Consider the following 57671-nt stretch of genomic DNA (forward strand, 5'->3'; position numbering starts at 1 on the left):
GGCGATGAAAACGAACAGCACCAGCAGGATAAGCGGGGTGTAGATCGGCCAGTAGCCGTCGACGACGAAGGCATTGGTGTAGGCCGCGCCGATCATTGTGAGGCTCAGGCCGATCGCGGCCAGTCCCGACAGGCGCGGGATGACCAGGCCGATCGCACCGGCCAACTCGACGGCGCCGACGAAGTAGCGGAACCAGTCGCCAACGCCGATCAAGTCGAAGCCTTCGACAGCGCTGGACTCGCCGAGGAGCTTCGGCGCAGCGGAGGCGAATGCGAAGAACGCGGCGAGCAGGCCTTGCAGCACCCACAGGGTGATATCGAGGGAACGACCGGGCCCCGCGCCGACCTCAGCGGTGTTCTCAGCGGTCATGGTTCGAGTCCTTCCAAGCACGTGTATCGGATGTTGCACCCATACAGACGAGACCCGATCACCGAATTCATCGGGCCTTCAGCCATCCCGTGATGGGATGTATTCGTATAGGCTCCGATTCGATCGGAAGCGAGCAGGCGAGATGGTGAAGCGATGACGCAGCGCGGGTGGGTGCTGTTCCTGGCGATGGGTGTCATCTGGGGTGTGCCCTACGCAATGATCCGGATAGCGGTCGAGGATTTCGACCCGATCGTGGTGGCATTCGGCCGGACCTTCCTCGGCGCGCTGATCCTGCTGCCGATCGCGCTCTACACCAAAGCCCTCGCACCGGTGTTCCGGCGTTGGCGTCCGCTGCTGCTGTACACCCTGGTCGAGATCACCGGACCGTGGTTTCTGATCGGGTACGCCGAGACCACGCTGAACAGTTCGACGGTCGGGCTGCTGATCGCCGCCGTTCCGCTGATCGCCGTGGTCATCGTGACCAAACTCGGCCACGATCGCTTCGATGCCCGCCGCACCATCGGCCTGATCATCGGATTCGCGGGTGTGGCGGCACTGGTCGGCTTCGATATCGACCTGACCCAGCCCGCCGCTATCGGCGCCATCGGGTTGACCACCATCGGTTACGCCGTCGGCCCGATCATCATCAATCGCGCACTGGCCGATCTGCCGCCGCTCGGCGTGGTCGCTGGATCACTGGTTCTCGCGGCGGTGATCTACACACCGTTCGCCGCGCTCCGCTGGCCGACACATTTCACCGCCGACGCGTCGTGGTCGGTGCTCGGACTGGCTGTAATCTGCACGGCCGCAGCATTCCTGGTGTTCTTCGCGCTGATCAGCGAGGTCGGCCCGGCCCGCGCCACGGTCATCACCTACATAAATCCCGCGGTGGCGATCCTGCTCGGCGTGACCCTGCTGGACGAGCCGCTGACCATCGGCATGGGCATCGGCTTCCCGCTGGTCATTCTCGGCTCGATCCTCGGCACAGTCCGCGCTCGCACCGCCGAGAAACCGGCGGCGGCGCCCGTCACCCAGTCCTGAGCGCGCTCAGTCTGCGGCGGCGCTGAAGGACAGACCGGCGCCGCCGATAATTTTCAGCAGCACCGCACGCAGCCGATCCACCTCGGCCGCTCCGATGATCGCGTCGAGGTGCGCATCGAATCGCTCGACCACATCCCGCCCTGCCTCGACCACGGACCAGCCCAGCGCCGTGAGGCGAACCAGCCGCGCCCGTCGATCGGTTGGATCGGGCGTCACCTCGACATAGCCGCGCGAATCCAGGTGCCGCACGAGCTCACCCATCGCCTGCTTGGTCATGCCCGCGCGTCCGGCGAGATCGATCAGTCGCGTGCCTTGGGGATCGATGACCTGGAATACCGGCGCATGCGCGGCCCGCAGATCGGTGAATCCGGCCGCCGCTAGGCCCGCGTCCAGTTCGGCCGCAAGCGTTCGCGCCGCGGCGCCTAGCAGATTCCCGAGCGGCGGCGGCCGATCAGCCAATGGATTAGTCAGGCTCTTGACCATTCCGGAGCTCCTTCGTACCTTTAGTCAGGAACCTTACTACTTTTGGATGGTGCACATGACTAGACAGGTTGTGGTCGGACTAGCAGCGCTGGCCTTGATGATCGAACTCGGCTGGCTGGCCTTCGCGGACGGATCGGTCGGGGCGATCACCGCGGTGGTGCTCGCGAGCGTCGCGGTGCTCACGGTGACCGCTGGCCGGTCCGTGGTCGTCAATACGACGGTGCGAATCCTGCTGGGCGCGTTGTTCGCTGGTTCGGTCGCGGACCGATTCGGCCTGCTCGGTGCATCGGGCGCGGACGGTGTCTCCTGGGGCGACTACTCCGCGTTCACCGACTACACCCGCACGCTCACACCACAGGCCTTGGATTGGTCGGTGCCGGCCCTCGCCGTCATCGCGACCGCATCGGAAACCCTGCTGGCCATCGGCTTGATCCTCGGCGTCGCCGCGAAACTCACCGCACGCGCCGCCACCGCGGTATTGATCGTCTTCGCGGCGGCCATGTCGACATCGGTCGGCTTCGACGAAATATGTTCGTACGGCGTCCTTGTCGTGACGGGCGGCGCCGCGCTTCTCGGCATCTGCGATACCGCCCTGAACCTCGACAAACTGTTGCGCCGCATGCCTGTCACGGGCTTCGCAATGAAATCCAGCGTCGCGGCGCGACTCGATGAGCGGTGACGGAGGGCATGATGTCCGAGTGACAACGAACAGTCGAACCGATCCCGCGGATGTGGCGCACACCCGTGCCGCCTACGACGATATCGCCATCCGCTATGCCGAATTCGTCAAGGATCACCTCGCAACCCAGCCATTCGACCGCGCCATGCTCGGCACATTCGCGGAACTGGTGCGGGCCGGCGGTCGGGTGGCCGATCTCGGCTGTGGTGAGGGTCGAATGACCGCACACCTGGCCGGGCTCGGGCTCGATATCTTCGGGATCGACTTGTCTCCCCAACTGCTCGAATTGGCGCGAGCACAGTATCCGACACTCGAATTCGACGAGGGCTCCATCGAGCACCTCGATATCGGTGACGCCGCTCTCGCGGGAATTCTCGTGTGGTACTCGATCATCCATCTGCCGCCCGAACGAATGCCCGCTGTGTTGGCAGAGTTTCATCGGGTACTCGAGTCAGGAGGGCACGCACTGCTCGCGTTCTTCCAGGCACCGGAGGTCCAGGATGTGGAACCGTTCGACCACAAGGTGATAACCGCGTACCGATGGTCAGCGGATCGGCTCGCCACGCTGGCCGAACAGGCCGGTTTCACACCGACCGCCCGGTTGATCCGAGAACCGGATCCCGGTGAGCGCGGCCGCCAGGCCTACCTGCTCCTGGTCAAGGATCGCTGATTCGGCGAACGCGAATCCGCACCTTTCAGTAAGGTTGGGGACAGCACAGGGGACATGGCTGTGCGAACCCTTATCGACATCGTGGTCGTTTTCCTTTCACCAAAGACCTCAGCACCACACCGTCGTCAGGGGGCGACAGACCATGGAGCTCATTTCTCCGATCGATGCCGTATTCCTGCTCGCCGAATCCCGCGAGCACCCGATGCATGTCGGTTCGCTACAACTATTCGAGGCGCCGGAAGACGCCGGGCCCGATTTCGCTCGGCTGACCCATGAGAAGTTGTTGGCGGACAACGAATTCCACCCCACCTTCCGCAGGCGCCCGGCAACCTGGCTCGGCGCGCCCCAGCTGGCGTGGACCCAGGCCGAGGAGGTAGAACTCGCCTATCACCTGCGCCGATCGGCGCTGCCGAGTCCGGGTAACTTCGATCAACTGCTAGCACTGGCCTCCCACCTGCACGGCGCTCTACTCGATCGCCACCGCCCGCTGTGGGAGATCCACTTGGTGGAAGGGCTGAACGACGGCCGCTTCGCGTTGTACTCGAAGATGCATCACGCGCTGATCGATGGCGTCACCGCGCAGCGAGTGCTGCAGCGAACGCTCACCAACGATCCGACCGCGACCGAAACGCGCGTGCCGTGGAACCTGCCCCGTTCGCCTCGCAAGAGCGAACCGTCGGGCTCGCTGCTCGGCGGGCTCGCACGAAATCTCCGGTCGGCGGTCAATTCCGGGCCCGCCGCGCTGCGGGTGGCACGGGCGGCACTGGTGCAGCAGCAGTTGACGATGCCGTTCGAGGCACCGCGCTCGATGTTCAATGTGCCGATCGGCGGCGCGCGGCGGTGCGCGGTCCGGTCCTGGCCGCTGGAACGCGTCAAGCAGGTCAAGAAGGCCACCGGCACGACCGTCAACGATGTGGTGCTGGCGATGTCGGCCGGTGCGTTGCGCGCATATCTGATCGAACAGCATGCCCTGCCCGACAAGCCGTTGATCGCCATGGTTCCGGTGTCGCTGCGGGACGATGAGGACGAGGTCGGTGGCGTCAAGGTCGGCGCGATCCTGTGCAATCTCGGCACCGATATCGCCGATCCGATCGAACGGTTGCGTGTGGTGAGCGAATCGATGCGCCGCAGCAAAGAGGTCTACAACTCGCTCTCCCCCATCCAGACTATGGCGCTATCCGGATTGATGCTCAGCCCGCTCGCCCTGACTCTGCTGCCTGGCATGCTGTCGTTCACGAACCCGCCGTTCAATATCGTCATCTCGAATGTGCCGGGCCCGAAGGAACCGCAGTACTGGAACGGGGCCCGTCTGGACGCCTCGTACCCGATGTCGATTCCGTTCGACGGCCAAGCCGTAAACATCACCCTCACCACCAATGTGGACAGTCTGGACTTCGGGCTCGTCGGCTGCCGCCGTAGTGTGCCGCGACTGCACAGCCTGCTCGACCACCTGGAGAATTCGCTGGCCGAACTGGAGCAAGCGGCCTCCTGAACCGTCGAATCGCCTACGTCGCCAGTAAATAAGGCTGAAGCTGGCGACCATGACTCTTTACGACCACACCGGACGGACGTATACGCGGACCCGGCAACCGGATCCGCGTTTCGCCGCAGTTGTCGATGACGCGGTGCGTGGCATGGAATCGATCGCCGATGTCGGAGCGGGCAGCGGATCCTATGAACCGACGGGCACCGTGATCGCGGTCGAGCCGAGCCAGGTGATGATCGCCCAACGCCCACCGACTGCCGCACCAGCGGTCAAGGCGGTCGCCGAGCAGCTGCCGATCCGCACAGACGCGGTCGATGCCGCCTTGGCCGTCCTGACCGTGCACCACTGGACCGACCTCGATCGCGGCATCGCCGAACTGAAACGGATCGCCCGCCGCCGGATCATCATCCTGACCTGGGACCACACCGTCTTCCGCGAATTCTGGCTGGTCCGTGACTATCTGCCCGCCGCGGCCGAAACCGATGCGCGCTTGGCGGTCGCACTCCCGCGCCTGACCGCCCTACTCGGCGAAGTATCGATCACGTCGATCCCGATCCCACACGATTGCGTAGACGGGTTCGGCGGCGCTTACTGGCGGCGACCCGAGGCGTACCTGGACGAAACCGTGCGCGCGGGCATGTCGATGCTTGCGCTGACCCCGGCCGCGCTACTGCAGGACGGACTGAACCGGCTCCACGACGATCTCACCACCGATAGGTGGGCCAGGCGTAATGCCGAGCTACTCGGGAAATCCCACCTCGACCTGGGCTACCGGCTCCTCACCGCGGAACTCTGATTCAGTCGAGGAGAACAGCTACCCCGAGAAAACTAGAACGTGTTACATTCGAAGTCAGGCGTCCGCGCCTGTCGACGAAGCTACCGCCGCGTCATGGCGATATCTGCGACAGTCGGCCGAATCGGCAGCGCGGGCCGGTGACCAAATATGCAACCCGTTCCAGCACTCGTCAGCCGTTGCGATCCGGCTGCTGAGCAAGTAGGGAGACCAGCACGCCATGCGTACCGAAATCTGCGACCGGCTGGGGATCGAATTCCCCATCTTCGCCTTCACCCATTGCCGCGATGTGGCGGCCGCGGTCAGCAATGCCGGCGGACTCGGCGTGCTCGGTGCGGTGGGCTTCACCGCCGAGGAATTGGAGGTCGAACTGGCCTGGCTGGACGACCATGTACACGGCGTGTACGGCGTCGACCTCGTCATCCCGTCGAAGTACGAGGGCAAGGGGATCGATGATCTGACCCCCGAACAGCTGGAAGCCAAACTGGCGGAACTGGTTCCGCAGAGGCACCGCGACTTCGCGGAGAAACTCCTCAACGAGCACAATGTCCCGCGTCTGCCCGACGGTGAACACCACAATCAGCTGCTCGGCTGGACCGCGACCACCGTCGCGCCGCAGATCGAGGTGATCCTGCGCCATCCCAAGGCCAAGCTGGTCGCCAATGCCCTCGGCACTCCGCCGCCGGATGTGGTCGAGCAGATCCAGGGTTCGGGACGGCTCATCGGGGCGCTGTGCGGTTCGGTGAAGCATGCGCTCAACCACAAGCGCGCCGGTCTGGATTTCGTTGTCTGCCAGGGCACCGAGGGCGGCGGGCACTGCGGTGAGATCTCCTCGATGGTGCTGTGGCCGCAGGTGGTCGACGCCATCGGCGATATGCCGCTGCTGGCCGCCGGCGGTATCGGCAACGGTCGCCAGGTCGCCGCGGCCATGGCGATGGGTGCGGCGGGTGCGTGGACCGGCTCGCTGTGGCTGACTGTCGAGGAGGCGAATGTGCCGCCCGCGCAGATGCAGACCTATATCGAAGCCTCCAGCCACGACACCGTGCGCTCGCGGTCCTGGACCGGTAAGCCGTGCCGCATGCTGAAGAACGACTGGACCGAGGCCTGGGAGGCGCCGGAGAACCCGGATCCGCTGCCCATGCCGCTGCAGATGATGGTGGCCTTGGACGGCGTCAAGCGCGGGCACCGCTATCCCGAAGCCGCCAAGGATGTGAACTTCAATCCGGTCGGTCAGGTCGTCGGCATGATGAACAAGGTGGAGCGTTCCGCCGATGTGATCGCCCGGCTGATCAATGAGTACGTGGAGGCATGCGACCGCCTGAACAAGCTCAATAGCGCGCTGTAGCAAACTCTTCGACGCCGCCTCGACCGACCTGTTGGGGCGGCGTCGTCGTACTCCCGTGGCTGGGTAGCCGTCCGGCGGCGCACGCGGTATACAAGTGATTCGCACTGCTGCAGTGCGAGCGCTCGCGTCAGTTTCGGGAGGTAGGCATGTATCCCTGCACCAACCCTCGGTGCGGAAGTCGCGGACATAATGAGCCGGAGTGTCCGAATCTGATGCATGCCGATCTGCCGCAACGGCGAAATCTGGTGGTGCTGGCTGTACTTGCCGTCACGATCGTCAGCTCGCTCGTGCTCGCCGCCTTCGCCGCGGCACCGCATTGATATCGACCTAGGTCACTGAGAAGTCGTAACGCACACCGGTCAACTGCTCGCTGAGCTCCCACAGTTTGCGCGCGGTCGCGCGACGATAGGCAAGCGGATTGCGCAGCGCCCGCCGCGGATATCCGGCGAACTCGAAACCCGGTCCCACATAGGAGTTTCCGCGTACCGCCGGAACCGTGGCGGCATACAGCTGCGGCAGTGCGCCCATGCGGTCGGACTGGGCCAGCGCGAACAGGATCGCCTGCGGGATCGCCGCCAAGATACCGTTCACACCCTTCTCACCGTCGCGGTCGTAGAGATGGGTCGCCGACACTCCGGGATGCGCGGCCACCGCACGCAGGTCGGATCCGGCCGCGCGGGCGCGGCGCTCGAGTTCCGCGGTGAACAGCAGATTCGCCAATTTGGACTGGCTGTAGGCGGGCCAGCGCAGATAGAACCGCTGCCAATTCGGGTCGAGCCAGTTGATCACGCCGACCCACGCGGCCACCGACGATACGGTCACCACCCGGGGCTGTTCGGCGCGTAAGAGAGCGGGCAGTACGCCGCCGGTGAATGCGAAGTGCCCGAGATGATTTGTGCCGAACTGGGCGTCGAACCCATCGGCCGTTCGTGAGCGCGGCACCGCCATCACACCCGCATTATTGATCAGCAGATCGATCCGCCCGACGGTGTCGTTGATCTGCTCGGCGGCGCGTCCGACCGAGGCGAGATCGGCCAGATCCAGCTGCAGCACTTCAGGTTTCGGCCCGATTGACACTGCCGTTACCGCATCCAGTGCGGTCGCGGCCTTCTGCGGATTTCGGCAGGCCAGCAGCACATGCGCGCCCTTGCTCGCCAATGCCTCGGCGGTGCGCAGGCCGAGGCCGCTATTGGCGCCGGTGACCACGGCTGTCTTTCCGGATTGGTCCGCGATATCCGCAATGGTCCAGCGGCGCGGCAGGATTGGTACCGATGTCACAGAGAACTCCTGGTTGATCTAGACCGCTTCGTCGTCGCGTGCAGCCGGGCAGCCATCGCTCGACCAACTCGACGAACGGACCTTCCATCGAGCTGCGCGCAGACCCCGACGATGCCACCGAAGACCCGGCCTAGCATGGCCAGCTCTGGGAGCTCCGTCGGGCTTCATGCTCGACTCGGCCACGATCAGCGCCTGCCCGAGCTGCATGGCGCTGGCCTCGAGTTCGCCGCGAACACCCCATCGGCGGCCTGGTCGAGGACAAAAATCCCGAGCCGTCCCAGACAGAGATTCAAATGCGACGATCTTGCCGGACAGCGGCAACCGTACGCCTCTCGGACGGCGTTGAGCGGCACGGACCAATTGATGACTCAGACAGTGAATTCGGAAGGATCGAGCAGGATCAGGCGGTCGCCGCTTGCTCCGCATCCTCTTGGTCCTCGGCCCCGACGTCGAGCAATTCCTCGAATCGGGCGATCACCTTGTTGTGATACAGCCCGAACAGATCCTCGAACAGCGCCAGCTGGGCGTCGGACGGGCCGGAACCGGAATCCCACACCGCGACCAGCGCACGCCATACCAATACATGCAGATCGGCCGCGCCCGCGAAGAAGGCCTCGACGGCCTCGGGCACCTCGAGCACCATCTCGCCGATGGAATTCATGATCGCGCGCTGCATGCTCAGCCCGAGTGCGGTGAGCAACCGGCGGACCAGACCGATCTCGATGGCGAGGATCTGCTGGAAGTCGGGGACCTCCTGTCGGGCAAGCGATTCCAGTTGATCGATCGCGGCCTTGAGTTCGGCCGGATCGATCTCCTGTTCGCTGCTGGTGTAGGCGAGCAGCGCCTCCATGACGATGCCGCGCTCCACCTCGATGATGTCGTGGAACATCTCGACGGCCACATCCGGCATCGGAACCGAGAACCTGAACAGGTGCCGATACACATCGAGACCGCCCGCCTCACGGACATCGCGGATCGTGAACCCCTTACCGCGTCGCGCCTCGACGAATCCGTACGATTCCAACCGACCGAGGGTCAACTGCGCGGTCGCGCGGTTCATATCGAACTCCTCCGCGACCTGACGGACCGACGGCATCAAATCCCCCGGCTGATATTCCCCCGCGGCAACCCGGCGTGCCAGCTCATCGGCAACGTCGGCGACTACCGTTTGGGATCCCATCGAGATGCCACCTTTCGACTCGGTTCCGAATACGTCCCAGACAGTCTATGCTCTCTTGTGCGAGACTGCACCTGTGTAACACTGGTCAGTGTGCGGTGCGAGGTGAGTCATGACAATTCAGCGTGGCGACGGTCGATCGGCCGAGAGTTCGACAACTAGACATGCACGCATTTTCGCGATGAGGTCGAACGGTAAACCTCCAGTTCGTACGGCAGTTCGCAATGCGAAATTGGCGGCGCTGCCGGTCGCCTTCGCCGGCCGTCAGGCCGCAGGTGTGGGTAAGCGCGCACTCGGCCGACCGGCCGCCGAGGTCAATCGTGAAATCCAAATGCGCACCGCACAGCACATCTTCGAGGTGTTCGGCGAACTGAAAGGCTGTGCCGCGAAACTCGGTCAGCTGCTTGCCATTTACGAACTCGCACTGCCGCCGGAACTCGCCGAGCCATACAAAGTCGCGCTGAGCCGGTTGCAGGATTCCGCGCCGACGATGCTGCCGCGTTCGGTGCACGCGGCGATGGCCGCCAGCATGGGGGAGGACTGGCGTTGGCATTTCCGGGAATTCGACGATCGGCGCGCGGCCGCGGCCTCGCTCGGCCAAGTGCATCGCGCGGTATGGCGTGACGGTACGCCCGTCGCGGTGAAGATCATGTATCCCGGCGGTAAGCAGGCGGTCGCGAACGACTTGGATCAGCTGCGCCGGATCTCCATGCTGGCAACGGTTTTCGTGCCCGGTGCGGATGTCAAGGGGGTGACCGAGGCGGTCTGCGCCTGTGTGCTCGACGAACTCGACTATGCGGCCGAGGCGCAATCCCAGCGGATCTTCGCGGCGGCCTATGCCGACGATCCGGATTTCTATATTCCGCGGGTGATCGAACAACGCGGCGACGTGCTCGTCACCGAATGGCTGGACGGTACGCCGCTGCCGCGCGTCATCGCCTCCGGTACGCGCGCCGAGCGGGATCGGGTCGGTATGCAGCTGGTGCGGTTCATGGCATCGAGTTGGATCCGCAGCGGTCTGCTCTACGGCGACCCGCATCCGGGCAATTTCCGGGTGCTGCCGGATGGGCGACTCGGCGTCGTGGACTTCGGAGCCTGCACACCGTGGCCGACCGAGGGTTTCGAGGAATTCGCCTTCGACTACTGCGATGCGCTGTTCAACGGCGGGCCTGCCGAATTGGAGGCGGCGGTACGACGGCACGGTTTCTGCGAACCGGGCCGGGTACTCGATGCCGAGGATCTGTTCCATGTGGTCGCGCCGTGCGTCGAACCTTTCCGGCACGCGAACTACCGGTTCACCATGCGCTGGCTGCGCAAACAGGTACTGCGGGTGACGAATCCGCGGTTGACGAATGCCCTGCGTCAAGGCACTATGCCCGCGCGCTTCACGCCGTTCGCGCGATCGATGCTCACGCTGATCGGTGCGATCGGTCAGTTGGAGACCGAAGGTTCGTTCCGCGACGAAGTCGGGCGGTGGCATCCGACGTTGCACGAGTTGGTGACTCGCCCCGCGGAGCAGGACGCAGTGCCGGTCGATCTAGCGGTGGCTCGGCGCAAGCGGGCCGAAGCGGATGCGCGGCGCATGTCTGTGGGCTGAGCCCAACCGCGCTGACCTGCCCCGACGCCGCCGAGACACCAACCCGAGACATTGCGTCTCAGACAGAGCGATTCGCGCGCCGAACTTCCCGCCACCGACGATTCCGACTTCTCGGCGATGGGTGGATACCGATCATCGCGGCCCTCGATCGGCTCATCGCCGCCAGGCTCACGGCCACGCGCCCGGATTGGTCAGCGTGCCAACCACTCTCGCCAGTGCGGCCGGATGAGGGCGGCCAATTCGTCGTAACCGCCCGCGCCGGGATGCGCGCCGTCGCCCGCGCGCACCTCGCGCATCCATACCGCGCTGTCGCGCAGCGGTCGATGGACGCGCACGTACGGGACCGCTGCGGCAGCACAGATCTCGGCGAAATGTTCGTCGAGCGCGGCGGTCCGGGCGTTGTGGTCGATGTCATCGATGGGCGGCGGCGCGACGACCAGGACCGGCAGCTCGGCGGCCTGTGTGAGCAGCTCGGACAGGTTGGCCGCCGATTGTTCGGGAGCCACTCGGGGCTGTCCGTCGATGATGGTGGTGTCGTTGACGCCGAACGAGACAACCAGGCGGGCATCGCAGCCGTCGGGAAATCGTGGGGCGCATTCGGTCTGCCAGCGGCCGAGGATCTCGGTCGAAGTCTGCATCCGCACACCCAGGTTGTAGGTGGTGAGCGGCTGGCCATTCGCGTAGGTCTGGGCGGCCAGGCGACCGACCCACCCGAGGCACTGCGCGTCGCCGACACCCGCGACGAAAGAATCACCGATGCAGCACACGCGAAGGTCGTTCCACATCCGGCGATCTTCGCAACTGCTCGCCGCGGAGCAGGGCCCGGCTACCGCCGCACGGACTCCGGTCGTGCCCGTTAGGATCGCTGTGGTCATTCGGGAGGGATTGAAGTTGACAGGGGTAGCCGAATCCACAGTGGCCGCGGCGCCGCCGTGGTTCACGGGTTTGTTCGCGCATCGCCGCTGGATTCGCCGGGTCGAGCCGTTTCCGCATGTATATGCCCGGGATGTTTTCGTGCCCGAGTTCTATGGGCGGTTGGCCGATGAGTTGGCGCGGGTGCGCCGCGAGCGGCCGGAGTCGTTCGGAACGGTGGCGGCCGATTACGGTGCGGTCGGGGCCTCACTGGCCGGACTGCGGGACGGGCCGTTGGCACTGTTTCTCTCGCGGGAATGGCATGACCTGATCGCGCGGGTAGCTGGGGTGGCTACCACCGGTGATGTCGAGGGGTCGGTGCACCATCATCGGCCGGGGAGCCCGTCGGGGTCACCGCACAATGATTTGAATCCGGCCTGGTTCAAGGGGGTGGCGCCTGGGCCGGGCGAGGTCAGGACCGTGGATCCGGAGGTGGATCTGAAGATCGGCCCGCGGACGCCGGAGGTCTTCGCGCGGGAGACGGTGCGCGCCGTCGCGGTGCTGTTCTATTTCGGCAATCCGGATTGGCAGCCGGGCGATGGCGGCGAGACCGCGCTGTATGCGCATATCGGCGCGAACCCGGTTCCCGCACTGACGATTCCGCCCCTGAACAACTCGCTGCTGCTGTTCGAGTGCACACCGCGCTCCTGGCATACGTTCGTCGGCAATAACGCCGCCGCGCGCAATAGCGTGGTGATGTGGCTGCACCGGCCGAAGGAAGACGTGGTGCGGCGCTGGGGAGGAGACAGCATTGCGCAGTGGCACTGAACGCCGGGTGTGCCTGCTCACCGGGGCGGGTGGCGTCCTGGGTGATACCTTCTGCCGCGGCCTGTACACCGACTACGACATCATCGCGGTCTGTCGCAATCGCACCCCGGCGGCACCGTCACAGCTCGAATGGTTCGTCGATCCCTTCGAACCGGAAATGCCCGTGCCGGAGAATGCTTCGCGGATATTCGTGATCAAGGCCGATCTCACCGAAGCGGGTGAAGTCGAGCGCGTCATCGATATCGCACTTGCCCGCTTCGGGCATATCGATCTGCTGGTCAACAATGCCGCGCACAGCCGATTTCAGCCGCGCGGTATCGTCGACGGTGACGCCGCGCTCGACGAATTCGATCCGCATTTCGCGGTCAATGTCGGTGTGCCGCTGCGTTTGTCGGCGCGCTTGGCGCAGCGCAGCTGGGTGCACGCCGGAGACGAGAACCGGGCCCGTAATCGCAATATCGTGAATGTCTCCAGCATTGCGGGTTCGCGGGTGTACCCCGGCGGACAGGCGCTCTACGCGGCGTCCAAGGCGGCGCTCAACCACCTGACCCGGCATATCGCGGCCGAATTCGAGGAGTTCGGGGTGCGGGCTAATGCCATCGCGCCCAACGATTTTCCCGCGACGGTGTCCACCGAACAGGTGGTGCGGGCCATTGTCGAACTCGATCGAGGCGAGATGACCGGCGAAATCTTCACCGTCGCGGTGGCGGCCGAGGTTGGGCGTCACGCACTCGGTGCGGACGCCCATTGACCTACGCCGTTGCGGTGATCTCCTCGGACATGGTCCAAAGCCGTTGCGCGAGTTCCGCATCCACGGCCCGCCTGTTCCGCGGCTGTTCCTCCTTGAACCGGTGGAAGTACTTGCCGTTCATCTCCTCCGACGTAGTCGCCAAGTGCACCAGTGGATCCGCGCCCTTATCTGCCCGGATGAAGAAGGGCCGTGACAGCGGCGAACGGATGAACGCGCCGAGTCCGAGCGGAGCATTGTCGTAGACATGGGTGGCGACCGCGCCCGGATGGAATGCGGCGGTGACCAGCCCGCTGCCCTCGGTGCGGCGGGCCAGCTCCCTGGTGAAGATGATGTTGGCGAGCTTGGAAGTGCCGTAGGCGCCCAGCTGGTTGAACGAGCCGGTCGATGCGTTGACGGTGTCGAGGTCCAGCTTCGCCATCCGGTAGGTCATGCTCGCGGTATTGACGACCCTGGCCTGCGACTGCACCAGCCGATCCAGCAGCAGGGCGGTCAGCAGGAACGGCGACAGGTGATTTACCTGGAAGGTCAGCTCATTGCCGTCATCGGTGACGGTGCGTTCGGCCCACGCGCCGCCGGCGTTATTGGCGAGCACATCGATGCGCGGATAGCGATCTAGCAGCTGATCGGCGAGTTTGCGCACCTCGTCGAAGCGGGCGAAATCGGCTATGAACGACTCCGCGCCGATCCGCGCCGCCACCGCGGCGGTGCGCTCCGGCGAGCGCCCGACCACCGCGACGGTCGCGCCGTGCGCCACCAGCTTCGCCGCCGCCTCGGCGCCGATGCCGGAGCTGGCGCCGGTCACCACCACCGTCTTCCCGGATAGATCCTGTGCTGCCATGTCCTGCCTTCCGTCGGCTGATTCGTGCTGATCCTCATCGGCCGGAACGGATTCGGCAAGACCGTCTACCAACCGGTAGGTCGGTGGGAACCGACTGCTGTGTATCGTGCTGCCAACGCAACAGTTGATCTAGTACGAACATGGGTAGCTCGCCGGGGACGCCCAGAACTCAGCCACTCCGGGAACCGTCGGCCCGCGACGGTACGTTAGGACTCACCTACGACCGGCAAAAGGCCCGGGGAGGCGGAGGAGCGGAGGGCCATGAGATGCGAGTTGACGGGCGGGATATCCCGGTCACGGGGAGCCTGCTGCAACCGCTGATCCGGCGGACCAGTGACATCATCCGTGTCGTACTCGCGGCACTGTGGGTCGGCGTGATCGTCGCCGCCTCGCTGATCACCCGGCCGGAGTGGCTGGCACTGGAGCGTTCGGTCTCGAATATCGTCGGATTCCTCAATCCGGACCAGTCCAATCTGGTGTACCTGGTCTACGGCACGGCGATTCTGGCGCTGCCGTTCGCGATCCTCATCGAATTGATCATCAGCAGGCAGTGGAAGCTGCTCGCGGGCTACGCGGCCGCGGGATTGGTCGCGGGCCTGCTGCTATCGATCACCGGAACGGGATTGTCCGCGCCGCAATGGCATCTGCAGGTGCCGGACCGGCTCGATACCTTCCTTTCGCAGTTCCTGGACGATCCGCGCTGGATCGCCATGCTCGCCGCCGTGCTGACCCTATCCAGTCCATGGCTGCCGACCCGACCGCGGCGCTGGCTGTGGTTCCTGCTGCTGGCGTTCGCACCGATCCACCTGGTGGTCAGCACGGTGGTGCCCGCGCGGGCCATGTTCGGACTCGCGGTCGGCTGGTTGGTCGGCGCGGTGATCATGCTGGTGGTCGGCACACCGGCGCTGGAGGTGCCGTTGGAGGCGGCGGTGCGGGTGCTGGCCAGGCGCGGACATACCGTCACCGCATTCACCGTGCTGCATCCCGCCGGGCGTGGTCCGCTGGTGCTCGCCGCGACCATCGACGGTCCGGAGCGCGAGTTGACCGTAGAGCTGTTCGGCAAGAACCAGCGCAGCTTCGGTGCGCTGCGCCAGCTGTGGCGCTGGCTCACCTTCCGCACCAGCGAAACGGCGGCACTGCACGGCTCGATGCACCGCGCCGTCGAGCACCGCGCGCTGGTGGCCATCGCCGCCGGCGAAATGGGTCTGGCCGCCGTGCAGCAGGTCGCCGTCGCGGCACTCGAGCGCGGCTGGATGCTGTACGCGCACACCATGCCTCGGGGTAGGCCGCTCGACGAAACCTCCGATCACGAGCTCGCCGGGGTATGGCGATCGCTGTCCGCATTGCACTGCGGCCAGATCTCGCACGGCGATCTGCGACCCGCCGAGATCCGAATCGAGAACGGCACCACGCTGTTCAGCGGATTCATCAATGCGGAATTCGGCGCGTCCGATAACCAGCGGCAGTCCGATGTCGCGCAGTTGCTGGTCTCGACCACGGCGGTCTTCGGCAAGGAAGCGGCGGTGCGCACCGCCATCGAGACGCTCGGCGAGCAGACGGTGCTGACCGCGGCGAGCCGACTCACCAAGTCCGCCATGCCCGCCGGGATCAAGAAGTCGATTCCGGACTGGGGCGAGGTGGTCTCCTCGGCCCGCGATGAGGTGCGCAAGCAGACCGGCCAGGACAAAATCGAGGCCGAGCAGATCACCCGGTTCAGCCGCAATCAGATCATCCAGTTGGTGTTGCTGATCGGATTGGTCTATGTCGCCTATCCGTTCATCAGCGCGGTGCCGACCTTCTTCTCGCAGTTGTGGAGCGCCAACTGGTGGTGGGCGCTGCTCGGGCTCGCATTCTCGGGGCTGACGTATATCGGTGCGGCGGCGGCACTGTGGGCCTGCGCCACGCGCCTGGTCAGCTTCCGCAATCTGGTGATCATGCAGATCGCAAATACCTTTGCCGCCACGACAACACCCGCGGGTGTCGGTGGATTGGCCTTGAGCGTGCGCTTCTTGCAGCAGGCCGGACTCGGCGCGGTGCGGGCCACCGCCGCCGTCGCACTGCAGCAGGCCGTACAGGTGATCACACACATCAGCCTGTTGATCCTGTTCAGTGTCGCGGCGGGCACTTCGGCGAATCTGTCGCATTTCGTGCCCGACGCCACCGTGCTCTATCTAGCGGCCGGTGTGGGCGTCGGCATTATCGGCGCCTTCATGTTCGTGCCGAAACTGCGTCGCTGGCTGAACAATTCGGTGCGCCCACAGTTGCAGGAGGTGCTCGGTGAACTCGGCGATCTGGCCCGGGATCCCAAGCGCTTCCTGGTGATCGTGCTCGGCTGTGGTGCGATCACACTCGGCCTGGCGCTCGCGCTGTGGGCCAGCGTCGAGGCGTTCGGTGGTGGCGCGTCGTTCATCACCCTCACCATCGTCACCATGATCGGCGGCACCCTGGCCGCGGCCGCGCCGACACCCGGTGGCGTCGGCGCGGTCGAAGCCGCACTGATCGGTGGCCTTGCCGCCTTCGGCCTGCCCGCGACCATCGCCGTGCCGTCGGTGCTGCTCTACCGCGTGCTCACCTGCTGGCTGCCAGTGTTCTGCGGCTGGTTCTGCATGCGCTGGATGACATCGAAGGACCTGATCTGATCAGACGTCCTTGGTTGCCACCAGCACGCCGGTCGTCGGTGGGATCGCGGTGAAGTCCACCGTCCCGAATCCGGCCGTCCGCAAGGCTTCTCGATAGCGGCGGATATCGATGGCCGCCAGCGGGTCCGCGTGGTGTCCGGGCGCGTGCGGGTCGTCGGTGCGACGGGCGGCGAATCGGGACATGATGCGAACCGCCGCGGGAAGGACTTTTCCGGTCGGGTGGGTATCGGCGAGCAGCAGTCGGCCACCCGGGCGGAGCACCCGGAACATCTGTCCCAGTGCCGCGATGCGCTGGGCCTCCGGAATGTGATGCATGACAAAGGTCGAGGTGACCACATCGACCGAGGCATCGGGCAGGGTCAGCGACTGGGCGGCGCCGACTTCGAAACGGCAGTGGGGGGCGGCGCGACCGCTCGCGTAATCGATCATCTCCCGGGACGGGTCGATACCGATCACTCGACCGGACGGCCCGACTCGATCGGCGAGGGCCCGAACGAGTTGGCCCGGGCCGCAACCGATATCGACCGCATGATCGCCCGCGGCGGCACCGGTCAGCTCGACGAGGCGAGCGTTCAGGCTGCCGACCCGGCCGAGCAAGAAGGCCGATTTCACAGCGAGATAGCCGCGTGGTTTGGTGATGAGAATGCCGATCTCGGAGTTCCGGTCAGCATGTGTGTTAGTGGACTGTTGTGCGTTTCCGGTCATGAGTTCATAATCGGACCAGATGACCGGATAGACCAGAAGCAAAAGTGCGGATATCGTGCCGTTACGAACGGATTCGCACTATCTGTACGACAACGCGGTCTTCGCGTTCGGAGGATGCCGATGACCAGCACCGATCGTCGGGTGCGCCGCACCAAGAGCCTGCTGCACCGGGCGCTGATCGAGCTGATGATCGAATGCGGCTATGACCGGATCACGTTGCAGGACATCCTGAATCGCGCCGATGTCGGACGCTCCACCTTTTATGCGCACTTCCGGGACAAGGACGATCTGCTGCTGGTCAGCAGTACCGAGTACCTGCGCGCGGCGGTGGCAGATGTCGAATCGGCCGCGAATGATCCTGATGCACCGCAACATTCGGAACCGCTCGCACCGCTGTACACGCTGTTCCGGCTGGCGTCGGCGAATCCGGAGGTCTACCGCGCGCTACTGGGTCGCCGGGCGACCGGAGTGCTGTTGCGCTCGACCCGACGCATGGTGGAAGAAATTCTCACCGAACAACTTTCGGGTCGACTCGAGATGGACGACGACGAATTCGCGGTGACGATGACCTTCCTGTCCTGGGGTGTCGTCGGCCTGCTCGGCTCGATCGCGGACGCGGAACCGCCGCTGCCCGCGGCCGAAACCTACCGTCGCCTCGAAGTTCTGGTCGGACCAGGCCTGACGAGCCGGGTGTCACATACCGGACGGGTCAGCCGCGCCGGCCACTGATCGGGTACTCCTCGAAACAGATCTGAGTCTGCCTGACCACCTCCCGTTAATACCGATGTGCCCGATCAGCTCGAGCGCCTGCTCGGCGGGACCGCGCCACCGCCCCGCCCTTCGCCACCGGACCGGCCGGCATCGGCCCGAGGAACCCTCCAGGTCCAATGACATTCACCTGCCTGTGCACCGCGAGTACGGCGGCCCGGATGCGTCGGATCACCATGCGGGATCGTGAGGCGTCGGCACCGCCGATGTCTTCGATTCGGCAAAAGCTCAGGACGAGTAGTCCTTGCGCAGCTGAACTTTCACAACCTTGCCGCTGGCATTGCGCGGCAACTCGGCCACGATCACCAGATCCTTGGGATGCTTGTAGCGCGCCAGGTTCTCGTTGAGGAACGGCGCCAGGTCATCGAGCGTGAGCTCGGCATCCGGATCGGCAAGGGCGACAACGGCAACCGGCACCTCTCCCCACTTCTCGTGCACCCGTCCGACCACCGCGGCCTCGCGGATCTTCGGATGTGCGAAGAGCACGTTCTCCACCTCGGCGCAGTAGATGTTCTCGCCGCCGGAGATGATCATGTCCTTTTTGCGGTCCACCACCCAGAGGAAGCCCTCCTCGTCCGCACGGACCAGGTCACCGGAGTGGAACCAGCCACCGGCGAAGGCATCGGCGGTCGCCTCCGGCTTATTCCAGTAGCCCTGCATGAGAGTCGGTCCGCGATAGACGATTTCGCCGATTTCGCCGGGCGCGACATCGTTCATCTCGTCGTCGACGACGCGGGCCTGGATGGTCGGAATGGGCTTGCCTACCGAACCGAGCTTGCGGATCGCGTCCTTACCCTCCAGCACACAGGTGATGGGCGACATCTCGGTCTGACCGAAGACCGCGACATTGACCGCGTCCGGGAAACAGTCGGCCATGGCCCGCAGCACGGTATCGGAGGCCGGGGCAGCACCCCAGCTGAGCACCTTCAGCGCGAGCTTGCGTTGCTTGACCGTCGGCTCCTCGCAGATCATCTGCCATTGCGCGGGCACGCAGAAGGCGGTGGTGGCCTGCTCACGTTCGACGGCCTCGAGGAATTCGGTGGGATCGAAGGCACCGAGTGGATGCAGCACGATCTTGCCGCCGAGCATGAAATACGGTGCGAGACTGCCGAGTCCGGCGATATGGAACAGCGGTGACGTGCAGAAGCCGACCGAGTCGGGACCGATATCCGTGGCCCGAATACTGGTCAGCGCTTGGGCATTCATGTTCGCGTGGGAGAGCACCGCACCCTTCGGGCTGCCGGTGGTGCCCGAGGTGTACATGATCAGCGAGGGGGTGTCCTCGGGAATGTCCAGCGGTGTATGCGGTTCGCCGCCCTCGGCCAGCACTTCGTCGTAGCCGAGCACCGAATCGGTGGTCTGGCCACCGATCACGATGCAGGTCGCGAGCTCGGTCGCCTCGCCCTGCACGGCGGTGGCCAACGGCTGCAGCATGGTGTCGGTGACGATCGCCTTGGCGCGGGAATCGCTGACGATATAGGCGACCTCGGGCGGGGTGAGCCGGAAGTTCACCGGGACCGCGATGGCGCCGAGTGCGTTGATGCCGAAGACGGCCTCGAGATATTCGGGATAGTTCAGCGCCAGTATCAGTACCCGGTCACCGAAGCCGATGTCGCGGCGGGCGAGCGCGTCGGCGAACTTCAGCGAACGCTCGTGCAGCTGCCGCCAGGTGGTGTCCACACCACGGAACCGCACGGCCACCGCGTCCGGGCGCATCTGCGCATGCGATGCGATCTGGTTGTTCCAGTGGTTGCGCCGCGACCTGATCGGCTCGTCGAGCGCCTGTGCACCGGTGGTCATGCCACTCCTCTCGGACCGTCGAACGGACGCCGGTGTATCCGACGGCGTCGACGGGCTGAACTGAGAGCAGAATAACAACTAACTTATTCAGGCAGCAAGACACTAGGTCACGAATCGCTGTTAATCGTTCCGAGGTCGGGTTTGCACAGCGAAAATCGCTCCTAGCTGCATATTCGCCGACTATCTCGATAGTTGCTGCCCACCTACACACCCGTTCCGACGGCAATACTATGCGAATCCCGACTCACTTATGAGTTGAACAGCAGACGATTCCCGTGTCACCATCACTGCGTAAGGGCGCCACTGGCACGCCCCGCAACGCATAGGAGAAGCGCAATGCTGCGTACCAGGTTCACCGAGACATTCGGCGTCGAACACCCGATCGTGCAGGGCGGCATGATGCATGTCGGCCGCGCCGGCCTCGTCGCGGCCGTCGCCAACGCGGGCGGGCTCGGCTTCATCACCGCGCTGACCCAGCCCACCCCCGACGACCTGCGCAAGGAGATTGCGCGGACCAGGGCGTTGACCGATAAGCCGTTCGGCGTGAACGTCACGATCCTGCCGTCGATCAATCCGCCGCCGTACGCCGAATACGTGCAGGCGATCATCGAGAGCGGCATCGAGATCGTCGAGACCGCGGGCAGCAATCCGGAGCCCTTCCTGCCGTACTACCGGGAGGCCGGTATCAAGGTGCTGCACAAGTGCACCAGCGTCCGGCATGCGTTGAAGGCACAGAAGATCGGCGTCGACGGTGTCAGCATCGACGGTTTCGAATGTGCCGGACATCCGGGTGAGGACGATATTCCCGGACTGATCCTGATCCCGGCAGCCGCACGGGTGCTCGACATTCCGATGATCGCCTCCGGCGGTATCGCCGATGCCCGAGGACTGGTCGCGGCCCTCGCGCTCGGTGCCGACGGCGTCAACATGGGCACGCGCTTCCTGTGCACGCAGGAATCGGCGATCGACCAGAAGGTCAAGGAACAGATCGTCGCCAACTCCGAACTCGACACCCAGCTGATCTTCCGGACCATGCGCAACACCGCGCGCGTCGCGGATAACGAAATCAGCCGCAAGGTCGTCGAAATCGAAAAGGCCGGTGGCACTTTCGACGATGTCCGCGATCTGGTCGCGGGTGCGCGCGGACGCCGCGTCTTCGACGAGGGCGATCTCGATGCGGGCATCTGGTCGGCGGGCCTGGCCCAGGGTCTCATCCACGACATCCCGTCCTGCGCCGAACTGATCAGCCGGATGGTCGCCGAGGCGGAGGAGCTGATCACCGCGCGCCTCGCGGAGAAGGTAGTCGCCTAGGGACTCGTTGCGAAACCCTGGACCGAGCGCCAGGGCTCGTCCCATAGTCGAACCAGGCCCGTCGCACTCCATCGGGGGTTACCGCGACCGAGGTCAGTCGACAAGCTGACCTACGATGACGTTGACTACCAGCCAAAGGACGGTCATCCGTGTCGGAAGCGTTCGACTGGTCTCTGCCGAAGACCTACATCCTGCCGGTGGATATAGACGGTTACCTGTCCATGCCAGAGGACATGGCGCGCAATGTCGAGATCAGAGACGGGATGATCATCCACTGTGAATCCGCCTCGCCGAATCACAATGCGATAGCCCGAAATATCGAACGGGCACTGCTGGACGGCCATGCCAAGCGCGGTTCAGCGGAGCCGTGCTTGCGGGTCAACCGGGATGTGGACATGTTGGTCTCGGAGGTCCCCTTCCATTACAAGCGGCCGGACGTCATCGTCTACCGCTGCATCGATGAGCCTCGACCGAAGTGGCGGATGAAGCCGACAGCCGCGGACGCCGTGCTGGTGGTCGAGGTGGTCTCGCCGACCACGATCACTGCTGACTTGGTCGACAATCGTGCCGAATATGCCCGGTTCGAGATACAGCACTACTGGATCGTCCGGATGGCCAATGAGGACGGTCCCGCGGTTTCGATCGAGATGCTGACGCTCAACTCGGCCGGGGAGTACGTTTCGGCTGGACATCACACCCGATCGGACCGTTCTGCCAGCGCGATCGATTCGCTGGTGCCGTTCGAGGTGCACGCCACTTGGCAGCAACTCGACGAGGGCATCGACTGAATTTCGCGCAGACCAGGTCCTATCTCGCCGCCAGTGCCTCGACCGCGGAGTAGTCGTGGGCGGCGACGATTTCGATGCCGTCGGGTAGGGCGTGTAGGCGATGGATGGTGGCGAAGGTGGCATCGCGGTCGGCATCGAAGAGTTGGCCGGGCATGGGAGCCTTTTCGCGGATCAGCTCGACCTGGAGTTTGTTCCACACCGCGTCGCCCGCGAGCAGCACCCGGGTGCCGTCGTCGACCGCGAGCAGGACGCCGATACTGCCCGGGGTATGTCCGGCGAGGTCGACGAGCAGCACCGAACCGTCGCCGAACAGGTCCAGACTGCGCGGGAAGGTGAGCACCGGCGGTCCGTCTAGTTCGAAGGTGTCGAAGGTGCGCCCGCGCAGCGGGCCTCGGGCAACGCCGACGGGGGCATGCGGGCCGTCGAGTGCCCACGCGCGTTCGACGGCGGGTAGTCGGATGGACACGGAATCGGGCAGCTCCAGCAGGCCGGAGACGTGATCCCAATGCAGGTGGGTCGGCAGTACGAAATCGATTGCATCGACGGCGATATCGCGGGCGGCCAGTGCGTCCGAGAGGCCGAGCACCGGCTTATCGGGTGCGACCAACAGTGGAATCGGGAACGGCAGCTCGGGCAGCACCCGATCGTGCACCCCCGCGCACAGGGCCGGATCGACCAGGAATCGCGCCTTCGGATGTTCGATCAGATAGGCCGACATGGTCATCGGCAATTCGCGCAGGCTGCGCACGCCCTCAGCGACAATCGTGGCGGGGGCGGCCATACGGGCCTGCATCAGGACGGTGAGTCCGACAGTCACCTTGGTCTGCGGCAGCGGGACCGGCTCCAGACCGGCCAGCAACACGCTATCGGGGCGACGCGGGCGCAGCAGTCGACCAGGTGTGGCCGCCAGGGCGGCGCAGCAGCGCAGCACGGTCGGCAGGGTGGGCGTCCGCTCGGTTCCGGATTCGGGCACAGTGCCACCGTAGGCGATCATGGTAGACGGCGAAAGAGCCGGGTATGCAGGACAATTCCGGACAATACACCCGCCTGAGGGACACCTTGATCGCGCCGATATCTACGGCATAATCGGCAGGGGTACCGGCGTGGGGGCAGCAGCCCTCCGGCGACGGGAGGAGGACGGATGGGGCCTGATCTTCCGGACGGGCAGGGTGTTGTCTCGAGCGACCTGCGAACAGTCGCCGACGGTGTTTCGAACATATTCGGTTCGCGACGTGCCGCGCTACTGAGCGCTGCCACCGCCGCCATCGCCGACCTGCTGAATGTCGATGCCGCAGCGGTCTCGACCGATGCACCGTTCAGCGATCTCGGCCTCAGCTCGCTGCAATTGGCGCGGCTGACAGCGCATCTGGAAGATGCCATGGGAGTCGAGGTTTCGCTCACCGCGCTATACGACCATCCGGACATCGAGCAGCTTGTCGAGTATCTCGCGATGCGATGAACAGCTTGCCCACAAATCGGACAGGCCAGCCCGCCTCCGTCCGGCCGTATCCGCCGGTATCCATCGTGGGCATCGGCTGCCGGGTGCCGGGAGCTTCGAGCGTGCCCGAGTTCTGGCGGATGCTGTGCGATGGCCGGGATGCCACCGGAGCGCCGCCGCCCGGTCGACCGGGCACACGGCACGCCGGATATCTCGCCGATATCGATGCATTCGACAACGACTGGTTCGCCATCTCCGGTCGCGAGGCCGCGCTGATGGATCCGCAGCAGCGGCTGGCGCTCGAGGTCGCGATCGAGGCGCTCGACGATGCCGGAATCGGCTATCACACCAGGGGTTCCGGGGCTGCGGTGGTGTTCGGTGCGTGCGCTTACGATCACGGCATCGCGGTGCTCGGCCGCGATGGGCACGATGCGCCGTATGCGGTCACCGGATCGGCGCTCAGCATCATCGCCAACCGGCTGTCCTATGTCCTCGACCTGCACGGACCGAGTCTGGTAGTGGACAGCGCCTGCTCGTCCTCGCTGGCCGCCGTGGATCTCGCGGTGCGCCTGCTGGCCGATGACTCCGTGCCGTTCGCGATCGTCGGCGGGGTGAATCTCCCACTGCTGCCGCATACTTCGGCGTACCTAGCCGAAGGCGGGTTCCTCGCGCCCGATGGACGGTGCAAACCGTTCGATGCCGCGGCCGACGGATATACCCGCGGTGATGGATGCACCGTAGTGGTGCTGCGGCGCACCGCCGATGCGCTGCGGGACGGACATCGGGTATATGCCGAAATCCTCGGCACGGCAGTCGGTTCGGACGGGCGGTCCAACGGGCTGTACGCGCCGAACGGACGGGCCCAGCAGGAGGTTATTCGTACTGCCTTGGCAGGTCTCGATCCGCGTGCGATCGGGTACATCGAATGTCACGGCACCGGAACACCATTGGGTGATGCAGTCGAGGTGGGCGCGCTCGCCGCGGTAGTCGGAAGCGAGGCCGAACCGACCTGGATCGGCTCGCTCAAATCCAATATCGGGCATCTGGAGGCGGCCGCCGGAGTCACCGGAATGGTCAAGGCGGCGCTGTCCATCCGGCACGGGGTAATCCCGCCGACCATCAATTTCCACACCGAGAATCCGCTGCTGAAACTCGCCGAGCATGGGCTGCGCGTGCCGATCGAACCTATCGACTGGACCGACAAACCGCTGGAAGCGCGGCTTGCCGGAGTCAGCTCATTCGGATTCGGCGGGACGAATGCGCACGTGGTGCTGCGCGGTCTCGAGGCAGCGCGTCACCGGAGTTATGAACCGCCCGTGCTGCTTCCAGTCACCGGTCGCGACATGGCGGAGCTGCGCTCGCACGCGTTGCGGTGGGGCGAGCTGCTCGAGCGTGTCGGCGCAAGCAATCTGTCGTCAGGCGGCACAAGCGACGTTTCACGTGGCATGCCCAGCAGCGCATCGCGCGACAACACCGCTTCGGACCACGGCACCAGCAGCTCGTCGCGCGACAACACCCCTACCCCACAGCCTGCGGCCACCAGGCGCATGTCGCGCGAGGACACGAGCGGCGCGGGCGAGGACATGAGCGGCGCGGGCGAGGACATGAGCGGCGACTCACCCAGCAACGCCACGCACGATCACATGAGCACCGCCTCAGGTATAGGCGCAAGCAGCGCCTCGCATGACGAAACCAGCAACCGCAGGGCCGAGGGCACGTTTCGCACTTTGCTCGAGCGCACGAGCGACTCGCACGACGGCACAAGCAGTGGTTCCCGCGAGGGCACTAGCGGCGATTCACGCGAGCATGCAAACAGCGATTCACACGAGCACGCGAGCAGCCGCCCACACGAACCCACAAACAGCGGCCCACACGAGCACGCAAGCAGCCGCCCACACGAACCCACAAACAGCAGCCCACACGAGCACGCAAGCAGCAGCTCAAACGAAGGCATGGGTGCGGCGGCCGAGGCGATTGTGACGAGCTACTTGGGCGCAGGGAGTGGCGATCGCGAAATTCTTCGGCATTTCGCGGCTGCTGCGGCGCGGTTGATACCCGAGAATGCCCGGGCGGCAGTGGTTGCGCGGGATCTGGATGATGCCGTGGACCAGTTGCGTGCGGTGGCAAGTGGGCAGTCCGGGGGTGGGGTGATCGGCGCTGGTTCGGTGCGGCGGCGGGGTGGCCTGCTTTTCCTGTTCTCTGGGCAGGGTGGGCAGTATTCCAAGATGGGGCGAGGTCTTGCGGCTCGCTATCCGGTCTTCGCGAATGCGGTGACCGCTGCCGCGGATGCGATTGCGGTGGCGGGCGGCCGGCGAGTGTGGACGCCGCGCAACGGGTTCGCGCTCAGTGGTGCGACGAACGGGACCAGCGCGACGGAACTCGTGCAACCGGCGATATTCGCATTCCAGGTGGCGCTCGCCGAACTGCTCGCCGCGTGGGGCATCGAACCGGATGCGGTGGTGGGGCACAGTCTCGGCGAAGTGGCCGGGGCCGCGGTGAGCGGCGCGTTATCGCTTTCGGATGCGGCCCGAGTCGTGGTGCAGCGCAGCCGGATTCTGGCGCGCCTCGACGGACACGGTGCGATGGCGCTGCTGGAGGCGACAGCGGATGAGGCGGCGCGGCTGGTCGAGCCACTGCACGCGACGGTAGCGATCGCTGCTGTCAATGGACCGCGTTCGGTGGTGATCTCCGGTGCGCCACGCTACATCGACGCACTGGTCCGCCGTGCCAAGCGCAGGCAGATATTCGCGCAGCGGATCGCCGTCGACTTCGCCGCCCACAGCTCACAAGTCGGCGCACTCCTGCCCGAATTCGTCGACGCACTCGACGGACTCACCACGCAGGTGCCGCGCGTCCCGGTGTACTCGACGGCGCGTCGAGGCGAAACGATAACCACGGCCGCGATGGATGCCGACTACTGGGCCGAAAATGCCTCGAGGACCGTCGAACTGGCTGCCGCACTGCGACAAGCAGCCGACGATGGATTCGCAACGGTACTGGAACTCACACCCCATCCCGTACTGACACCCGCAATCCGCGAGTTCCCCGAATTCGCCGACGCCACCCACCCGGTCACCACCCGCGACGACGAGGCCAAAACCTTCCTGACCTGCCTCGGCAACCTCTACCTCGAAGGGCACCCGCTGAATTGGGCTGCCAGCGGCCCCTTCACCGCCCCACCCCCACCCCGTCAATGGATCCACCGACGGTTCCCACTGATCACCAGCCTCGATCCCGGCGCCACCGCCGAACCGGACACCATCAAGCGACCCACCGACCGGGACGCCGCCACCGAGCCTGGCACCTCGACCACCGCTCCCATAGAGCCCCGCACCGCATGCGACACCGCCACCAATTGCGGCATCATCCACGACGCCGCAACCGGGCCCAGCGAAAGCCATGTCGCTGCGAATGCGCCCGGTACCGCCCATCGCAGTGCCACCGAACGCGCTATCAACGGCCGCACCGTCAACGATTCTTCGGTCTCCGATTTCGGCGCAGCCATCGGAGATGATGCCGTCCGCAGTCGAAATGCCTACGGCCCGGACACGACCGAACACGACTCCATTCACGGTCGAGATACGCGCGACCCGAATACAACCACCCAGCTCGATGCTCCTCGCGGCCGAAATGCCCAGGGCCAGGGCGCAGCTGCAGGTTTCGACATCGGTGGCGGCCGCGACGACTACGACACGAACACAACCACCGGTCCCAGGATCAGCCGCGGACGAGATGCCACCGATTCGAGCGCGGCCGGAGTCTTTGAATCCGAGTTCCCCGCAGACGATCTCCACGATCACGTGGTGCAGGGCGTACCAACCGTCCCCGCGGTGTTCTGGCTGCTCAGGCTGCTCGAACTGGCTGAAAACGGGCGGACGATCACCGATTTCGTGGTGCACGAGCGGACCGGGCTCGCCGCGCTGTCCGCTGTCACCTATCGGGCCGGTGGTGCTGGAAGGTTGCAGGCGGAGGTCACAGGCGCCGGGACGCTGGCTTCGGCACGGTTGGCCGGTGACCCCACACCCGGGGATATCGTCGCATGGATGCGGGTGGTCGATGCAAATCGGGCCGTGCGTCGGCGGATGCGAGTGCTCGCGCCAGATGTTTTCTACGACTCGTTGCGCGCACGGCAACTCGACTACGGTCCCGGTTTCCGCGTGCTGCGCAATATCGAGGCCGGGCCCGATTGTGCGGTGGGATCGTTCGATGCCGCCCCGCTACAGCGCTCGGCGACCCTCGATAGCTGTCTGCATCTGCTCGCCGCCGCGAGCTGGGACCACCTGCCCGCCGATGCCATTGCATTGCCGATCGGCATCGAGTCCGCCTGGCTGTCCGCCGAACCGGACCTGGTGCTGCTGGAAGCCCATGCGCTGGTGCGTGATCGATCGACGACTGGACTGACCGGTGACGTCATCGGCACCGATCAGCACGGCGTCCCGGTGCTCGCGCTCTCGGGTGTCCGCATCCGTTTCGCCACGGTCGAATCCACAACGCAGGTCGGCCCTTTCCGCCATGAAACGTGGATACCGTTCCAGCACAGTCCCCAGCGCGGAATCAGGACCAAACCGCAACGCGCCTTGGTTATCGGCGAATCTCAACTCGCCATCCGACTGGCCAGAGAACTCGACCGCACCCTGCCCACCGAACGCGTCGCCCGCGAACCGGATGCCGCCGGCCCGATCGTCTCCGCTGTACTCGCCGGACGCACCGGCACCGCGACTACGGCAGTTGTGGTGATCTGGCCCGCCGAATCCGGCGCGACACATCACGCGACCGAGCCCGCGAACAGTGTCATCGCCACCACTGGGCGAGTGCTGGATCTGCTGCAACGCGTCCAATCCGAACACGCCACAGCATCTTTGACGATCATCCTCCCAACCCCCAGCGCGACCGGTCGGCAACCGTCCGCCCGGAGCCGACAGGACATGCCGATGGCGATCGCCGGCTTGGTGCGATCGATGCAGCTCGAATCGGGCCGCGAAGTGCGACTCGTGTGGACCGACAGGTCTCCGACCGCGCTGTCCCGACTGCAAGAACTCATCGCCACCCCACTCCCCGATGAGCTGCGAATCTCCGCCGACACCATTACCACCCGCCGTTTCGTGCATTCCCGCCCGCGGTCAACCACCCCAACTTCGATCGACCCCAACGGCACCTATGTGGTCACCGGCGGTTTGGGTGCGCTCGGCTCGGTCGCGGTGCGTTGGCTACTCGATGCGGGTGCACACGACGTCGTGGTGCTCACTCGCGCACCCAGACCAGTGCCCGCACTCCTGGACGGACTGGAAGACCGGATAGTCGTAGTGCGCTGCGACGCCGCGGACCGCAGCGACCTCGCCAATGCGCTCGACGATGTTCGCGAATGCGGCTCCACCATCCGCGGCGTCGTCCACGCCGCGGGCGCACTCGAAGACGCTGCATTCGAAGCCGTCACCACCCGCCAACTCGCCCGCATGTTCGCACCGAAACCCATCGCCGCAGGCAATCTCATCGATCTCACCGCCGCCGATCCAACCGACTTCGTGCTGCTGTTCTCCTCCGCCACCGGGGCGCTCGGCGCACCCGGACAGGCGGCCTACGCCAGCGCGAATGCCGCAATGGACGCGCTCGCCCAATCCCATCCAGGGCGGCGCGTGTTGAGCATCGGTTGGGGCGTATGGAATTCAGGCCTCGCAGCGGGCGCGGGGGGTGCACAACATCTGCGACGCGCCGGAATCTCCGCATTCGATATTTCGCGCGGCACCGAATTACTCACCCAGACCATGTATTACAACGAGCCCTACCTGCTCGCCTTGGACTACACGCCGAGCACTGATCCCGAACCAGTCGCCACCCGCCTGCGAAATCTGCTCACCGACCAACCGTCCACAGCAGACACCGCACCGCCGAATCCGGCACCCCAGCAGCAACATCCGATAGAACCACTCACCACGACCATTCGCACCGCTCTCGCCGCCACTCTCGACCTGACCTCGGACCATCTCGACCCGGAAGCCGATTTCAACGAATTGGGCCTGAGCTCACTGCTCGGCATAGAAATGCGCCGCCGCCTCGAAACCCTTCTCAATATCCGCATCTCGACCGCCGAACTGTTCCAACACCCGACCATCACCGCACTCGGTGCCGCCTTGGCCGACCGAGTCGCCGCCGTCAGACCCGACGGGGTGCGGTGACTTCGCCGTATACGGGGCAGACCAACGTTCTGGCCGCCCGGGTTGCCGAGTGGGCGCAAACCAAGCCCAGTGACAGTGCGTACACCGAATTGCGTTATCGCGGACGGGATTGCGTTCCTGTCACGCTCACCTATGAACAACTGCACCACGCGGCAGGTGCACAGGCCCGAAGACTCAGGGCAACAACCGATCCCGGCGACCGGGTGGCGATTCTATGCACGCACGGAATCGACTACGTCATAGCCTTTCTCGCCTGCCTCTACAGCAATCGCATCGCAGTGCCTCTGTTTCCGCCGACGAGCAATAGAAATCGGCCCCGGCTTGAGGGTGTACTCACCGATGCCCGACCCGCATTGAGCCTGATCTCGCCGACCGACACGACTACCAGCGAGATCCTCGGACCAGAACTAGGCCCAGTGCTGAAACTCTCACCGCACACCACCACCACAGCAACCGACCCGATCATCGATCGGACCCAGACGGCCTATCTCCAGTACACCTCCGGATCGACAAGGACCCCGGCAGGCGTCCAAGTAACCCACGCGAATCTCGCTGCGGCACTGGATCAATTGTGGACCGCAGTACCCGCGGTGCGCACCGAACCCATCGTTTCCTGGCTCCCGTTCTTCCACGATATGGGCTTGATCCTGGCCCTTTCACTACCGCTCTACTCCGGCGTACACGGGATCACCATGGCGCCAGCCGAATTCGTGAAACGCCCCATCCGCTGGCTGCGCGCCCTCAGCGACTACCGCGCCGGAACCACCGGCAGCCCCAATTTCGGCCTGGCCCTATCCGTCGCGGCAACCACGCCCGAAGAACGGGCAGGCCTGGACCTATCCCACCTCGACGCACTGCTCAACGGTGCCGAACCGATCCGTGCCCAAGCCTTGACCGACTTCACCGAAACCTTCGCCCCCTACGGATTCCGGCACCACGCCCACACACCGGGCTTCGGCTTGGCCGAGGCCACGCTCTCTGTCACCGTATGCGATCAGTCGAACGACCCCGTCACCCATCGATTCGACCGGACGGCCTTGGCACAGGGCCGCGCACAAACCGCACAAGAAGGTGTGCCACTCGTCGGCTGCGGCGTACCCGCAGGCCAGCGGGTTGCGGTGGTAGAGCCCAATGAGCACACCGAGGTCGCGACGGGCACCGTCGGCGAGATCTGGGTCTGCGGCCCCAATGTCTGCGCCGGTTACTACAACAACCCGATCGCCACCGCAGCGGCGTTCAGCGCCACCTTGGTCGGAAGTGACGAATCATGGCTGCGCACAGGCGATCTCGGATTCCGGAACCAAGACCAGCTCTATATCGCTGGCAGGCTGAAGGATCTCATCGTCATCGACGGCCGTAACCACTATCCGGCCGATATCGAATCCACGGTTTCGGACTGCGCACCCGAAGTACGTGTCGGCCACGTAGCCGCTTTCGGCGACGATGACGGCCATCGCGAGGATCTGGTCGTCGTCGCCGAACTCGCCGACACGGCGGCCACCGGATCAGCGGAATTAGCCCACCGCATCCGCAATGCCATCGCGGCCGCCCACGAGGTGACACCGGGAGCCGTCGTCCTGGTCGAGCCGGGCCGGATTCCGAAGACCTCCAGCGGCAAACTGCGCCGCGGCGAATGCCGAGCGCTCTACCGCGCGGGCCACCTGTCCCAGCCGTAGCGGAAATACCCGCCGACCTCCCCCTGCTCGCCCACACCGGGCGCGATGATGTGCCAATGGCGAGCGCAAGCATTCCCGTGAGATGGAAAGATCTGCGATGACCTTCGCCACCCTCGCCCTGGTCATCGCGCTCGGACTGTGCGGACCGCTGCTCACGCTGCGGCAGAACTCGCACATACCGGTGATCGTGGGTGAACTGCTCGCGGGCATCGTCTTCGGCACCACCGGATTCGGCGTCCTGCACACCGCCGACCCGATCTTCACCTTTCTCGCCGATATGGGTTTCGCGGTCGTCATGTTCGTCGCGGGAACCCATGTTCCAGTGCGTGATCCGGCCGTACGCTCCGCGCTCGGGAAGGGCGCGATACGGGCCGTCCTGGTCGGATTATTGGCAGTGGCAGCCGGATTCGGGCTGGCCCGCTGGTTCGGTACCGGCCACGGTGCGGTCTATGCGGTGCTCATGGCGTCCTCCTCGGCGGCACTGGTATTGCCGATCATCGACTCGCTCGACCTGCGGGGTAAACCGGTACTCGCCCTCACCGCCCAGGTCGCGATCGCCGATACCGCCTGCGTGGTGGCGCTGCCGCTGGTAATCGATCCGGCGAATGCGGGACGCGCGGCAGTCGGCGCCGTCGCGGTGGCGGCGGCCGCCATGGTGTTGTTCCTGGTGCTGCGCAAGCTGGAGCTGTCGGGTCGGCGGCGGCGGGTGCATCGGCTGTCCGAGAAGCGCGCATTCGCCCTGGAACTGCGGGTCAGTCTCGCGGTGCTGTTCGCCCTGTGCACGTTGGCAACCCAGACTCGGGTGTCGATCATGCTCGCCGGATTCGCGGCCGGACTCGCGGTCGCCGGAATCGGGGAGCCGCGGCGGGTGGCCCGCCAACTCTTCGCCATCAATGACGGCTTCCTCGGCCCACTGTTCTTCATCTGGCTGGGCGCCCGACTCGACCTGCGCGAATTCGGCGACCACCCGCGGCTGATCGGGCTCGGTTTCGCACTCGGTATCGGCGCGGTGCTGGTACACCTGAGCGCCCGTGTCACGCGACAGCCAATCGCCTTCGGCGCCCTCGCCGCGGCCCAGGTCGGTGTCCCGGTCGCCGCCGTCACCGTCGGCTCACAACTACACGTCCTGGTGCCCGGCGAAGCATCCGCGATGATGCTCGGCGCCCTGTGCACCATCGCCGCCGCCGCACTCGCAGCCAGCCGAATCGCAACCGTCGGCGCGCGGCCCGATAAGCGCGCAAGCTAGTGCCGTGTCCAGATAGCTTCTGCCGGATCAAGCCTTGGTTCGGACTCGTCGGGCACGCTCAAAACTCAGCCAGAACCCCAACGGTCAGACCGTGACGGCGGTTGCTCGACACCGACGACCGGAAAAATATTCGGGGAGGCGGGGGAGCGCAGGCGATCCGTCTCGCGACGTTCTCGTTTGGTGGGTCGACCGGAGCCGCGATCGCGGCGCGGCATGGATACGACAATCTCGCGCGGCGGCGGTGGCGGGCTGCGATCGATCAAACACTGTGCGGCGATCGGAGGGGCGACGCGCTTGGTGATGACGCGCTCCACGATGACGATGCGTTCGATGCCACCGGCTCGGATGCGGACCTCGTCACCGGGGCGAACATGCTGGGCCGGTTTGGCCGCAACACCATTCACGCGGACGTGGCCGCCGCGGCAGGCTTCCGCGGCCGCGGACCTGGTCTTGAAAAGACGCACCGCCCACGTCCAGGAGTCCACTCGGGCCTGGGTCGGGGCGGTGTTCTTGGTGGTCGGTTGGGCGGGTGCCACCCCTAGACCATACGGCGTGCCGTCACAACCATGTCGGGGCGCAGGGTGGTGTAGGACACCGGCTGACCGGACTGGACCGCATTGAGCAGCTTGCCGTCGCCCGCGTACAGGCCGACGTGGCCGCCGCCGTTGGTCACCACGATATCGCCGGGCTGCAGGTCCTCGAACGCGACCGGAGCGCCGACGTGCGACTGCTCGAAGCTGGTGCGCGGCAGTTCGATACCTGCCTGCTTGTAGGCCCACTGGACCAGACCCGAGCAGTCGAAGCTGAACGGGCCGGAGGCACCCCAGGAGTACTGCGCGCCGACCTTGCTCTTGGCGGCGTCCAGCGCGACGTCACTGGCGGTGTTGTGGAACATCTGCGGCATGGCCGGGGCGAACAAGCCGGGGAGCGACGGCGCGGCCTGCGGGGCGACGGCCTCCGGGGCGGGCGCGGCGGGCATCGAGGCGAGCGCCTGGGTGAGCTGCTTACCCAAATCCTGGGCCTGCTGATCGAATTCCGGTGGAACCGGGACGTCGAAGTCGCCGATCCCCGGAACGTTGATGGTGGCTGCCATCGCGGGGATCGCGGGCATCGCACCAGTAGTGGCGGCAACCGCGCCCATGACGAGCGCACCCTTGACGGAATTCGGTAGCCGCGATTCCCGCTGCAAGCTGTGTTTACCCACCGAGCCGAGTCTCCGATCTTTCTGCTCTTCCGCCGACCGGGTCAGCTGTCGAATTCGGACCGGCAGAACGGCCCGAACTCCCAGTTGAATCTCTGGGTCCCGGTACGGCAGCCGGATTTGGTGGCCCCGACAGCCGTTTTGGCGGTAACTCAGTGGCGCCGCTTCTCTTCCGAACCGACAGACTCCACTGGGTCACGAAGAGATTACGGCCAGGACGCGGTGTTGTCCAGCCCACAGACCAGCCTCTTCGCGGATAATCGAAAAATCCCAGGACGAGCGGCGCAATTGCGACACGCCCAGTTGGTCACGACACGGTATCGATGTCCGGCCGTGCGTTATCGAACCGAGGTCCCGACCGGAAGTGACACTGCGCCCACCGGATTCACGACTCCTACCCATCAGTTCCGCCGATGCGCTGACCAAGTGCCCGCTCCAGCTCATCGATCCGCCGCCGTGCATCGGCCAGGCCAACCTCCAGCCGTCCGAGCGCCACCACCAGCGGCCCCACCGCTATATCCGCGACGAGTTGCGGATCGTCGAGACCGCCTTCGATCGCCTGCAGGATGTTGGACCGGATGTGGCCGGCCACAGGGGCTTCGGCGGGAACTTTCCAGGATTCGACCAACTCGGCGAGGGTGGGAAGTGGTTCGGTGGGCATGCCCCTCAGCATGCGATAGTTCGCTAGCAATATCTAGGACGCGCCTTATATATGGCCAGATTTAGCTGACGAAACACGCTACGGTTTGTGGGCATGGACCCCGTGCGGAATCCGTATGCTCCCGGAGCCGGACAGCGCCCACCCGAATTGGCCGGGCGCGACAAGCAACTCAAAGCCTTCGACATTGTGTTGGAGCGAATCGCGCGTGGTCGGCCGGAACGCAGCGTCATGCTCACCGGATTGCGCGGTGTCGGAAAGACCGTGCTGCTCAACCAACTTCGCTCGGCCGCTGGCTCACGCGGTTGGGGCACAGGCAAAATCGAGGCCCGCCCGGATCAGGAACTGCGCCGTCCACTGTCGTCCGCACTGCATATGGCCGTGCGCGCGATCGCGATGGCGCACCGCAACCAGGAGCGCGTCGACGACTTCCTCGGCATACTCAAGGCTTTCGCGCTGCGCTCCACCGCCGATAAGGGGATGCGGGAGCGCTGGCAGCCCGGTATCGACGTGCCAGCGGTCACCGGTCGTGCGGATTCCGGCGATATCGAGATCGATATGATCGAATTGCTCAAGGAGGCGGCCGCACTCGCCAGCGATATCGGTGTCGGCATCGCGGTCTTCATCGACGAGATGCAGGATCTCGGCCCCGACGATATCTCTGCGATCTGCGGGGCCTGTCACGAATTGAGCCAGGACACCGCGCCTTTGATCGTGGTCGGAGCCGGACTGCCGCACCTACCCGCGGTGCTGTCCGCCTCGAAGAGCTACTCCGAGCGACTGTTCAGCTACCACCGGATCGACCGATTGGACCGCGAATCGGCGGATCAAGCCCTCATCGCACCGGCCGAGCGCGAAGAGGTGAAGTTCACCGAGGAAGCGCTGGATGCTCTATACCAGAGGGCAGATGGCTATCCGTACTTCGTGCAGGCCTACGGCAAGGCCGCCTGGGATCAGGCGCCGGAGAGCCCGATCACCGCCGAGGATGTCGAGGTGGCGGCACCGAGCGCCGAAGAGGAACTGGCCGTCGGATTCTTCGGTTCCCGGTACGAGCGCGCCACCCCCGCCGAACGCGAATATATGCGTGCCATGGCCGATTTGGCGGGCGACGACGGTCCGGTGCCGACTGCGGCGGTGGCCAATGAACTCGGCCGCAAACCCGCTTCCCTCTCCCCCGCCCGCGACGGTTTGATCAAGAAGGGTCTGATCTATTCGGCCGAGCGCGGCACCATCGGGTTCACGGTGCCGCACTTCGGTCGCTATCTGCGCAGCGTGTAAGTGTCGGCTCGGCCGCCGGACACTGCTCGATCGACGCCAGGTACTCCGACCTCGGCATGTGCTGAGGCCGCGAGTGCAGCCACAACTGGGGCCGTGACAGCCGTCAACGCGGCAAGACGACGCGGCGCCCGGACCACTCGCGCCAACCTGTGCGGCCAGCGTTGGGTATCCCTGACCACCAATTGATTGATAACGCTCTACCTCGACATCTACCGGCCAGTAACAAACCCTCCTACACTCTTATGTGATCCTGATCACGTCCGAGGAGGACATCATGGCGACTACCGCGAAAGTCGACGCCACCGAAGAGCAGGCCCGCGCACTGGTCGAGGAATCCCGGGAAACCAGTTGGGCCAAACCATCGTTCGCCAAGGAGATGTTTCTGGGACGATTCCGGCTCGATCTGATCCACCCCTGTCCCCAGCCCAGCGATGAGGACGCCGCGCGCACCGAGGCCTATCTGGCCAGGCTGCGGCCGTTCTGCGAATCGCTCGACGGCAGCGTCATCGAGGCGGAATCCAAGATTCCGGACGAGTACGTCAAAGGTCTGGCCGAACTCGGCTGCTTCGGCCTGAAGATCCCGCAAGAGTACGGCGGCCAAGGCCTGTCCCAGGTCGGCTACAACCGGGCCCTGATGCTGGTCGGCTCCGCGCACCCCAGCCTCGGGGTCCTGCTTTCGGCGCACCAGTCGATCGGCGTGCCCGAACCGCTGAAGCTCGCGGGTACCCCGGAACAGAAGGCCGAATTCCTGCCCCGCTGTGCGGCGGGCGCGGTCAGCGCGTTCCTGCTCACCGAGCCCGATGTCGGCTCCGATCCGGCCCGCATGGCCAGCACCGCCACCCCGACCGCGGACGGCGAGGCCTACGAGATCAACGGCGTGAAGCTGTGGACCACCAACGGCGTGGTCGCCGAACTGCTGGTGGTCATGGCCCGGATTCCCAAGAGCGAGGGACACCGGGGCGGCATCTCGGCCTTCATCGTCGAGGCCGATTCGCCCGGCATCACGGTGGAGCGGCGCAATTCGTTCATGGGACTGCGCGGCATCGAGAACGGGGTCACGCGCCTGCACAACGTCCGTGTGCCCAAGCGCAATCTGGTCGGTCGCGAGGGCGACGGCCTCAAAATCGCGTTGACCACGCTGAATGCGGGTCGCCTCGCCATCCCGGCACTGTGCACGGCCGCCTCGAAGTGGTCGCTGAAGATCGCCAGGCAGTGGTGCACGCAGCGGGTGCAGTGGGGTCGGCCGGTCGGCGAGCACGCGGCGGTCGGGGAGAAGATCTCCTTCATCGCGGCCACCACCTACGCACTCGAGGCCGCGCTCGACCTTTCGGCCACCATGTGCGACGAGGCCCGCAACGATATCCGCATCGAGGCGGCCCTGGCCAAGCTCTGGGCCAGTGAAATGAGCTGCCAGATCGCCGACGAACTCGTACAGATCCGCGGCGGGCGCGGTTACGAGACGGCGGCCTCGCTACGGGCCCGCGGTGAGCGCGCCGTCGGGGCCGAACAGCTGGTCCGCGATCTGCGGATCAACCGCATCTTCGAGGGCTCCAGCGAAATCATGCGGCTGCTGGTCGCCAGGGAGATGGCCGATGCCCATATGGCCGCCGCCGGCGCGCTGGTAGATCGGAATTCCGAGCTCAAGGACAAAGCCAAGGCCGCGGTCGGCGCGGGTGGTTTCTATGCCAAGTGGTTCCCGCAGCTCGCGGTCGGCGCGGGTACGGTGCCCGCGACCTATGCCGAATTCGGGCCGCTGGCACGGCATCTGCGTTTCGTCGAGCGCAATGCCCGCAAGCAGGCCAGATCGCTGATGTACGCGATGGCGCGATGGCAGGCGGGCCTGGAGTACCGGCAGAACTTCCTCGGACGCATCGTCGATATCGGCGCCGAACTGTTCGCGATCTCGGCCGCCTGCGTGCGCGCGCAGGCGCTGCGGACCGCGGGCGCGCCGGAGGCCAAGGCCGCCGAGGAATTGGCCGATACCTTCAGCAGGCAGTCGCGGATTCGGGTGAAGAAGTTGTTCGACGCGCTGTGGGACAACACCGATGACGACGATCGCACCCTCACCCGCAACGTCCTCGACGGCCGCTACGAGTGGCTGGAGGAGGGCATCTTCGATCCGAGCGAGGGCACCGGACCGTGGATCGCGGAATGGCAGATGGGTCCCTCTACCGAGGCCAACCTGCTGCGACCGTTCCTGCCGTCGACGCGTGGCCACGTGGGCACCTAGGCACGAAGCCGCTACGAGCCGTCACCCATGGTTGGGTGACGGCTCGTTGCGTGATGAGTATTCGGATATCTCGGGAAGTTTCTAGATATAGACATATTTCCGATAATCAGCGTATGGTTACCGTTCCATAACAATTTCTAGCGGACTCTAGGAGATCCGATCGAATGCCCGATGGACGGCAATGCCGGCGGGTCGATCATGGATGTCTACCGGAATCTAGCGCCTGACCTACCCATTCATAGATTCACCAATCCACGGGCTCGCGTGCCCGGGGTCAGGTCGATCGGCGGCGTCAGTTGGACAACGCGTACATAACGGACGGTATGGCGCGCTAACGGCGCGGGAATTCTGCCCGACAACCGGGCAAGAACGCTCCGAACCGGGTGTCCTACCAGACACAGGAGAATCGTCATGTCCACGACGACTGCCCGCCGAGCCGCCGACCACGACGGCCATCGGATCACGGTATCGGCCGACGACGGCACCCCGATCTCGGTCCGCACCTTCGGCGCCGACGATGCCCAGCTGACCGTCGTCTTCGTGCACGGTCACTGCCTGCGCGCCGAGTCCTGGTCATTTCTGCGCGATCAACTGCTGCGCCAATTGGGAATGGCAGCCGACGAAGTCGGCGAGGCGGATAAGTACAGCGGTTCGGATGTACGGATGGTCTTTTACGACCACCGTGGACACGGCGAGTCGGGCGTCGCCCATCACTCGACCTACACCATCGATCAACTCGGCCACGACCTCGACGCGGTGCTGCGCTCGGTCGCACCGACCGGCCCGATCATCCTCATCGGACATTCGATGGGCGCGATGGTCACCCTCGCCTACGCCCGGCTGTTCCCCGCGACCATCGGCACCCGGGTGGTCGGCGTCGGCCTGATCGCCGGTGCGGCCAATGGCATCACCGAGGTCGGACTCGGCCGTTTCCTGAATCGGCGTGCGGTGAACTCGTTGCAGCTCGTGGTGCAGCGCGCGCCCCGGTTCATGCAGGCCTCCAAGCGGTTGTCCCGCCGGATCCTCGAGCCGCTCACCCGCGAGGCGAATATGGGCACCAAGCGGACCAACCCGCGCATGGTCGCGGTGGCCGCGGCGATGATGAACGACACCCCGCTGCTCACCATGTCCAGCTTCCTGACCTCGCTGATGACCTTCGACGAGACCGCGTCGCTGCATCGACTCGGCGGCATTCCGGCGCTGGTCCTGGCCGGTTCGGCCGACATCGTTGTGCCCTTCGTGCATTCGGTGGTACTGGCCTCGCAACTGGCGGGCTCGGAGTTGGTGCGGCTCGACGGCGCGGGACACAGCGTGCATCTGGAGCGGGCCGAGGAGGTGGCATTGTCCATCGTCGCGCTGGTCGACCGGGTCATCACAGCCATGCAAGGTCATGGCCCCGGGTACGCCACCGCCAGCTGACCGGACACTTGTCGGAATCCACAACGGCCAGGTAGGCAACCCACGGCAATCCTTGGGCGGATCACCAAAATTGTGGCGCGACGAGCCAAAATCGAATTCCTCACGTACTGTGTTAAAGATCACGTTGTGTGGTGAGTCACACGACTCGATAGAGCGCGTTCACCAGGCAAACCATGGAACCAACCGCCACCCATCGAGTTCGTCTGTCCGCCAAGGAACACAGGAGGTATCGATGACACGCAGCGACATAGCGGAACTGCGCTACGCGGTCGGCCAGCTCCGGCAATCCATCGGCGCACTGCGCTCCCACTACGGCGACGCCAATTCGGTGCGACGACTGGAAAACGACCTCGAGCGGCTCGTCATCGATGCCGATGAACTCGAGCAGTCGCCGCCGCAGGAGATCACGCGCAGTCCGCAGGAGACCATCTACGTACCGGACAGCAAATCCGACGAAGCGGCATGGATGGGCGCACAGGACGAGGGCCTCGGCTTCCACTCCCGTCCGCGCACAAAGTAATTCGGTCCGCGGTCCCGCCTCGACGCCGAGCGGGTCCGCGACCGCAGCTGCTCGCTTTGCCGCTCTGATCTGCGCGGCATAACGGTTTCACCACCCTGCGTGGCGACCAAACCTAGATCGAATGTGGCAGAAATCACGGCCCCTCAGGCGGGTCGGCTTTGCCAGGACCCCGCTCGAGCGATAGCCGGGGTGTCGTATGGTGCTCAGCATCACATTCGATTGCGGAGGTCACGGGACCATCCGCACAGCAGATCAGCGAGGCATCCACCTGTGAGTGCCGCACCGACCGCCGCCCCGGAAACGGGCACCGGCGTCTTCAGCAAGACCAGGGCCGCCATCTCCGCGCGCACACTGCGTACCGACCGGTGGTGGGTCCCACCGCTGGTGACGGCCGTCGGACTAGCCGCGTTCGTCATCTACGCGACGATCAGATCGTATGTGCGAACGGCATATTGGGTTCCGGAGTACCACTACCTGACCCCGTTCTACTCACCATGTGTGAGCAGCGACTGCATCGAGGGTTCCAGCCATTTCGGCGCATGGTTCGGCCACATTCCGGCGATCCTGCCGCTGGGCTTCCTGGTGCTGCCGTTCCTGCTCGGCTTCCGGCTCACCTGCTACTACTACCGCAAGGCCTACTACCGCGCGGTGTGGTTCTCCCCGCCCGCGTGCGCGGTCGCCGAACCGCACGCCAAGTACACCGGCGAGACCAAACTGCCGCTGATCATCCAGAACGCGCACCGCTACTTCTTCTATGTGGCCGTGCTGGTTTCGCTGATCAACACCTATGACGCGATCACCGCGTTCCATGGCAAGACCGGCGGCTTCGGCTTCGGGCTCGGCAATATCGTGCTGGTCGGCAATGTGGTGCTGCTGTGGGCCTACACGCTGTCGTGCCATTCCTGCCGGCACATCATGGGCGGCAAGCTCAAGCACTTCTCCGGTCACCCGGTGCGGTACTGGTTCTGGACCCAGGTCTCCAAGCTCAATACCCGCCATATGGCGCTGGCCTGGACCACCCTCGGCACGCTGGCGCTGACCGACTTCTACGTGATGTTGGTTGCCAGCGACACGATTTCGGATCTGCGGTTCATCAACTAACCGCCCTCACAAACCAGGAGTTTCGCGGCCATGCCAGAAGTGGAACGGCACAAGTACGACGTCGTCGTCATCGGTGCCGGGGGCGCCGGACTGCGCGCGGTGATCGAAGCACGCGAACACGGTCTTTCCGTCGCGGTGGTGTGCAAGTCGTTGTTCGGCAAGGCGCACACCGTGATGGCCGAGGGCGGATGCGCCGCCTCGATGGGTAATGCCAATGAAAAGGACAGTTGGCAAGTCCATTTCAAGGACACCATGCGCGGTGGCAAGTTCCTCAACAACTGGCGCATGGCCGAATTGCACGCCCAGGAAGCACCCGACCGGGTCTGGGAGCTGGAAACCTATGGGGCGCTGTTCGATCGGACCGCAGACGGCCGGATCAGCCAGCGCAACTTCGGTGGCCACACCTACCCGCGGTTGGCGCACGTCGGCGACCGCACCGGACTCGAGATCATCCGGACCATGCAGCAGAAGATCGTTTCGCTGCAGCAGGAGGATTTCGCCGAGACCGGCGACTACGAGTCGCGCATCAAGGTTTTCGCCGAATGCACCATCACCGAATTGCTCAAGGACGGCGACCGGATCGCCGGTGCGTTCGGATACTGGCGCGAGTCCGGCCGGTTCGTGCTGTTCGAGGCGCCGGCGGTGGTGGTCGCGACCGGCGGAATCGGCAAGTCCTACAAGGTCACCTCGAACTCGTGGGAGTACACCGGTGACGGCCACGCGCTGGCACTGCGGGCCGGCGCGACGCTGATCAATATGGAGTTCCTGCAGTTCCATCCGACCGGCATGGTCTGGCCGCCCAGTGTTAAGGGCATTCTGGTCACCGAGGGTGTGCGCGGTGACGGTGGGGTGCTCAAGAACACCGAAGGCAAGCGGTTCATGTTCGAGTACATTCCGCCGGTCTTCAAGGGGCAATACGCCGAAACCGAGGAAGAGGCCGATCAGTGGTTGCGCGATAACGACTCCGCCCGCCGCACACCGGATCTGCTGCCGCGCGACGAAGTGGCCCGCGCCATCAACTCGGAGGTGAAGGAGGGGCGCGGCACCGAACACGGTGGCGTGTACCTGGATATCGCCTCGCGACTGCCTGCCGAGGAGATCCGTCGGCGGCTGCCCTCGATGCACCACCAGTTCAAAGAGCTTGCGGACGTGGATATTACGAAGGAGCCGATGGAGGTCGGTCCGACGTGCCACTACGTGATGGGTGGAATCGAGGTCGATCCGGATACCGGTGCGGCAACCGTGCCCGGATTGTTCGCCGCGGGCGAGTGTTCCGGCGGGATGCACGGCTCGAACCGGCTCGGCGGCAATTCGCTGTCCGATCTGCTGGTATTCGGTCGACGGGCCGGACTCGGCGCCGCCTCCTACGTCGAACAACTGTCCGCGCGCCCCGCGGTGGCCGATGCCGATATCGACGCGGCCGCGAAAGCCGCTGTTGCGCCGTTCGATCCGCCCGCCGAAGGGGCGGGGGAGAACCCCTACACACTGCACACCGATCTGCAGCAGGCCATGAACGATCTGGTCGGCATCATCCGCAAGGAACATGAATTGCAGGAGGCCATCGAGCGCCTCGCCGCACTGCGGACCCGCTTCGACAGCGTGACGGTGGAGGGCCATCGGCAGTTCAATCCGGGCTGGCATCTCGCCCTCGACCTGCGCAATATGCTGCTGATCAGCGAATGTGTCGCGCAGGCGGCACTTTTGCGAACCGAAAGTCGCGGCGGACACACCCGCGACGATTTCCCCGCAATGGATCCGGAGTGGCGCAACAAGTTGTTGGTGTGCGCGATCGATCCCGCCGATGCGGATGGACCGGTGCCCGGCGTGCGGGTCACCCCGGAGGACCAGATCCCGATGCGAGCCGATCTGCTCGCGCTCTTCGATCTGGGTGAACTAGAAAAATATTACAACCCAGCCGAACTTGCCTCCCATCCGGCAGATTCGGTTTCGGCCACGGAAGGCGAGGCGTAAGAATGGGTTACGACGCCAAATTCCGCGTGTGGCGCGGTGATATCGACGGCGGGGAATTGCACGACTTCACCGTCCAGGTGAACGAGGGCGAGGTGGTGCTCGACATCATCCACCGGCTGCAGGCCACCCAGGCGCCGGATCTCGCGGTGCGGTGGAATTGTAAAGCGGGTAAATGCGGTTCGTGTTCGGCCGAGGTGAACGGTCGGCCGCGGCTGCTGTGCATGACCCGGATGTCGACCTTCCAGCCGGAGGAGTTGATCACCGTCACGCCGATGCGCACCTTCCCGGTGATCCGGGATCTGGTGACCGATGTGTCGTTCAACTACCAGAAGGCTAGGGAGATACCATCTTTCACGCCGCCGGTGGATCTGAAGCCGGGCGACTACCGGATGCAGCAGGTCGATGTGGAGCGCTCCCAGGAGTTCCGCAAGTGCATCGAATGTTTCCTGTGCCAGAACACCTGTCACGTGGTCCGCGACCACGAGGAGAACAAGGAGGCGTTCGCCGGTCCGCGCTTCCTGATGCGGATCGCCGAATTGGAGATGCATCCGCTCGATGTGGCCGACCGTCGCGATCTGGCTCAGGAAGAGCAGGGGCTCGGGCTCTGCAATATCACCAAATGCTGTACCGAGGTCTGCCCGGAGCATATCAAGATCACCGATAATGCCCTGATTCCGATGAAGGAACGGGTGGCGGACAAGAAGTACGATCCGCTGGTCTGGTTGGGCAACAAGCTTTTCCGGCGCTGATCAACCGATACTGGACCACCGGCCGGGTCAGGAATACCCGGCCGGTCGGCGCACCCTTACAACAACGCGACAACACCGACGGCGACGACCCACACGAGCACCCCGACGAAAAGTGCCGAGAGGAACGAGCCGGTCAGGACGAATACGCCGACCGCGGCCACCGCGAAAAGCAGTGCCACGATCAGCCATTCAATCCAATCGCCCGGCCGCAGTTTCTTGTACCGAGGATGGGAACTCTTGAGCCCACGGTCCACAAGATATGGGCTACCCGTAATGACCCTCGGCAAACGCGATTTCGTTGTCGAATCTGCGCTGTTTCGTGATCTTCCCGAGCACATCCGATCAATACGTCGGGATCCGGTCTGCCTTTATATGACCGGACCCGGCGGGCACGACACCGCCGGGTCGATCGCCCTACGACTGCGGCCGGTCGAACTCACCATCGTGCACACCCGCCGTGAACGCGGCCCATTCACCGGGGGTGAAGACCAGGACCGGCCCGTCCGGGTCCTTACCGTCGCGCAGCGCGACGTGCCCGGCATCCAATAGCGCCACTTCGACGCTGTCCTTACCCGCGCCCTCCCCGGCCTTACGCCAGACCGCGCCGCTCAAATCTACTTTCGCGCCCTCATTGATGCTCACGCCCGCAACTCCTCAGAACTCGCCGCCCGCAACACCTGCGGTGAAAGCGTCCCATGCGCCCGTGTCGAAGACGAGGGCAGGTCCACCGGGATTTTTGCTGTCGCGTACGCCGACCCGGCCGCCCGCCAGAAAGGCGACCTCGACGCAGTCCTTGCCGGCACCGCTACGCGTGCTCTTGAACCATTGCGCGCCAACCAAATCCAAACTCATGCCACATACTCCTTCGCTATCTGCCGGAGCAGATGTCTACTGGGTTGAATATCCAGCGCGCAGCGCTGGAGGCACTCGTGCGCACGATCGTACCGCCGTACATCAGCATGTCTTTCGAGGTAGAGATCCCCCGTGAAGCCCTCCGCGTACACCACCGGCGGCTCGATCGGCTGACCCTTGCTATCAATACCGAATTCGAGAATTGTGAACGGTCCGGTAGACACTCCGAGCGGAACACCGGCCGCGAACGGCAGGATACGCAGGGAGATATTGGGTTGGGTGCTGATATCGGCAAGATGACGTAGCTGCGCCGCCATCACTTTGGCGCCACCGACCACTCGACGCAAAACCGACTCGTGCAGGACTACATTCACCGTTGCCGGTGCGGCCTTGCGGTTGATCAAAGCCTGGCGCTGCATACGCAATTGGACGCGGCGCTCGATCTCGGCGTCCGAATCATCCGGATAGCCAAGGCGATTGAGGGCTCTGGCGTAGTCGGCAATCTGAAGTAGGCCCAGTACGATTTCGGACTGGTAGGAGGTGAGTTTTCGGGCCGACGCCTCCAAACCGACATAGACGTCGAAGTTTTCGGGGATCAGATCGCCGTAGGCATGCCACCAGCTCTTGACGGCGGCTTGCTGGGCCAGGCCCTTCAGACCATCGGATAATTCGTCCGGTATGCCGTAGATGCGACACAGTTCTTGGATATCGATGGTTCGAATGCGGTCGGCCTGGCCTTTTTCCAAGCGCTGCAACGTGCTGGCGCCCCACTCCATCAGCCTGGACGCTTCCGCGATGGTGAGACCCGACTGGGTGCGCCAGTCCCGGAGGTATCTGCCGAGCTGGCGCCTGGGTAGAGTGGAGGCGGCGTTCTCAGGGGTTAGCCGGTCCGAGGTTTCCGACGCTCTTACCGAATTCGCTGACACAGCACGCTCCGTTCTGTATTCAATTGCGAGGTTCGCGGGTCCCTATGTGGTTACGCAGGCTTGCGCCTCCGGGCCCATCGCTCACGTCGCGGCCTCGGATGCAAACCGAACGGTTGCTCCGGGGTGACCCACAAGCTCGGTTCCCCGTCACTTCGCTTGGGCAGAGGGCTCTTTCGTCCACTATGGAGAATCCTCCCTTCCCTGCTGGGTTTTGTGCTGGGAATTCGCCTCAAATCTTTGGATATCCACGAAGGACACTGTTCGCAACCTGCCGCGATGGTGTGCTGGAAGTGTGCCCGGAGCGGAACAGGAGCCTTTCCCTCCTCCTGTGAAACCTCCGGGCGCGCACAGTATTCAATGGCGACGCTCGCGGCGCCCTCCGTGGTCACGCAAGCTACCGGCCTCCGGGCGCGTCGCGACCGTCGCAATTCAATGGCGACGCTCGCGGCGCCCTCCGTGGTCACGCAAGCTACCGGCCTCCGGGCGCGTCGCGACCGTCGCAGGAATCGCACGTAGGAACGAGGAGTCATGGCTGTAAGTGTCATAGCATCGTCCTTGATGACCAGCGATTTGACCCCGCATCGCGCCCGTAGCGTCGGGCAGGAGAGCTGGGTGGTTTCCTATTTGCCCGGACGCACGCTGACCTGTGACCAGGCGGTTGCCGCACTCAAGGTTGCTGAGGTGGTGCCATCGCTGTTCGCCGCGGTCGGCGATCTCGCGGACGAGGTCGGCCTGACCGTACTCGAGGCGCTGGGCATGGCGGTTCGACAGGCACCGTGGGATCAGGGACCGATCTCCCGGTACACCCGACAAGTCCGCGCGGTACGCCGCCGGGCGGAGGTCGCCTGATGCAACTCACCAACCTGCACATGCCGGTCGCATCCCTATTGGCCTGCGGAAACGACCCCGGTGTGCTGACAATCGAACAAGCCCACGCCGCGATGCAGTTGCATATCGACTGCACCGTCGACCGGTGCCGGGTCCGCCGTGCGGCGCGGACCACGCTGGTCGAGGCGGGCAAATGTGTGCTGGACGAGCGCGCCCTGCCGTTATGAGCCCGGCTGCCGAGCCGCCGGGCGTACCGGAGGTGCTTGCCGACTGCATTCGGGTGTTGCGCTGGGTGACCGCCGAGTCCCTGGCACATCGACGTCGCGCTGTCGGGCTGACGAAATACGGCCTGCCGAAACGAATGGTCCGGCGGATCCGCTCAGTGCCAGGTGTGATCGGTGAGCGGGGTGCGCGGGCCGAACTTCGGCTTGTGCGCGTAACCACTGATCTCCAGCAGTCGGACGGCCCGATAGCGATGCGGCCGTAGCGGTTCCAGATATTCGACCATCGCGTTGTCGTCGATGGGTTCACCGAGCAGGGTCCAGCCGACGATGGCCGACAGGTGGTAGTCGCCGACCGAGAGGGCATCCGCGTCACCGAAGGCGCGCTGCCCGATCTCGGCGGCGGTCCACACCCCGATACCGGGCAACGTGCGCAGGCGACGGGCGGCTTCGGCCGGACTTTCGGCCGCCGCCCGCTCCAGCGCGTCCGCCACCCGGGCCGCGCGCACGATCGTCTGCGCGCGCTGCGGCCCGACATTGGCGCGATGCCAGGTCCAGGACGGGATCTTGCGCCAAGTGTCGGCGTCGGGCGGCAGCAGCAGTCCGACGGGCGCCGGGCCCGGTGCGGAAGATCCGAACTGTCGCACCAGCTTTCGCCACGACGCGCGGGCGGAGACGGTGTGCACCTTCTGTTCCAGTACGGCAGGCACCAAGGCCTCGAAGACCAGGCCGGTGCGCAGCATGCGCAGACCGGGAAAGCGGCGATGCGCGTCGACAATCTTCGGATGTTCGGGGGCGAAGTCCGAGACGTCCTCGTCCAGACAGAGCATGTGGTCGAGTCGGTCGAGGAATTCGGGCGCACCGGGCCCCCAGGCGCGAGCGTCGACGGTGTGGCGATCGGCCTGGGTCAGGCGGTAGGTGACCGAGCCGGAGGGCATCCGGGAGGCGTGCCAGTGCGCGCCGTCGCGGGTGACCTGGTGACATGGGTCGCCGCTGCCGCGGGACAGGGGCGCGAGGGTAGACGCGAGATCGATCGGCCGTTCGGTAGTGACCGAGCGCAGCGAGGGAACCATCAGCGTCTGATTGCGCACCGCCTCATTGTGCCCCGGTAGATGTGCGGCGAGCGCGCCGGCCTCGAACGTTGCCCGGCTCACAATTGTTTCGGCCCGAATGTGCGATTCGCCATACAGATTCGGCATAATCGCAGATCCCAGCTATTTTGTAACGCGAAGAATAAGTGGGCCGATATTGATGCGTTCGGCAAACAGCTGGCAGTCACCATAACGGAGGTATGAAATGATCACCAACGTGCTCAACTGGTTGCTCAATGCCTGGGGCGGGGTTTCCGCGGGCAGCTCGGGTTACCAGATTCCGCCGGGCACGCTGCCGTTCGGCAGCTGAGCCTCATTCGCCGAGCAGGAATTGCGCGAGGTGTAGACCTCGGCGGCCGTTCAGCTGCATGGCCTGGGTTCGACACGAGAACCCGTCGGCTATCAGTATCGAATCATCGCCGGTATTCCGCAACGCTGGGAGCAAGCCATTCTCGGCAACGGCGACCGAAATGTCGTAATGGCCGGATTGCATTCCGAAGTTTCCGGCCAGACCGCAGCATCCAGTGACCTCTGTCACATTTATCTGCATGCTGGCTAACATTCGGCGATCTTCGTCGAAGCCGAGGACGGCATGGTGATGGCAATGCGGTTGGACAACCACCGACTGTCCCAGTCGTGGTGGCGGGTGCCAGTTCGGCTGTTCGGCAAGGAATTCGGCGAGTGTGCGCACAGCGGCGGCGGTCGCGGCCGCGCGCGGGTCCTCCGGTAGCAGTTCCGGCAGGTCCGCGCGCAGGACCGCGGTGCATGACGGCTCGAGCCCGACGACGATGCCACCCCCGCGCACATGCTCCTCCAGTTCGGTGAGTGTCGCGCGCAGCCGGGCCCGAGCGCCGTCGAGCTGTCCGGTACTGATCCAGGTGAGACCGCAGCACACGCGCCGCCGCGGTATGCGGACTCGGTAGCCGAGGGATTCCATCAGTTGCACTGCGGCCTGCGCTATTTCGGGGTCGAAGGCATCGGTGAAGGTGTCGACCCACAGGAGCACTTCGGGCGCTCCGTCCGAATCCGCCCGGTCGTGCCAGCTCCTGCGGAAACTGCGGTCGGCGAGTCGCGGTAGGTCACGTCGCGGATCAATTCCGCCCGCACGCAAGGCGATTCGGCGCAACCACCCGATTTCGGCCAGCGCATTCGCCGCTCGCGGCATACGACCCGCGACACCGAGCCAGCGCGGCAACCACCCCAGAGCGTAGTGATCGATGGGACGCGGGCGACGCCGGTAGCGGCGATAGAGTGCCTCGGATTTGTAGGCCGCCATATCGACCCCGGCCGGACAGTCGGAGCGACATGCCTTGCAGGACAGGCATAGATCGAGCGATTCGGCGACCGCCTCGGAAGACCAGGGGAGTGCGCCGCGGACCACCTCCTGCAGCACGCGCGCGCGGCCGCGGGTGCTGTCCTTCTCGTCGGCGGTGGCCAGATATGACGGGCACATGAAGCCCCCCGTCGCACGGGTGTCGGCGCGGCATTTGCCGATGCCGACGCAGCGATGCACGGCGGTGGCGATATCGCCGTTGTCGTGTGGAAAAGCGAAACCAGCTGGACCCGCGATCGGTCGCACTCCGACCAGCCGCAGATCAGCATCGATAGGTCGTGCGGCGACGAGGACGCCCGGGTTCAGCACATCGTCCGGATCGAAGAGCGCCTTGTATCCGGCGAATACGTCCAGTGCGTCCTGGGAGTACATGATCGAGAGCAATTCCGAGCGGGCCCGGCCGTCGCCGTGCTCACCGGAGAGCGAGCCGCCGTAGCGGACCACGAGCTCGGCAGCATCCTGTATGAAGTTCCGAAAGCGTTGCGGCGCATTCGCAATCGGCAGATCGAGGCGGACGTGGATACAGCCGTCGCCGACGTGACCGTAGAGCAGTCCGTCCACGCCGTGGTCTTTTGTCAGCGCGGCAAAGTCACGCAGATACGCACCGAGATGTTCGGGCGGGACGGCCGCATCCTCCCAGCCCGGCCAGGCCGGATGACCCGCCGGAGTGCGACCCGCCAGTCCGGCACCCTCCGCCCGGATTCGCCAAAGTGCCGCGGCGACACCGGGATCGGTGACGATCCTGGAGTCCAGCGCGGCTACGGTTCGGCAGAGCTTCTCGGCCGCGGCATACGCCTCGGCGGGAGTATCACCGGCGGACTCGACGAACAGCCAACCGCTACCGCGCGGCAGTTCCGGCACACCACTGGTGGACCCGCGGTGCACGCGCACGATATCGACCAGTCGCGCGTCGATGCCCTCTACAGCAATCGGGTCGCAGGCCATTACGGCCGCGACATCGTCTGCGGCCGTGGCGATATCGGGATAGCCGAGCACGGTGAGGACGGTTGCCCGCGGCAACGGGACCAGATCTACCGTCGCTTCGAGCAGCAACCCGCAGGTCCCCTCGGTGCCGACGAACGACTTCGCAACCGCCGAACCGCGTTCCGGCAGTAGATGTTCCAGCCCATAGCCGGAGGCCTGCCGATCGAATCGGCCGAGTTCGGTACGGATCACCGCGAGACTCGCCCTGGTGAATGCGGGCAGGCCCGGAATTACCGACGGGTCGGCCGCCAGCGTCCGCTCGGTTCCCGTCCCATCGAGAATGCGCAGCTCACGCACATTATCCGCGGTCCGCCCCCACGCCACCGCATGCGGCCCGCACGCATTGTTGCCGATCATCCCGCCCAGCGTGCACCGATTCTGCGTCGACGGATCGGGCCCGAACCGCAGTCCGTGTACCCCGGCATTCCGCTGTAATTCGGCGAGCACAACACCGGGCTGGACGCGTGCGGTGCGCTTTTCCGGATCCAGCTCGCCGATGCCATTCATATACCGACTGAAGTCCACCACGATCCCGGGACCGACAGCATTACCCGCCACCGAAGTCCCCGCACCCCGCGCGGTAACCGTCAGTCCATTACCCCGCGCGAATTCGAGCGTATGCGCCACATCCTCGACCCCGCGCGGAAAAACGACCGCAGTCGGAAGTACCCGATAATTCGACGCATCGCAGGAGTACTCGGCACGCCGACGCGCGGACGCATCCACCTCGCCCGCGATCACGCGCCCCAGCGCCACCACCAACCGCTGCACACCCACCCCGCAAGCCTATGCACGTACTTCCCCCAGCACCCGCGTCCCACCGCCACAAATCCAGGTTCTCTCGGATATCCGGGCCCGCTGTGTGCCGAGCATTTCAGGCGGTCGGGCGGGGACGGCGCAGGAGCCAAGCCAGCAACGATCGCCGCGCCGGGCGCGGATACTTCGCCACCACGGCCCCGGAACCGATCTCGCCGTCGACTCGCAGCAGCGGCGATCCGGGCAGACTGCCCTCGGTCACCTTGTTCTTGATGGTGCCGCTCTTGGCCTGCACCCGATCGAGGTCGACCCGCCAGCCGCGCGGCACGATCAACTGGACCGTGCCGGAACCCACGGCGACATGCACCGCGACCTCACGATGCGGGCACATCGCCTGGGTGAAGTCGATCTTGATACCGCCGGAGCTGCATTCGGCCGTGATTTCGGCCGGGACGATCCACGCGCCGTCCTTCACCCGCGCCCCACTGCCGGTGCGCAGTTCGATGGGTTCGCGTGCCGCCGCGATCACCGGAAGATCGGCCGTGATGGCGAGGAGTTCCTGCGTCGTCTGCGCCGAATAGACCGCGACCAGCCGTTTATCCAGCTCGAGCAGATCGAGTTGCCCTTCGTCGACGGCGAGCTGCAGCTGTTTTGCCGCGACCTCGCGATCGATATCGCCGACCCGAACCGCGGGCAGGTTCTCCGGTGCGTCGGTCATACGACATGCTCCCCTTGCTCGTCCTGACCGAAATCGTACGGACGGCTCGTTTGCGAGTCGACCACGGACATTCGTGGCCAATTTCCGCTGCTTGTCATGGTCATGCGGTAAGACCTATATATGCCCAGGTGGCTGCTGCACGTCGATCTCGACCAGTTCCAAGCGGCGGTGGAATTCCGCCGCCATCCGGAGCTGCGCGGCCTGCCGGTCATCGTCGGCGGCAATGGCGATCCCGACGAACCTCGCAAGGTGGTGACCTGCGCGTCGTATCCGGCCAGGGCATTCGGCGTGCGCGCCGGGATGGCGTTGCGCTCGGCCAAGCGCAAATGTCGCGACGGGATCTTCCTCCCATTGGATATGGCCACCTATGAGGAGGCATCCGAGGAGGTCATGGCGCTGCTGCGGACCTTTCCCGGCCGCGTCGAGGTATGGGGCTGGGACGAGGCCTTCCTAGCCGCCGATACCGATGATCCGGAGCAGCTCGCACGCGAAATCCGCAGCGCCATTGCCCAATTGGAGCTGACATGTGCGATCGGCATCGGCGACAACAAGCTAACGGCCAAGCTGGCGACCGGGTTCGCCAAATCCGCCGGTAAGTCCTCGGCCGAACCCGCCGACACCGATGGTGCGGCGGCGGGCATCTTCCGGCTCACCGCCGCGAACTGGGTCGAGGTGATGGCGCACCGTCCTACGAATGCGCTGTGGGGCATCGGAAATCGGATCGCCGCGCGAATGGCCGAACTCGGCATCGAAACCGTCGCCGACCTGATGGCGGCCGACCGGCAGCGCCTCGCCGCCGAATTCGGTCCCAATACCGGCCCGTATTTCTGGGTGCTCGGCCACGGTAAGGGCGATACCGATGTCACCACAGAGCCGCGAATTCCGGTGGGCCGCAGTAAATCCGAGACATTCCCACACGACCTGACCGATCCCGAGGAGATCCGCGCACAGGTGGCGCGACTGGCCACCGAGGTAGGCGAGGAGATGGCCGCCGCGGGCCGCATCCCGCAGCGCGTCTCGGTGACCGTCCGCAGCAATACCTTCTACACCCGCAGTAAACAGGAGAAACTCCCCGAGCCGACCACCGATATCGCGGCCATCGTGGAAACCGCCCTGCACATCATCGACCGATTCGAACTCGATCGCCCGGTTCGGCTGCTCGGCGTCCGCCTCGAACTCCTACCGCAATAGCCGGGGCGAAGATCCACCCCGGTGCCGGCTGACGCTCGTATGCTCGTCGGCATGGAGTTCTGGGCGATGGTGGCACAAGAATCGGACAGCGGGATCGTGCTCACGCGGCGGCAGGTCAACGAGGACTTCCTCGGGCCGGGTGAGGTCACGATCAAGGTGCACTACTCGAGCGCGAACTACAAGGACGGGCTGGCGATCACCGCGGGCGGTGGCGTGGTCCGGAACTATCCGATCATCCCCGGCATCGATATCACCGGTGAGGTCGTCACCTCCGAGGTCGAGGATTTCGCACCCGGTGACCAGGTGGTGGCACACGGCTACGACATCGGCGTATCGCATCACGGCGGCTTCGCCGAATACGCGAGAGTTCCCGCCGACTGGGTGGTCAAGCTCGACGGTCTCAGCACCCGAGACGCGGCCGTACTCGGCACCGCCGGTTTCACCGCCGCACTCAGCGTGCAGGGTTTGCTCGATCACGAACTCACCCCGGAGACGGGTGCAGTGCTGGTCACTGGTGCGACGGGCGGTGTCGGCAGCGTGGCCATCGATATCCTGTCGGGCCTCGGCTTCGAGGTGATCGCCTCCACTGGGAAGACCGACGCGGGAGATCGGCTGGCCGAACTCGGCGCGAACGAAGTGATCGGCCGGTTGCCGGCGGATCCCGATGCGAAACTGCGTCCACTATCGAAGGCCACCTGGGCCGGTGCCGTGGACAGCGTTGGCGGCAAATCCCTCGCCTATATCCTCAGCGCGATCGGCTACGGCGGTGTGGTCGCGGTCAGCGGCCTCACCGGCGGCTCGGATCTGCCGACCACCGTCATGCCGTTTATCCTGCGCGGCGTATCGCTGCTGGGCATCGACTCCGCGTACGTTCCGATCGACAAGCGGCGCGCGCTGTGGGCTCGACTTGCCAATGAGTTGCGGCCCCAGCACCTTTCGACCATCGAGAATTTCGCTCCTATTACCGAGGCCGAGAAGGTCCTGCACACCATTCAGCATGGCGGCCACTCCGGTCGCACCGTGTTCGGCGTCGCCGGGGAATTCTGACGGTACCCACCGAAGCCCGGATCCGAGCAGGGCTTCGGCGGGTTCGGGCTCAGGCCGCGACTTCGACCGGCTCGTCCGCGAACTGCGTGCGGTACAGCTGCGCGTAGCGTCCGTCGGCGGCGAGCAGTTGGGTGTGCGTGCCACGCTCCACGATTCGGCCGTCCTCGAGCACCAGGATCTGGTCGGCGGCGCGAATAGTGGAGAGCCGATGTGCGATGACCAGTGCGGTTCGGCCATCCAGTGCCTCGGAAAGCGCCTCTTGGACAGCGGCTTCCGAGGTCGAATCCAGCGAGGCGGTCGCCTCGTCGAGGATTACCACGCGTGGTTGCTTGAGCAGCAGCCTGGCAATGGTCAGCCGCTGGCGTTCACCGCCGGAAAGGCGGTAGCCGCGTTCGCCGACGACGGTATCCAGGCCGTCCTGCAGTGACGTCACCAGCTCACGTAACCGCGCCCGCTGCAGCGCATCCCACAGCTCGGCCTCGGTGGCCTCCGGTCGGGCAAGCAGCAGATTGGCGCGGATGGTGTCGTGGAACAGGTGGCCGTCCTGGGTGACCAGGCCGACGGTGTCCCGGATGGAGGTCGTGGTCAGATCGCGCACATCGGTACCGTTGAGCCGCACGGCTCCCCCATCTACGTCGTAGAGCCGGGAAACGAGTTGGGCCACAGTGGATTTTCCGGCACCCGAGGAACCGACCAGTGCGACGAGCTGACCGGGCTCGGCCCGCAGCGACACATTGTGCAGCACCTCGACCCCGCCGCGGGTATCCAGCGTCGCGACATCTTCGAGCGAGGCGAGCGACACTTTATCGGCTGAGGGGTAGCCGAAGGTGACGTTATCCAGTTCGACAGCGACCGGACCTTCGGGCACCGTGACGGCCTCCGGTGCGTCCTCGATCAGCGGTTTCAGATCCAGCACCTCGAAGACCCGCTCGAAGCTCACCAGCGCGGACATGATTTCCATCCGGGCGCTGGCGAGTGCGGTGAGCGGAGTGTAGAGGCGGGTCAGCAGCAGCGAAAGCGACACCACCGCACCGGCATCCAACTGGCCGCGCAGCGCGTACCACCCGCCGAGTCCGTAGACCAGTGCCAGAGCCAGGGCCGAAACCAGGGTCAGCGAGGTGACGAAAACCGTCTGCAGCATTGCCGTGCGCACCCCGATATCGCGCACTCGACGCGCCCGCAGCGCGAATTCGTCCGACTCCTGCTGCGGCCGTCCGAACAGCTTCACCAGCGTCGCGCCCGGTGCGGAGAAGCGTTCGGTCATCTGGGTGCTCATCGCCGCATTGAGGCCCGCGGCCTCCCGCTGCAATCCGGCCAGCCGATTGCCCATCCGCCGCACCGGAACCACGAAAACCGGCAGCAGCACCAGCGCGAGCAGCGTGATCTGCCAGGAGATGCGGACCATGACGGCGACGGTGAGCGCGAGGGTCACCAGATTCGTGACGACACCGGAGAGCGTGTCGCTGAACGCGCGCTGCGCCCCGATCACATCGCTGTTCAGGCGGCTGACCAGCGCGCCGGTGCGGGTCCGGGTGAAGAACGCGATGGGCATCTTCTGCACATGATCGAACACGGCAGTGCGCAGATCCAGGATCAGCCCCTCGCCGATCCGCGAGGACAGCCAGCGGATGATCACCCCGAGCGCCGCATCGACCACCGCGAGCCCGGCGATCAGGATCGCGAGGGTGACCACGACGCGCGGCGCCGCGCCACCGACAATGTCGTTGACCACCCGACCCGCCAGCACCGGCGTCGCTACCGCGAGCAGCGCGGACACCACGCTGAACAGCAAGAACGCGCCGATCCGGCGGCGGTGCGGGCGCGCGAACCGCAGAATGCGCCGCGCCGTCGCGAGCCGGAACGGCCGCTGCTCCTGTGGCGCGTTCGCCCGCCGATACATCTGGCTCCAGGCCACCGATTCGATACTCACCGTGCTGCTCCCTCTCGCTCCCCACCCATCGAATACCTGGCCACCGACACTAAGACCTCAACAAAGGTTGAGCGCAAGCCCATTCCGCGCGGATTCCGCGCACAGCGAAACCCGCGCTGGTGGCCGGACCGGATCAGGCCTTGGGCATCTACCCCCCGTCATAGGTTGCGACAGCCTGCGAAGTGCCGGAGCAGCCAGTCCTCGAAGCATGGATCGGATACCGCGAGCGCCCACAGCGTGCCGGCTCCATCGGCGCCCTTTCGACGAACCATGTCGCGCCAGCCTTGTGCCGCCCGCAAAACAGAACTAAATTCTGGTCATGAAGATTCGGGATCGGTTGCTGCTGGCGGCCGAGCGACAGTTCGCGGAGCGGGGGACGTTGGAGACCACGCTGACCCAGATCCGCGACGCGGCGGGGGCAAGTGTCGGCGCGCTCTACCACCACTTTCCGGATAAGGCGGAGCTGTATCGCGAGGTGTGGACGCATGCGCTCGCCGATTATCAGGAGCACTTCTGGGTGGTCGTCGGCGAAAGTACCGATGCGCGGGCGGGTGTGACCGCAGGCGTCATCGAACATCTCCGGTGGGTTACCGACAATCAGTACCGCGCAAAGGTGCTCACCTCGGCTCGGCCGCCCGGCATCCGAGATAGCGACAGCAATCGTGAATTCCTGCGCAATGTATTGCGCTGGTGGCGCACCCACGCCCGCTACGGCGCGGTGCGCGATCTCGATTTCGACCTCGTCTACGCACTGTGGCTGGGCCCGGCGCAGGAGTACTCGCGGCACTGGCTCGGCGGTGAAATCCGCACGGCACCAATCGATGTCGCGCACGAACTAGCCGAGGCCGCCTGGCAAGCACTGGGTAACGACTGAACGGAGCCATCCATGCCAACGATCACCCTCGACCTGGATCTCGCGAAGCAGGTACTCGCCGCGCAGCCGTTCGCACAGTTGGTCGGTACCGAACTCACCGCATTCGGCAATGGCGCGGCGACACTCGTCATTCCCATTCGTCCCGAACTGGGCCAGCAATTCGGCTTCGTACACGGCGGTGTGGTGTCCTATGCGGCCGATAACGCCCTCACCTTCGCCGCTGGAACGGTACTCGGCGCCAATGTACTGACCGGCGGTTTCACCATTACCTACCTGCGGCCCGCCGCAGGTACCCGGCTGCGCGCCGAGGCCACCGTAACCGGGTCGACGCGCCGCCAAGCCGTCGTCGCGTGCGAAATCTATGCCGAACGTCCGGACTCCGAACCGGTGCTGTGCGCGGTCGCTCAGGGCACTGCGCGCTCGGTCGAACGCGAACTCGGCAACTGAGCATCCGCTGACCAGCCCATGAGCGACCGCAAGGTGGTGACCAGCGAGCCGGGATGCAACCCCTCGTCGGAGCGCGCGGCCACATGCCCATCCGGGCGCACCAGCAGCGCACCACCCGCCGGCAGATCGGTGCAGGCACCCCACTCGGCGCCCAAGCCGTGCACCGCGATCTCGATACCGGTTTCGCGCTGCGCATCGGCCGCGCCATCACGCCAGGCAGCCGAATTTCCGGCGATCAGAATCGCGTAGCCGGGTCCACAGAGATCTAACGTCGAGGTGGTGTGCTCGGCGTCGAGCCAGAAGTGCGGCAGTCGCGTTCCGACCTGTCCGGTCAGCCGCTCGACGTGCGGCTCGACCCATTCGATGCAATCGGCGGGTTTGCGCGATACCGCGCTCGAGCAGTACCTGAATCGCATCATGACCGCCCCGAAGTCCAACCGCCGCGCCAAAATGTCCGCGTTGTCAGGGGTTTCGATGCCGTAGCGGGTTTCGAAGTCGGCCGCCAGATTGGCCTGTTCGGCGGCGATGATCGCACGTGACCACCGTTCGGCCTGATAGGAATCGAGGAGTGCGGGTCCGCCCGTACCCGACAGCACGGCGGCCAGTTTCCAGACC

General features: G+C 65.2%; 51 protein-coding genes (2 of these 51 cut by a window edge). 30 read left to right on the forward strand and 21 right to left on the reverse strand.

The features are described from left to right. Positions 1-369, reverse strand: the 5' portion of a protein-coding gene (locus AB0J47_RS22200; protein WP_364348833.1) for a DoxX family protein. Its footprint begins 48 nt before the window's first position; only the first 369 of its 417 coding nucleotides appear in the window; its start codon is at positions 367-369; its stop codon lies beyond the left edge, outside the window. A 153-nt stretch (positions 370-522) separates the two neighbouring features. Between AB0J47_RS22200 and AB0J47_RS22205 the strand changes: the two genes are divergently transcribed. Beyond that, positions 523-1410: a DMT family transporter gene (locus tag AB0J47_RS22205; protein WP_364348836.1), complete on the forward strand. Its 888-nt coding sequence runs from the start codon at positions 523-525 to the stop codon at positions 1408-1410. A 6-nt stretch (positions 1411-1416) separates the two neighbouring features. Here AB0J47_RS22205 and AB0J47_RS22210 read toward each other — a convergent pair whose 3' ends face one another. After that, complete coding sequence (locus tag AB0J47_RS22210) at positions 1417-1893, reverse strand: MarR family winged helix-turn-helix transcriptional regulator (protein ID WP_364348839.1); 477 nt, start codon at positions 1891-1893, stop codon at positions 1417-1419. Positions 1894-1948: 55 nt separating this feature from the next. Here AB0J47_RS22210 and AB0J47_RS22215 point away from each other — a divergent pair, with 55 nt between their 5' ends. From AB0J47_RS22215 to AB0J47_RS22235, 5 genes are all read left to right on the forward strand, one after another. Further along, positions 1949-2572 carry a hypothetical protein gene (locus AB0J47_RS22215; protein ID WP_364348842.1) on the forward strand — a complete coding sequence of 208 codons (624 nt, stop codon included), beginning with the start codon at positions 1949-1951 and terminating at the stop codon, positions 2570-2572. A 19-nt stretch (positions 2573-2591) separates the two neighbouring features. Further along, a complete protein-coding gene (locus AB0J47_RS22220; RefSeq protein ID WP_364348845.1) occupies positions 2592-3242 on the forward strand; it encodes a methyltransferase domain-containing protein in 651 nt (216 codons plus the stop codon). Between the two features lie 142 nt (positions 3243-3384). Next, positions 3385-4734: a wax ester/triacylglycerol synthase family O-acyltransferase gene (locus tag AB0J47_RS22225; RefSeq protein ID WP_364348848.1), complete on the forward strand. Its 1350-nt coding sequence runs from the start codon at positions 3385-3387 to the stop codon at positions 4732-4734. Between the two features lie 49 nt (positions 4735-4783). Continuing rightward, on the forward strand, positions 4784-5524 hold the full coding sequence (locus AB0J47_RS22230) for a methyltransferase domain-containing protein (RefSeq protein ID WP_364348851.1): 741 nt from the start codon (positions 4784-4786) through the stop codon (positions 5522-5524). 217 nt (positions 5525-5741) lie between these two features. Beyond that, positions 5742-6866, forward strand: a complete 1125-nt coding sequence (locus AB0J47_RS22235; RefSeq protein ID WP_364348854.1) for a nitronate monooxygenase family protein — start codon at positions 5742-5744, stop codon at positions 6864-6866. 327 nt (positions 6867-7193) lie between these two features. Here AB0J47_RS22235 and AB0J47_RS22240 read toward each other — a convergent pair whose 3' ends face one another. Together AB0J47_RS22240 and AB0J47_RS22245 are read right to left on the reverse strand one after the other, a co-directional pair. Continuing rightward, positions 7194-8144 (reverse strand): oxidoreductase, encoded by a 951-nt coding sequence (locus tag AB0J47_RS22240; protein WP_364348857.1) that lies wholly within the window; start codon positions 8142-8144, stop codon positions 7194-7196. A 400-nt stretch (positions 8145-8544) separates the two neighbouring features. Further along, complete coding sequence (locus AB0J47_RS22245) at positions 8545-9324, reverse strand: GntR family transcriptional regulator (RefSeq protein WP_364348860.1); 780 nt, start codon at positions 9322-9324, stop codon at positions 8545-8547. Between the two features lie 229 nt (positions 9325-9553). Here AB0J47_RS22245 and AB0J47_RS22250 point away from each other — a divergent pair, with 229 nt between their 5' ends. Further along, positions 9554-10918, forward strand: a complete 1365-nt coding sequence (locus AB0J47_RS22250; RefSeq protein ID WP_364348863.1) for an AarF/ABC1/UbiB kinase family protein — start codon at positions 9554-9556, stop codon at positions 10916-10918. Between the two features lie 191 nt (positions 10919-11109). Here the strand turns inward: AB0J47_RS22250 and AB0J47_RS22255 are convergent, their stop codons facing one another. Further along, positions 11110-11703 (reverse strand): GDSL-type esterase/lipase family protein, encoded by a 594-nt coding sequence (locus AB0J47_RS22255; protein ID WP_364348866.1) that lies wholly within the window; start codon positions 11701-11703, stop codon positions 11110-11112. Between the two features lie 106 nt (positions 11704-11809). On the opposite strand from AB0J47_RS22255, the gene AB0J47_RS22260 reads away from it, so the two are divergent. Together AB0J47_RS22260 and AB0J47_RS22265 are read left to right on the forward strand one after the other, a co-directional pair. Beyond that, positions 11810-12598, forward strand: coding sequence for a 2OG-Fe(II) oxygenase family protein (locus AB0J47_RS22260; protein ID WP_364348869.1), 789 nt, complete (start codon positions 11810-11812; stop codon positions 12596-12598). Then, a complete protein-coding gene (locus AB0J47_RS22265) occupies positions 12582-13349 on the forward strand; it encodes an SDR family oxidoreductase (protein ID WP_364348872.1) in 768 nt (255 codons plus the stop codon). The genes AB0J47_RS22260 and AB0J47_RS22265 overlap by 17 nt, the downstream gene beginning before the upstream one ends. A 1-nt stretch (position 13350) precedes the next feature. Here the strand turns inward: AB0J47_RS22265 and AB0J47_RS22270 are convergent, their stop codons facing one another. Next, positions 13351-14187 (reverse strand): SDR family NAD(P)-dependent oxidoreductase, encoded by an 837-nt coding sequence (locus tag AB0J47_RS22270; protein ID WP_364348875.1) that lies wholly within the window; start codon positions 14185-14187, stop codon positions 13351-13353. 266 nt (positions 14188-14453) lie between these two features. Here AB0J47_RS22270 and AB0J47_RS22275 point away from each other — a divergent pair, with 266 nt between their 5' ends. After that, a complete protein-coding gene (locus tag AB0J47_RS22275; protein WP_364348878.1) occupies positions 14454-16826 on the forward strand; it encodes a lysylphosphatidylglycerol synthase transmembrane domain-containing protein in 2373 nt (790 codons plus the stop codon). Here AB0J47_RS22275 and AB0J47_RS22280 read toward each other — a convergent pair whose 3' ends face one another. Beyond that, on the reverse strand, positions 16827-17531 hold the full coding sequence (locus tag AB0J47_RS22280; RefSeq protein WP_364348881.1) for a methyltransferase domain-containing protein: 705 nt from the start codon (positions 17529-17531) through the stop codon (positions 16827-16829). Between the two features lie 120 nt (positions 17532-17651). Between AB0J47_RS22280 and AB0J47_RS22285 the strand changes: the two genes are divergently transcribed. Then, positions 17652-18260: a TetR/AcrR family transcriptional regulator gene (locus AB0J47_RS22285; RefSeq protein ID WP_364348884.1), complete on the forward strand. Its 609-nt coding sequence runs from the start codon at positions 17652-17654 to the stop codon at positions 18258-18260. 267 nt (positions 18261-18527) lie between these two features. On the opposite strand, the gene fadD5 is transcribed toward AB0J47_RS22285, so the two are convergent. Continuing rightward, positions 18528-20099, reverse strand: coding sequence for a fatty-acid--CoA ligase FadD5 (fadD5, locus tag AB0J47_RS22290; RefSeq protein WP_364348887.1), 1572 nt, complete (start codon positions 20097-20099; stop codon positions 18528-18530). 336 nt (positions 20100-20435) lie between these two features. Here fadD5 and AB0J47_RS22295 point away from each other — a divergent pair, with 336 nt between their 5' ends. Together AB0J47_RS22295 and AB0J47_RS22300 are read left to right on the forward strand one after the other, a co-directional pair. Then, complete coding sequence (locus AB0J47_RS22295) at positions 20436-21410, forward strand: nitronate monooxygenase (RefSeq protein WP_364348890.1); 975 nt, start codon at positions 20436-20438, stop codon at positions 21408-21410. A 149-nt stretch (positions 21411-21559) separates the two neighbouring features. Beyond that, entirely contained in the window at positions 21560-22198 is a 639-nt protein-coding gene (locus tag AB0J47_RS22300) for a Uma2 family endonuclease (RefSeq protein ID WP_364348893.1), read from the forward strand. 19 nt (positions 22199-22217) lie between these two features. On the opposite strand, the gene AB0J47_RS22305 is transcribed toward AB0J47_RS22300, so the two are convergent. Next, a complete protein-coding gene (locus tag AB0J47_RS22305) occupies positions 22218-23171 on the reverse strand; it encodes an MBL fold metallo-hydrolase (RefSeq protein WP_364348896.1) in 954 nt (317 codons plus the stop codon). A gap of 168 nt (positions 23172-23339) precedes the next feature. Between AB0J47_RS22305 and AB0J47_RS22310 the strand changes: the two genes are divergently transcribed. From AB0J47_RS22310 to AB0J47_RS22325, 4 genes are all read left to right on the forward strand, one after another. Then, positions 23340-23657, forward strand: coding sequence for an acyl carrier protein (locus tag AB0J47_RS22310; protein WP_364348899.1), 318 nt, complete (start codon positions 23340-23342; stop codon positions 23655-23657). Next, positions 23654-29809: an SDR family NAD(P)-dependent oxidoreductase gene (locus AB0J47_RS22315; RefSeq protein WP_364348902.1), complete on the forward strand. Its 6156-nt coding sequence runs from the start codon at positions 23654-23656 to the stop codon at positions 29807-29809. The genes AB0J47_RS22310 and AB0J47_RS22315 overlap by 4 nt, the downstream gene beginning before the upstream one ends. Next, positions 29806-31485, forward strand: a complete 1680-nt coding sequence (locus tag AB0J47_RS22320; protein WP_364348905.1) for a fatty acyl-AMP ligase — start codon at positions 29806-29808, stop codon at positions 31483-31485. Before AB0J47_RS22315 ends, AB0J47_RS22320 begins: the two co-directional genes overlap by 4 nt. 97 nt (positions 31486-31582) lie before the next feature. After that, positions 31583-32731, forward strand: coding sequence for a cation:proton antiporter (locus AB0J47_RS22325; protein ID WP_364348908.1), 1149 nt, complete (start codon positions 31583-31585; stop codon positions 32729-32731). A gap of 65 nt (positions 32732-32796) precedes the next feature. Here AB0J47_RS22325 and AB0J47_RS22330 read toward each other — a convergent pair whose 3' ends face one another. The 3 genes from AB0J47_RS22330 to AB0J47_RS22340 form a co-directional block, all read right to left on the reverse strand. Then, on the reverse strand, positions 32797-33216 hold the full coding sequence (locus AB0J47_RS22330) for an RNA-binding S4 domain-containing protein (RefSeq protein WP_364349094.1): 420 nt from the start codon (positions 33214-33216) through the stop codon (positions 32797-32799). Between the two features lie 53 nt (positions 33217-33269). Next, positions 33270-33872 carry an NlpC/P60 family protein gene (locus tag AB0J47_RS22335; RefSeq protein WP_364349097.1) on the reverse strand — a complete coding sequence of 201 codons (603 nt, stop codon included), beginning with the start codon at positions 33870-33872 and terminating at the stop codon, positions 33270-33272. Positions 33873-34326: 454 nt separating this feature from the next. Next, a complete protein-coding gene (locus AB0J47_RS22340) occupies positions 34327-34593 on the reverse strand; it encodes a hypothetical protein (protein WP_364348911.1) in 267 nt (88 codons plus the stop codon). Between the two features lie 93 nt (positions 34594-34686). Between AB0J47_RS22340 and AB0J47_RS22345 the strand changes: the two genes are divergently transcribed. From AB0J47_RS22345 to AB0J47_RS22375, 7 genes are all read left to right on the forward strand, one after another. After that, complete coding sequence (locus AB0J47_RS22345; RefSeq protein ID WP_364348914.1) at positions 34687-35868, forward strand: ATP-binding protein; 1182 nt, start codon at positions 34687-34689, stop codon at positions 35866-35868. A 274-nt stretch (positions 35869-36142) separates the two neighbouring features. Then, entirely contained in the window at positions 36143-38098 is a 1956-nt protein-coding gene (locus AB0J47_RS22350) for an acyl-CoA dehydrogenase family protein (protein ID WP_364348917.1), read from the forward strand. A 411-nt stretch (positions 38099-38509) separates the two neighbouring features. Beyond that, complete coding sequence (locus tag AB0J47_RS22355; protein ID WP_364348920.1) at positions 38510-39517, forward strand: alpha/beta hydrolase; 1008 nt, start codon at positions 38510-38512, stop codon at positions 39515-39517. Between the two features lie 232 nt (positions 39518-39749). Further along, positions 39750-40037, forward strand: coding sequence for a hypothetical protein (locus tag AB0J47_RS22360; RefSeq protein ID WP_364348923.1), 288 nt, complete (start codon positions 39750-39752; stop codon positions 40035-40037). Between the two features lie 270 nt (positions 40038-40307). Next, positions 40308-41138, forward strand: a complete 831-nt coding sequence (locus tag AB0J47_RS22365) for a hypothetical protein (RefSeq protein ID WP_364348926.1) — start codon at positions 40308-40310, stop codon at positions 41136-41138. Between the two features lie 30 nt (positions 41139-41168). Further along, entirely contained in the window at positions 41169-43109 is a 1941-nt protein-coding gene (locus tag AB0J47_RS22370) for a fumarate reductase/succinate dehydrogenase flavoprotein subunit (RefSeq protein ID WP_364348929.1), read from the forward strand. Positions 43110-43111: 2 nt separating this feature from the next. Beyond that, positions 43112-43858, forward strand: a complete 747-nt coding sequence (locus AB0J47_RS22375; protein WP_364348932.1) for a succinate dehydrogenase/fumarate reductase iron-sulfur subunit — start codon at positions 43112-43114, stop codon at positions 43856-43858. A 56-nt stretch (positions 43859-43914) separates the two neighbouring features. Here AB0J47_RS22375 and AB0J47_RS22380 read toward each other — a convergent pair whose 3' ends face one another. From AB0J47_RS22380 to AB0J47_RS22395, 4 genes are all read right to left on the reverse strand, one after another. Beyond that, the gene (locus AB0J47_RS22380; RefSeq protein WP_364348935.1) at positions 43915-44037 is read right to left on the reverse strand and encodes a hypothetical protein; all 123 of its coding nucleotides are present in this window, start codon (positions 44035-44037) and stop codon (positions 43915-43917) included. Positions 44038-44272: 235 nt separating this feature from the next. Next, positions 44273-44500, reverse strand: a complete 228-nt coding sequence (locus tag AB0J47_RS22385) for a DUF397 domain-containing protein (protein WP_364348938.1) — start codon at positions 44498-44500, stop codon at positions 44273-44275. A 12-nt stretch (positions 44501-44512) separates the two neighbouring features. Beyond that, complete coding sequence (locus AB0J47_RS22390) at positions 44513-44710, reverse strand: DUF397 domain-containing protein (RefSeq protein WP_364348941.1); 198 nt, start codon at positions 44708-44710, stop codon at positions 44513-44515. Then, positions 44707-45636 carry a helix-turn-helix transcriptional regulator gene (locus AB0J47_RS22395; RefSeq protein WP_364348944.1) on the reverse strand — a complete coding sequence of 310 codons (930 nt, stop codon included), beginning with the start codon at positions 45634-45636 and terminating at the stop codon, positions 44707-44709. The genes AB0J47_RS22390 and AB0J47_RS22395 overlap by 4 nt, the downstream gene beginning before the upstream one ends. Before the next feature lie 558 nt (positions 45637-46194). Here AB0J47_RS22395 and AB0J47_RS22400 point away from each other — a divergent pair. Both AB0J47_RS22400 and AB0J47_RS22405 read left to right on the forward strand, forming a co-directional pair. Continuing rightward, a complete protein-coding gene (locus AB0J47_RS22400) occupies positions 46195-46485 on the forward strand; it encodes a hypothetical protein (protein WP_307678042.1) in 291 nt (96 codons plus the stop codon). After that, positions 46485-46691 carry a hypothetical protein gene (locus AB0J47_RS22405; protein ID WP_327094871.1) on the forward strand — a complete coding sequence of 69 codons (207 nt, stop codon included), beginning with the start codon at positions 46485-46487 and terminating at the stop codon, positions 46689-46691. Before AB0J47_RS22400 ends, AB0J47_RS22405 begins: the two co-directional genes overlap by 1 nt. Positions 46692-46843: 152 nt before the next feature. Here the strand turns inward: AB0J47_RS22405 and AB0J47_RS22410 are convergent, their stop codons facing one another. The 3 genes from AB0J47_RS22410 to AB0J47_RS22420 all read right to left on the reverse strand — a co-directional run bounded on the left by AB0J47_RS22410 (position 46844) and on the right by AB0J47_RS22420 (position 51567). Continuing rightward, positions 46844-47758: a DNA-3-methyladenine glycosylase 2 family protein gene (locus AB0J47_RS22410; protein ID WP_364349100.1), complete on the reverse strand. Its 915-nt coding sequence runs from the start codon at positions 47756-47758 to the stop codon at positions 46844-46846. Positions 47759-48089: 331 nt separating this feature from the next. Further along, positions 48090-50870 (reverse strand): FAD-binding and (Fe-S)-binding domain-containing protein, encoded by a 2781-nt coding sequence (locus AB0J47_RS22415; protein ID WP_364348949.1) that lies wholly within the window; start codon positions 50868-50870, stop codon positions 48090-48092. Between the two features lie 97 nt (positions 50871-50967). Next, positions 50968-51567, reverse strand: a complete 600-nt coding sequence (locus tag AB0J47_RS22420; protein ID WP_364348952.1) for a DUF1707 domain-containing protein — start codon at positions 51565-51567, stop codon at positions 50968-50970. Positions 51568-51687: 120 nt separating this feature from the next. Between AB0J47_RS22420 and AB0J47_RS22425 the strand changes: the two genes are divergently transcribed. Both AB0J47_RS22425 and AB0J47_RS22430 read left to right on the forward strand, forming a co-directional pair. Beyond that, entirely contained in the window at positions 51688-52758 is a 1071-nt protein-coding gene (locus AB0J47_RS22425) for a DNA polymerase IV (protein ID WP_364348955.1), read from the forward strand. Positions 52759-52809: 51 nt separating this feature from the next. Next, complete coding sequence (locus AB0J47_RS22430; protein WP_364348958.1) at positions 52810-53805, forward strand: oxidoreductase; 996 nt, start codon at positions 52810-52812, stop codon at positions 53803-53805. Positions 53806-53854: 49 nt separating this feature from the next. Here AB0J47_RS22430 and AB0J47_RS22435 read toward each other — a convergent pair whose 3' ends face one another. Continuing rightward, positions 53855-55735: an ABC transporter ATP-binding protein gene (locus tag AB0J47_RS22435; RefSeq protein ID WP_364348961.1), complete on the reverse strand. Its 1881-nt coding sequence runs from the start codon at positions 55733-55735 to the stop codon at positions 53855-53857. Positions 55736-56054: 319 nt separating this feature from the next. Here AB0J47_RS22435 and AB0J47_RS22440 point away from each other — a divergent pair, with 319 nt between their 5' ends. Together AB0J47_RS22440 and AB0J47_RS22445 are read left to right on the forward strand one after the other, a co-directional pair. Continuing rightward, entirely contained in the window at positions 56055-56609 is a 555-nt protein-coding gene (locus AB0J47_RS22440; RefSeq protein WP_364348964.1) for a TetR family transcriptional regulator, read from the forward strand. A 12-nt stretch (positions 56610-56621) separates the two neighbouring features. Next, a complete protein-coding gene (locus AB0J47_RS22445; protein WP_364348967.1) occupies positions 56622-57056 on the forward strand; it encodes a PaaI family thioesterase in 435 nt (144 codons plus the stop codon). Here AB0J47_RS22445 and AB0J47_RS22450 read toward each other — a convergent pair. Next, on the reverse strand, positions 57014-57671 hold the 3' end of the coding sequence (locus AB0J47_RS22450) for an FAD-dependent monooxygenase (RefSeq protein ID WP_364348970.1). 980 nt of this gene lie beyond the right edge of the window; 658 of the gene's 1638 nt are visible here — the last part of the coding sequence; its start codon lies beyond the right edge, outside the window — the gene reads right to left on this strand; its stop codon occupies positions 57014-57016. The genes AB0J47_RS22445 and AB0J47_RS22450 overlap by 43 nt on opposite strands.

Origin of the sequence: Nocardia sp. NPDC049737, assembly GCF_040674755.1 — a bacterium.
GTDB lineage: Bacteria > Actinomycetota > Actinomycetes > Mycobacteriales > Mycobacteriaceae > Nocardia.

Coding starts and splice junctions, on each gene's coding strand:
- AB0J47_RS22205 (WP_364348836.1), top strand. CDS start 523: ATGACGCAGCGCGGGTGGGTGCTGTTCCTGGCGATGGGTGTCATCTGG.
- AB0J47_RS22210 (WP_364348839.1), bottom strand. CDS start 1,893: ATGGTCAAGAGCCTGACTAATCCATTGGCTGATCGGCCGCCGCCGCTC.
- AB0J47_RS22215 (WP_364348842.1), top strand. CDS start 1,949: ATGACTAGACAGGTTGTGGTCGGACTAGCAGCGCTGGCCTTGATGATC.
- AB0J47_RS22225 (WP_364348848.1), top strand. CDS start 3,385: ATGGAGCTCATTTCTCCGATCGATGCCGTATTCCTGCTCGCCGAATCC.
- AB0J47_RS22230 (WP_364348851.1), top strand. CDS start 4,784: ATGACTCTTTACGACCACACCGGACGGACGTATACGCGGACCCGGCAA.
- AB0J47_RS22235 (WP_364348854.1), top strand. CDS start 5,742: ATGCGTACCGAAATCTGCGACCGGCTGGGGATCGAATTCCCCATCTTC.
- AB0J47_RS22245 (WP_364348860.1), bottom strand. CDS start 9,324: ATGGGATCCCAAACGGTAGTCGCCGACGTTGCCGATGAGCTGGCACGC.
- AB0J47_RS22255 (WP_364348866.1), bottom strand. CDS start 11,703: ATGTGGAACGACCTTCGCGTGTGCTGCATCGGTGATTCTTTCGTCGCG.
- AB0J47_RS22270 (WP_364348875.1), bottom strand. CDS start 14,187: ATGGCAGCACAGGATCTATCCGGGAAGACGGTGGTGGTGACCGGCGCC.
- AB0J47_RS22275 (WP_364348878.1), top strand. CDS start 14,454: ATGCGAGTTGACGGGCGGGATATCCCGGTCACGGGGAGCCTGCTGCAA.
- AB0J47_RS22280 (WP_364348881.1), bottom strand. CDS start 17,531: ATGACCGGAAACGCACAACAGTCCACTAACACACATGCTGACCGGAAC.
- AB0J47_RS22285 (WP_364348884.1), top strand. CDS start 17,652: ATGACCAGCACCGATCGTCGGGTGCGCCGCACCAAGAGCCTGCTGCAC.
- fadD5 (WP_364348887.1), bottom strand. CDS start 20,099: ATGACCACCGGTGCACAGGCGCTCGACGAGCCGATCAGGTCGCGGCGC.
- AB0J47_RS22295 (WP_364348890.1), top strand. CDS start 20,436: ATGCTGCGTACCAGGTTCACCGAGACATTCGGCGTCGAACACCCGATC.
- AB0J47_RS22310 (WP_364348899.1), top strand. CDS start 23,340: ATGGGGCCTGATCTTCCGGACGGGCAGGGTGTTGTCTCGAGCGACCTG.
- AB0J47_RS22315 (WP_364348902.1), top strand. CDS start 23,654: ATGAACAGCTTGCCCACAAATCGGACAGGCCAGCCCGCCTCCGTCCGG.
- AB0J47_RS22325 (WP_364348908.1), top strand. CDS start 31,583: ATGACCTTCGCCACCCTCGCCCTGGTCATCGCGCTCGGACTGTGCGGA.
- AB0J47_RS22335 (WP_364349097.1), bottom strand. CDS start 33,872: ATGGGCGCGGTTGCCGCCACTACTGGTGCGATGCCCGCGATCCCCGCG.
- AB0J47_RS22340 (WP_364348911.1), bottom strand. CDS start 34,593: ATGCCCACCGAACCACTTCCCACCCTCGCCGAGTTGGTCGAATCCTGG.
- AB0J47_RS22345 (WP_364348914.1), top strand. CDS start 34,687: ATGGACCCCGTGCGGAATCCGTATGCTCCCGGAGCCGGACAGCGCCCA.
- AB0J47_RS22350 (WP_364348917.1), top strand. CDS start 36,143: ATGGCGACTACCGCGAAAGTCGACGCCACCGAAGAGCAGGCCCGCGCA.
- AB0J47_RS22355 (WP_364348920.1), top strand. CDS start 38,510: ATGTCCACGACGACTGCCCGCCGAGCCGCCGACCACGACGGCCATCGG.
- AB0J47_RS22360 (WP_364348923.1), top strand. CDS start 39,750: ATGACACGCAGCGACATAGCGGAACTGCGCTACGCGGTCGGCCAGCTC.
- AB0J47_RS22370 (WP_364348929.1), top strand. CDS start 41,169: ATGCCAGAAGTGGAACGGCACAAGTACGACGTCGTCGTCATCGGTGCC.
- AB0J47_RS22375 (WP_364348932.1), top strand. CDS start 43,112: ATGGGTTACGACGCCAAATTCCGCGTGTGGCGCGGTGATATCGACGGC.
- AB0J47_RS22390 (WP_364348941.1), bottom strand. CDS start 44,710: ATGAGTTTGGATTTGGTTGGCGCGCAATGGTTCAAGAGCACGCGTAGC.
- AB0J47_RS22400 (WP_307678042.1), top strand. CDS start 46,195: ATGACCAGCGATTTGACCCCGCATCGCGCCCGTAGCGTCGGGCAGGAG.
- AB0J47_RS22405 (WP_327094871.1), top strand. CDS start 46,485: ATGCAACTCACCAACCTGCACATGCCGGTCGCATCCCTATTGGCCTGC.
- AB0J47_RS22410 (WP_364349100.1), bottom strand. CDS start 47,758: ATGGTTCCCTCGCTGCGCTCGGTCACTACCGAACGGCCGATCGATCTC.
- AB0J47_RS22420 (WP_364348952.1), bottom strand. CDS start 51,567: ATGACCGACGCACCGGAGAACCTGCCCGCGGTTCGGGTCGGCGATATC.
- AB0J47_RS22425 (WP_364348955.1), top strand. CDS start 51,688: ATGCCCAGGTGGCTGCTGCACGTCGATCTCGACCAGTTCCAAGCGGCG.
- AB0J47_RS22430 (WP_364348958.1), top strand. CDS start 52,810: ATGGAGTTCTGGGCGATGGTGGCACAAGAATCGGACAGCGGGATCGTG.
- AB0J47_RS22440 (WP_364348964.1), top strand. CDS start 56,055: ATGAAGATTCGGGATCGGTTGCTGCTGGCGGCCGAGCGACAGTTCGCG.
- AB0J47_RS22445 (WP_364348967.1), top strand. CDS start 56,622: ATGCCAACGATCACCCTCGACCTGGATCTCGCGAAGCAGGTACTCGCC.